This window comes from Pseudenhygromyxa sp. WMMC2535, from assembly GCF_011083025.2.
Genome location: NZ_JABJWV010000001.1, coordinates 6,622,472 through 6,678,438, shown reverse-complemented (window position 1 = coordinate 6,678,438; position 55,967 = coordinate 6,622,472). Strand labels below are relative to the sequence as shown.

Below are 55,967 nucleotides of genomic sequence, written 5' to 3'. Positions count from 1 at the left end.
CCTGGCGGAAGCGGGCGAGGGCCTCTTCAGAGCCCGCGCCGTCGCGGCGCAAGAGCTTGATCGCCACGCGTCGACCCAAGACGAGGTGCTCGGCCTCGTAGACCCGACCCATGCCGCCCTCGCCGAGCAAGCCGATCACCCGGTAGTGCGCGCCGATCATGGCGCCCGGCGCCAGCGCGGGATCTGGATCCGGGCGATCCTCACTGCCAAAGCGAAAGGGTCGCGTGCCTCGCCCGCCCGCCGAATCCTCGGCCGCCGCGCGTGGGTGAAAGTGTGGGCGCGAGGCCCCCGGATCCTGCTCCGGGTGCTTCGGCAGCCACGCGACCGTGCCCGAGCCCGCCACCGACGCGAGCCTAACACGGCGCGGCCCCCCGCCGACCACGGCGCCAGCGCCCACCCCGAGACCCCCTACGCCAGCTTTGCGAGGCGGCGCAAAATGCTGCTAAAAACTCGCCCCCGTGGCCAAGAGCACGCACAAGCTGGACGCCCTCGCCGCCTTGCTCGAGCGCACCGGCGGCCACCCCAAACGCATCGAGGCCGTGCGCCGCGCCCAGAGCTTTCGCCGGTCCTGGGTCGAGCTCGCCGAGGTCCTGTGTCGGATCCGCGCCGGCTCCCTCTACGAGCAGTGGGGTTACGCCGACTTCCACACCTACTGCCAAGAAGAGCTCACCCTCAAGCGCGCGACCGTCGACAAGCTGACGGTCAGCTACAGCACCCTCGAGCGCCACGCCCCCGACGTGCTCGAGCGCGACGGCATCGCCCGCAAGATCCCCTCCTACGACGCCCTCGACTACTACGAGCGCACGGTCGGAGACCTCGAGCGCTACTCCCAGGTCAGCGACCCGGGCGAGGACGGCGACGGCGAGGCCGCCAACGACGCCCCCCGCCGGCGCGGGCCCGTCCCCCAGGCCCCCTCCCCCGAGCTCCACCGCGAGCTCCAGGACGCCGTGTTCAACGAGGGCCAGCCCCTGGCCGAGCTGCGCAAGCGCTTCGATCCCCACTTCTTCCCGCAGCCGCGGGGCGCCGAGCGCCTCGATCGCATCAAGAAGGCCAACGCCCTCGCCCGCAAGCTGGCCGAGATCCTCGCCGAGATCGAGGACCTGCCCGAGCCCCAGGTGCGCAAGCTCGAGGCCCAGCTCGGCAAGCTGCGCGCGACCTTGGAGGAGCTCGCCGAGCCGCTCAAGGAGAAGGTCGCCCGCGCCCGCGCCCGCGCCGACGTGCGCGCGGAGGAGGCCCGGGCCAGCTTCGCCGAGCAGCTGCGCGAGCAGGCCAACGAGGCCGAGCTCAGCCTCGCCCGCAAGCGCAAGGACAAAGCCAAGGACTCCGCCAAGGCGGGGGATGGGCCGGCGGATCAGGCCCCGCGCAAGCGCAAGCGCGCCAACGAGGCCTGAAGCCGCCTGAAGAGGCCTGAAGCCGCCTGAAAACCGTTAGCATTCCGTGGTGGACGCCGCCCAGAACCTCCGCGCCCGGATCACGCGGCTCCAGCACTGGCTGATCCCCACCGACCCCGAGCACCAGCCCAGCCCGAGCCGGCGCCTGTGGCTGTTGATCGTCTACACGGTGCGCCGGTGGCTGTTCACGGATCGCTGCTCCGCCCTGGCCTCGGGGCTGACCTTGCAAACGATGCTCTCGGTCGTCCCCACGGTCGGGGTCACGGTCTTCTTCATCAGCAAGCTCGACCCCAGCTTTGGCAACCGCTTCGTGCGCCAGACCGCCTTCGCGCTCAGCCCCGAGACCGAGCGCGCCGACGAGATCGCCAACGCCCTCGTCGACCTCGCCGGCGGCGTGAACATCCAAGACCTCGGGCGCTGGGGCCTGCTGGTCGTGGTCGTGCTCGCCTTCTTGCTGTTCTCGACCCTCGAGAAGACCGTCAACCAGATCTGGCGCGTGTCTCGAAACCGCTCGCTGATCGCCAAATTCACGATGTTCTACACCCTGGCGAGCCTGGGGCCGATCGTCGTGTTCTACAGCCTCGCGCAGCCCGTGCTCGCGCGCGTGGGGACCTTGGCGATCACCCCGGTCGTGACCACGAGCTGCGGCCTGATCCTGGTCAATCGCTTCTTGCCCAATCAGACGGTCCGCTGGCGCGCGGCCGTCGTCGGCGGGCTGATCTCGGCGGCGCTCTTCGAGTTCGGCAAGATCGCCTTTGGCCACTACCTGAGCATGGTCGCGATCAACACCTACGAGGGCATCTACGGATCGCTGGCCATCCTCCCCGTGTTCGTGGTCTGGGCCTACGTCAGCTGGCTGATCGTCCTGCTCGGCGCCGAGACGACCTTCGTGGTCCACCACCTCAGCGCCGTCGCCCGCGAGGGCTACGTCCAGCCCAGCCACCGCGTTCAGCGGCGCCTGCTCCCCGCGCCCGGCCGAACCGCGGCCCGCCTGCTCCTGGCGATCGCCGACAACTACGACCGCTCCGCCGAGCTGCGCCGTGCCCACAGCCGCGGCGAGGATGAAAACCCTGACACCCGCCGCCCGGTCGGCATGAGCGTCGACGCGCTCAACGAGCGCTTTCAAATCGGCTTGGCGCCGATCGCAGCGATCACCGATCAGCTCGAGCAAGCCGGGCTGATCGTTCCGCTGAGCCACGACCAGGGCTATGTCCCCGGCCTCCCCCTCGAGCAGATCGAGCTCGCGCGAGTGCTGCACATGTTCGACGGTGGCGACGTCAAGGCCGCCCGCATGGACCCCCTCGCCGAGCTGTTCGAAGAACTCGACCAAAGCCAACAACGGAAAATTGGCGAATTGGACTTTCGGCAGCTGGTCGACATGGAACGGGCCCGGCGCGAGGGTCGGGACAAAGCGGAGCACCGCGTTCGCCGCGGGGCACTCACGAGCGTGAAAAGCTAGGGTTCTAGACCCCTGAACCTGCGTTTCGTCGGTGAACAAGTGGGCGGCTCGACGTCCACGCAGTACGCGAGGTCGCACGTTGCATGACATCAAATTCATGTACTGCACCGACTTGAAGCGTTGGCAGAAACACAAAGACATGTAGACTTGAAGCCATGGCATCCAGTCTTCGGTATTCGACCACGACGGTCCTGACTCTGTGCGCTTCGCTGTTCGCCCTGCCCGCCTGCGGCGACAGCAGCGAAGCCGAGGACGGTCCCAACTACGACAGCACCGACGACGACGTCGGCACCGACAGCTCCACTTCGGCAGGCGAGTCCGGGACCGCCGAGGAGAGCGGCTCGGGCACCGCCGAGACCGGCACCGCCGACGAGACCGGCACCGCCGACGACACCGGCACCGCCGACGACACCGGCACCGCCGACGACACCTCGGGCACCGCCGACGACACCACCACCGGCACCGCCGACGACACCACCACCACCGCCGATAGCGACATGCCTTGTCAGGAGCTCAGCGGTGAGGTCGCCCCGATCCCGCCCGACGTGCTGTTCTTGCTCGACCGCTCGGGCTCGATGACCGAGACCGGCTTCGACGCCCTCGACCCCGACAAGACCCGCTGGCAGTCGCTCTACGAGGCCGTCGAGGGCGTGGTCGACGACGGCGCCGACGAGTACATCGGCTTTGGCGCCAAGACCTTCTCCACCCAGGGCCTGGGCGCCTGCGGTGTGTCCGACGCCCCCGACGTCCCGATCGCGCTCAACAACGCCGCCACGCTCCTCTCCCAGATCCCCGGGCCCATGGAGATCGTCAACGGTGGCACGCCCACGGTCCTCGCCCTCAACAAGACGATGACCTACATGCAGAGCTACGAGTCGGACTCGGACAAGTTCGTCATCCTGATCACCGATGGTCGCTTCGACTGCGTCGAGGACGGCCAAGACGACGCCGCCTTGGCCGAGGCCGTGGGCTACATCGAGACCGCCCTCGCCGACCACGAGATCACCACCTACGTCGTCGGCATCGCGCCCTCGATGTTCAGCGGGATCATGGACCAGCTCAACGCCATGGCCGAGGCCGGCGGCGCGCCCTCGGGCATCCCCGGTCAGGAGTACTACGAGGCCAACGACGCCGACGCCCTCGCGGCGGCCCTCGAGCAGGTCGTCGAGGACAGCTACGGCAAGAGCTGCCTCGTCAACCTCGAGGAGGCGCCCTTCTTCCCCGACTACACCAAGATCGACGTCGACGGCGTGAGCTACGAGCTCATCGACGACTGCGACAGCGAGGACGGCTTCATCTACACCGGCGACGACTACCTCCAGCTCAAGCTCTGCGGTGCGGCCTGCGAGGCCTTCGGCGAGGTTCAGTCGGCCGAGGTTCAGTTCTTCTGCGACCCCGGCTGAGCCGAGGCGCGCTCGACTCGAGCTCGAGCAAGGAAAAAAGGGGAGCGGCCTTCGGGCAGCTCCCCTTTGCTTTTGCGCGCCCTCGCGTCGCGCTCAGTCTTCGCGCGGACGCAGGAAGAACCCGCTGATGCTCGCGCGCACGTTTTGACCCGCCGCCGGGCTGACCCGCGCGACCATGTGCGGCGCCCCAGCCAGGAGCACCAGGCGGTTGGGCTTGGGCATCACGAAGCTCCCGCAGCCGGCGGCCATCAACCGCTCGGAGTAGGCCTCGGTCTCGAAGCGGTAGGCCATGATCGGCAGCTCGCCCTCGCCTTCATCCTCATCCTCGTCCTCGGGATCATCGAGCTCTGCGATCAGCAGCTCGCCGCCCCAGTGCGCGTCCCAGCGCGGGTGGATGTAGTAGATGAAGGCCCCGGCATAGAGCGCGTGATCGTCGACGTGCCACGACAGGCCGGTGCCCCGGGGGTAGACGTAGGCGCGGGCGCTGAGCCGCTCCCAGCTCGGATCGATCAGCCCCGTGAGCAGCTGTGGCCGGGCCTCGAGCCCCGCGAGCACGTGATCGATGGGCGTGCCGCTGCGCTCCTTGGGCGCGAGGCACAGCTCGTCGCCGCCCAGGGGCACGCCGTCGTCGAGCTTCCAGGCGCCCGAGGTCCGGGTCACCGAGCGCAGCGGAGCGAACTGCAGGTCCGTCCAGAGCTCGGACCAGGCGTCATCGTCGAGGAAGTCGTCGACCACGCGAAAGAGCGGGTGCTCGATGTCGGCGCTCATGGTCCCTCGACCACCGTGGTGAAGTCCTCGATCACCAGGTGGCCGCGATCGCGGGCGACCTCGCGGCCCTCGGGCCAGTCGCTGACCCCCCCGACGAACACGAACTCGAGACCGAAGCTCTCGGCCAGCTCCATGTCGAGGCGCGCGTCGCCAAAGAACACGCCCCCGGGGAGCAGCTCGCCGGCCTCGCGCAGGGCCTCGAGGTGCTTTTGCTTGGGCGTGGGGCTGCCGTGGACGCCGCTGACCAGGGCGTCGAGGCCCCGCGCGGCCAGGGCCTCGCGGACCTCGTCTTGATCCCCGCCGCTGACCACGTGCACGGGCACGCGGCGCGCGGCGAAGCCCTCGAGCAGCGCGCGGACGCCGGGGACCTCGGGGCACTCGCGCAGCCCCGCCCGCGACGCGGCGGCGAAGCGCTCGAGGGCCGCCGGGATCGCGAGATCGGGGGCCTCGGCTGGCGCCAGCTCGCGATAGAAGCGCTCGAACTTGGCGTAGCGCGAGACCCCGCCGGTCCGCCGATGTTCCTCGACGAAGGCGTCGACGATGGCCGGATCTTCGCCAGCGAGGGCGGCTCGAAACGCGGCGATCTTGACCGGGTTGGCGTCGAGGATGACGCCGTCACAGTCGAAGATCGCGCAGCTGTACTGATCGCAACGGTCGAGGAGCGTGGCCATCAGATCGCTTCGGACGAGCTTGAAAAGTTGAAGTCGCGGACGACCATGGGGGGGACGACCATCACGCGCCCGCGGCTGTAGACCCGTTGGGGGCGGCCGAGGGCGAGGACGTTGCGCAGCAGGTTCACGGGGCTTTCGTTGTAGCGGAAGTTGTTCAGGGCCGTGGTCAACTTGCCCTGCTCGATCAAGAAGGTGCCGTCGCGGGTCAAGCCGGTGACCAAGAGGCTGCGGCGCTCCAGCATGCGGTTGTACCAAAAGCGGGTCACGAGCACCCCCCGGTCGATCGCGCCCACGAGCTCGAGCAGCTCGAGGCCCTGACCGTCGAGCTGTAGACAGCTCGGCTGCGGGAGCGCGGCGGCCCCGGTCTGCTTGGCCCAGTAGCGCGAGCAGCTCAGGTTGGTGAGCACGCCGTCGGAGATCCAGTCGACGACCTTGTGCGCCTGGCCGTCGTCGGCGAAGGGCTGGGCCGGGTGATCGGGATCCGCGGGGTTGGAGCGCAGGTTGATGCTCGAATGAAAGAGCGGCTCGCCCACGCGGCTGCCGCCCTCGGGGCGCGAGAAGAAGCTGCGGCCCTCGTCGGCCTCGCGGGCGTCGAGGGCCCCGGGCAAGAAGGCGAGCAGGTCGGCCACGGCCTGGGCCTCGAGCACGACCACGTACTCCCCGGGCGCGATGGCCTCGGGCTCCCGCGACATGTCGGCCTTCTCGGCGGCGAGGCTGGCCACGGCGCCCGCGTCGACGCGCTTGGCCACGTGAGCGCTCCCCGCGGCCCAGCCGCTCCCGCGATCGGAGCCGCTGCGGCAAGTGGTGGTCAGCGCGGCCGCGGTGCTCGGCCAGAAGCAAAACGCGCCCGCGCTGGTCGCCACGGCCACGCTGCGCTCGTGGTGGGTATAGAAGCCGGCGACGTCGAGCTGGGCGTCGTCGGCGACCTTCAGGGCCTGCTCGACGGCGGCGGCGCGCTGCTTGGCGCCGAGCTTTGCGGTCGCGGCGTCGTGACCGTCGACCTTCAGGGTCGGCAGCTTGCCCAGAGGCGGCATGTGCTCGGGGTCGATCGGGCTGAGCGCGGCGAGCTCCTCGGCCTCGGCGACCAGGGCCGCGAGCGCGGCCTCGTCGGCGCGGTTGCCCACGGCCGTGGCCGTGCGCCCCTGGATCGAGGCCGTCACGCTGATCGCCAGGGTCTCGACGTCGCCCTCGGTGGTCGCTTGCCCCTGGGCGAAGCGCAGGTTGCCCGCGGCTCGCTTCTCGACGCGGACCACCACCTCCGGGGCCATGGCCGCGCCGAGCACCGTGTCGGTGATCCGCCTGGCCGCGCGCTCGTTCATCGTCGTCATGTCGGAGCGTCCTGTCCCGTGTTCACGATGTTCACGCGAAAGCGCGCCGGCGGGCAGCCGTGGCTGACGGCGTTGCTCTGGCCCGGCTCGCCCTTGCCGTCGCTGAAGCTGCCGCCGAGGCGGTAGCTGCCCTCCCCGCCGAGCATGTCGCAGGATCGCCAAAACTCGAGGGTGTTGGCCTGGTAGGCCACGTCGCGCAGCGGCCTGGCGAGGCGACCGTTCTTGATCTCCCAGAAGAACTGGCCCGAGAACTGGAAGTTATAGCGCTGGTGGTCGATGGACCAGCTCCCGCGCCCGCTGATCAGGATGCCGTCGTCGGTCGCGTTGATCAGGTCCTCGGTGGTGTAGCCCTCCCGGCCCGGCGCGAGCGAGATGTTGGGCATGCGCTGGAAGGCCACGCTGGCGTAGGAGTCGGCGTAGCTGCACGCGTGGCCGTCCTTGTCGCCGGTCTCGTCGCGGATCCACGCGGCCTGCTCGCGGGTGGTCTGCCAGTCGACGAGCTTGCCGCCCTCGACCAGCTTCCAGCGCTCCGTGGCCACGCCGTCATCGTCCCAGGCGCAGGTCGCCAGGCCCCCGGGCTGGGTGCGATCGGCGACGAAATTGATGTGCTCGCCGCCGAGCTCGAGGGCGCCGGTCTGCGCCGGATCCAGGAAGCTGGTCCCGGCGAAGTTGGCCTCGAGGCCGAGGGCGCGATCGAGCTCCGTGGAGTGACCGATGCTCTCGTGGATCGTCAGCCACAGGTTGCTGGGCGCGAGGATCACCGTGCGCTCGCCCGGCTCGACCGGGGCGGCGTGGAGCTTGCGCAGCGCGTCCTCGCCGATCTGGCCGGCGTCGGCGACGAGCTGGCTGTCCTCGACGTGCTCCCAGCCCGCGAGCATCGGGGCGATCTCGTGGTCGCGGCTGGCGAAGCGCCCGCGCCGGCGATCGACCGCGACCGCGCTGAGCTTGGGCATGATCCGAAACAGCAGCTGATGGATGCGCGCGCCCTCGGAGCTGAGCAGCAGCTTCTCCTCGCGCTGGATGTCGACGAAGGCCGAGGCGTGGTCGACCCCGGCCACCGCCAGCGCGCCCTTGCAGGCGGCGATCAGCAGGTCGGCCTTGTCACCCGGCGAGATCGAGAAGGGATCGACGCGATGCGGCGCGACCCAGCTGCCGACGATCGCGGCCACGGACGCGAGCTCGACCGGGCGCTGGCGCAGGCTCGCGTCGAGCTTGGCGGCGGCGACGGCCTTTTGGGCCAGGGCGTCGATCTGCTTGGGCTTGCTGGGATCGAGGCGGTGGCTGGCCGCGAAGCCCCAGGCCCCGTCGGCGAGCACCCGCAGGCCCAGGCCGTACTCGCTGCTGCGTCGGACATCCTCGACGTGGTCATCGCGGACCGCGACCCGCTCGCGTCGCCACAGCACCAGGCGCGCGTCGGCGTAGCTCGCCCCCGCCGCCTTCGCGGCGTCCACGGCCCGAGCCGCGAGGGCCTCGTCGGCGAGCAGGGGGCTCGACGAGAGCAGCGACGCGTCGGCGCTGGCCGGCGGCTTGACCGGCGCCGGCGCCCGGCTGCCCGGCGGATCCGCGTGCGCCCGCCGAGGGGTCCACAGCGTCCCCGCGCCTGCGGCCGCGCCGGCGCTGCGCAGGAAGCTGCGTCGAGAGGTCGACATCGGCGCCATGATAGCGCCGGGGCGCCGCGAGGGGAGCCCGGCAGCGATCGCGGACACAGCGCAGCGTGCCAAAACGCCACTCGGACCCCGCCAGAGGGCCTCCGACGCCCGCGCAGGGGCAAAACGAAACAAGCTTGGGTCCCCGACGTATCCGAACCTTCAGCCAGGAGAATAGCCATGAACCGTAGCTCCACGTTGATCCTCGCCTCCTTGCTCCTCGGCGCCACCGCCTGTGACAAGGCCGAGCAGCCCGCGGCCAAGCAGGCCCAGGCCGACGCCCCCGTGCCCGCCGAGCCCGAAGTCGAGGCCCCCGCCCCCGCCGAGGCTCCCGCCGCGACCGTGGCCAGCGGCCTCGCCCCCGGCATGCGCTTCGCCGCCTTCGAGATCCTCAACTGCGAGACCGGGGATCAGTACTGCCAGGTCTGCAAGTACGGACCCAACCCCAAGATCATGGCCGTCGGCACCATCGACGACGCCGACTTCCAAGAGGACCTCGAGCAGCTCGACGCCCTCGTCGCCAAGCTCGGGAACGATCGCGTCAAGGCCTTCGCCGTGATCGCCGAGGAGAAGGACGGCGCCCTCGTCACCCCCGTGGCCGACAAGGACGCGCTCCTGGCCAAGGCCAAGGCCATGCGAGAGGAGCTCGGCATCTCCATGCCCGTGGTCCTGCCCGCGCCCAAGGGCGACGGCCAAAACGGGACCTTCGAGGACCACTACAAGATCTCCAAGAGCCGGACGATCATGTTCGCCGACGGCAAGAACGAGGTCCACTACAGCGAGGTCGCGCCCAGCGACTACGCCGGCCTCGAGACCAAGATCGGCGAGGTCGTGGGCTGAGGCTCAGCGCCAGTCCCCGAGGCACTCGCCGGCCTCGGGGATGCTCTGCGCCAGGCGCAGGCACCAAGACAGCCCCACCCCGCGCAGCAGCCCGCGATCGCGAGCAGCCTCGAGCCGCGCCCGACAGGTCTCGCGCTCGGCTGCGCCCGGCGACTCCCCAGCTGCGCGCGCGAAGCCCTCGAGGCGAGCACAGCTCGCGTCCACCGAGGGCGCCGCGATCGCCAGGACCAACGCGCTGATCGACGCGAGCAGCACGACCCCCCCGAGCGAGGCGAGGGCGAGCTTGGGGGCGCCCGTCAGCGAGCGGGCCCGCTCGAGGAGCGCTCCGAGCACGGGGCAGACGGTAGGCGCCGCGCCGGCCGACGTCGACCCGCTCCGCCGACACCTGGCGACTTTTCCGGAACACCCCGACCATGGTTTCGAACCCAAGGACGGATCGCCCGCCCTGCGCCCCGCGACGACCCCCGACGACGCCCATGTCCTTCTCCCGCACCACGAGCCTTCGCCTCACTCCTCTTTTCTTGCTCTCCCTCGGCATCGGCGCTGGCCTCGGCCTGTCCGCCTGCAAGGCCGAGCCCAGCGCCGACGAGCCCGAGGCGGGCGCCGAGCGAGCGCCGAGCGCGGCGCGAGACGATCGAGACGACGCGCCGCACGTGCGCATCGAGCTCGGCTGGGTCAGCACGGCCCAGCGCGAGGCCCTCGCCGCCCGCCTCGGGCCGAGCTCCCCTGTCGCCGAGGCCGACGCGCTCCTCGCCGTCCGCCACGAGATCGATCCCCACTGGCACATCTACTGGGAGAACCCCGGCGACTCCGGGCTGCGCACGCGCCTGAGCGTCCCCGTGGAGGCCCCCCTCAACGCCGGCGAGGTCCTCTATCCCGGCCCCGATCGCTTCGAGTCCGAAGGTGGCCTGCAGTCCTTTGGCTGGGAGAAGGAGGCCGTGCTCTTCGTGCCGATCTTCGGCGCGGCCGCGGACGAGCGCACCTTGACCGTGACCAGCCGCTGGCTGGCCTGCCTCGAGAGCTGCATCCCCGGGGAGAGCGAGGCGATCATCTCCACGGCCGCGCTCGTCGAGGGCGCCGAGGACTCCGAGCACGACCCGCGCTGGGAGGCGATGCTCGCCCGCATCCCCGAGCCTGTCGGCGACAGCCTCGACGCGCGCTGGCGCGGCGCCGGGGCCGTCGAGCTGCGCAACCCGGCCGGCGGCGCCCTCGAGATCGAGGCCTTCTTCCCCTACGCCAGCGAGGCGCCGATCTACACCGGCCTGACCCCCGGCGACGCGGGGGGCGAGCTCGCGGCCACCTTGAACTACAGTCTCCCAGCCGACCGCGCCGAGCTCCCCGCGAGCCAAGGCGTGCTGCGTGTGCACGACGGCCAGGCGCAGCGCTGGCTCGAGCTCTCCCTCCCCTGGCCGACCAACTGATCACCACGCCCATGTTCACGATCCACCAGACCACCTCCTCGATCGCCCTTTGCGTCGGGCTGCTCTCGCTCGCCGCCTGCAACAGCAGCAACACGCCCGAGAGCAAGGACGAGCCGGCCGCCGACGCCAAGCCAGAAGCCGACGCCAAGCCCGACGCCGACGCAGCCAAGCAGGCCGACGCGAGCGCCGACGCCGACGCCCCCGAAGGCTACGAGCCGCTGCTGACCGCCGCGCTCGGCGAGCTCGCGGCCGGCAGCGCGATCGCCACGGCCGAGACCAAGTCCTACGGCTGCTCGGTAAAGTACGGCGACGCCAACGGCGAGGCCACGGCCAAGGTCGGCGAGCCCGCGCCGGCCTTCACCCTGCCCCAGGTCGACGGTGAGGAGATCTCGCTGTCCGACTTCGCGGGCAAGACCGTCGTCCTCGAGTGGTTCAACCCCGACTGCCCCTTCGTCAAATACGCCCACGGCGAGGGCCCGCTGAAGACCATGGCCGCCGAGCAGACCAAGGCCGGCGTCGTCTGGCTGGCGATCAACTCGGGCGCCCCCGGCAAGCAGGGCCACGGCGCCGAGCGAAACCGCGAGGCCGCCGCGGACTGGGGCCTCGAGCATCCGATCCTCCTCGACGAGTCCGGCGAGGTCGGCAAGCGCTACGGAGCCAAGACCACGCCGCACATGTTCGTGGTCGACGGCGAGGGCAAGCTGGTCTACGCCGGCGGCCTCGACAACGCGCCCCTCGGCCAGGTCGAGTAGGACCCGGGTCGAGCCGGCTCAAAAAGGAATGAGGCAGGTCTCCTGCGGGAGACCTGCCTCATTGAGCCCGGTAGGACTCGAACCTACGACCAACGGATTAAAAGTCCGTCGCTCTACCAACTGAGCTACGAGCCCGGATTGAAGAAGCGACCCCTACGGGATTCGAACCCGTGTCGCCGGCGTGAAAGGCCGGTGTCCTAGGCCTCTGGACGAAGGGGTCTCGAGAGCCGGGCCGGGGGGTTTTACATGCTGCCAGGTCGCCTCGCAAGCGATTCGAGCTGGAAAAGTCCCCCCCAAGCATCGGGAACATCGGGAAGCATCGAGAGGTGTCGGCCCCTTCGCCTGCCCCCTTCGCGCGGACGCGAAGGGAAGGACGAAGGAGCCGAACCATGCGGGCGAAGCCGCCCTTCGACTCACTGCGGCGCGAGGAAGGACATGCGCTTGGCCGACTCGCGGAAGGTCTCCTTGAGCGCGTTCCAGGCGTTGGGGTGCGTCTCGTAGACGATCGCGTACATCATGTCGTTGGCGGCCTGGAGCTTGAAGAGCGCGCGGGCCGGCTCGTTCTTGCCCATCTCGGGCTGCGCGGGCATGTCGATGACGGCCACGTAGGTGCGGGCCTTGTCGTCGATCTGCTCCTCGGACAGCGAGCCGCCCACGTAGCCGAAGGCCTCGAGGGTCTCGTCGCGGTAGGTGGCCATGTCCTTGTCCTTCTCCTCTTGGAAGGCGGACATCGCCATGAAGGTGATCAGCGCGCCGGGGATGTCCTCGACGCAGGAGACCGACTCGACCTCGGAGGCGATGCGGACGAAGCCGGGGTTCATCTCGACGAAGTTGTCCTCCGTCACGCCCCTGGGCAGACGGATGAGCACGGTGTCCTCGAAGTAGGGCGCGGGGTAATCCGCGACCTCGGCAGCGCAGACCTTCGTGGTGGGATCCTCGGCGTTGCTGCCGGCGTCCTCACCACCCTCGCCCGCGTCTTCGGACTTGTCCTTGTTCTTGTTCTTGGCCTTGCCCTTGCCGGCGTCGGCAGAGGCGTCGCCCTCATCGGGGGGCGTCGTGCCCTTGGGGCTCTTGTCGCAAGCGGTGACGAGGCACAGGGAGAGGATCAACGAAGAAATGAAGGCGGAACGAATCACGGGTGGGTTCTCCTGGGACGGCGCATTCTTGCCAGGTCACGCGGTGAGATTCAAGCGTTCGCGTGACTTGGCGCTGGGGGAGCGCACCCCCCGTCGGCGCCGAAGTAGCGACGAGGTGTGCGGTGCTGGCAACGTCTAGAGACGCCCGGAGGCTTTCGGCGAATCAACCAAAGTGCCACTCGACGGCCCCCTGGGGCAGAAAATAGACCAAGTTCATGCGCCCACCGGTGACAGTGGGGACGTGGCGGCTGCCCGGCGGCAAGAACACCCAACCGGGCGGTCGCCCCTCGAAATGACAGCTTTGTTCGTCATCTGCGGGGAAGCCGACCGTCACCTCTCCCTGGGGGTGGCTGTGCTCGACGGCGGCGCCGACCATGCTGACCACGTCGATGGACAGGTCGTGCGTCGCGGGGCAGGCCTTGGACACGCGGCCAAAGCGAGCCTGCGGCTCCCCACGCTCGGCGAGCCAGCCTTCGCCAACCCCGCGAGCGAGCTCGTCGTTGATGGCCTGGACGTAATCCCCGGCCCATGGAAACTCCGCCTCGAGGGTCGTCTCGAGCTCGCGGATCGCGTCGGGATCGTGGCGCGAGGCGGGATCCAGCGCCGAGATCCGGGCGAGCACGGGCTCGAGCAGCTCCAGCAAGCGGGCAGTCTGCGGGGTCGTCGCGCGGGTCTGGGTCTGGCTGTCGCTCATGGCGAGCGGGGTGTACCACCCTCGCTGGTTGGGGCGAAGCGCGGCCAGGGCGCGCCGTCGATCTCCACGCCCTCGCTGGCGATCCGGATCGTGCGCACGTGATGCGCAGCGCCCTCCCCCATCGACGTGGACGCGGGGGCGGCCCCCGCGAGCAGCCACTCGCCCTGGAGCAGCGATCGGATCGGCGCGTGCTCGAGCTCGAGCAAGGTGGCGCCCGGCGCCGCGTCGGGATCCCCCTCGGCGCGGTCGAGCCAGCGGACCACCGCGTCCCCCTGGCCGAGCCCCACGAGCAGCACACGCCGCTCGCCGATGGCGATCACGTCGAAGGGAAAGCCCGCGGGATCGCCCGCGCCCACGCGGACCCCGGGGTGCTCGAGATCGAGGCGCAGGCTCAGCTGCCAGCGCGAGAGCAGCCGCGCCGCGAGGCGGTCGATGGCGCAGTCGCTGGGCCACGCCCAGATCGGCGCTCCCGAGGGGCCCTGGATCTCCACGAGCTGCGCCGGGCTGTGGCCGAGGACCGCGAGGGTCGTGGCCATCGCTCCGAGCTGGAGCTCGAGGTTGGCATAGTCCATGGACGCGAGCACCGGCAGCGCCGCCGCGTCGTCGTCGGCGAGCTCGGCCAGCCGCGCGAGGGCACGGTCGAGCGCGCCGCCCTCGGCCAGGCCGCCCTCGAGCTCGACGAGGGTGACCAGGCGAGCGTCGACCGGCACCCAGGCGAGGTCCTCGAAGCGCAGGCCCTCGCTGCCGCAGCCGGCCCTCACCTCCGCCTCGTCAGCCGCGTCAGCCCCCTCTTCGGCGCCGGCGTCTTGGCCCGCCGCCCGACCGTCCTCCTGCCCCCCATCAGCGTGGGCCGATCGCCCATCGCGGCGACAGCCGGGGCCCGCGAGCAGCAGGGCGCAGACCAGGACGAGCGGCCCCCTCGACGATCCCCGGCCAGCCATCAGCGCAGCAAGAAGTGCTTGAGCTGCTCGGGGCCGATCTCCATGCGCCCCACGACCCCGCTTTGCCCCTCTTCCTCGAGGGGCGCGAAGTGGACGGCCGAGATCAACCCCTGAACCTGCTGGTTCTCCTCGGGGTGCTCGCGCTCGTTGAGCTGCTTGGCGACGGCGTGGACGTCCCCGGTCGGCGTGAGCACGACCTGCCCGTCGTAGCCCTTCGCGCCTCCCCCCGCGCCCCCGCCTGCGCCCCCCCCCGTGCCCAGGTTGCGCAGGGCGAACTGGACCTGCGCGATGGGCTGGTCGACGTCGAAGTGGACCAGCGGCCCGCCCGAGAGCAACACCAGCTCGATGCCCGGGTCCTGGCCGAGGAGCGCCGCGAGCTGCTGCTCGACCGGCGACTCGGGCTGCTCCCTGGCGCCGTGCAGCGGCTCGAGGCCAGCGCCGGGGATGTCGACGGGGATGAAGGCGATCAGCCCGCCCTCGAGCGCCGCCGCCCGCCAGGGGAAGGCGCCGTCGGGCAAGAACACGGCCGTCTCGTCGACCACGTTCTTGGTGAAGCCGCCCTGCTCGAAGATCCCCGCGAGCGCCTCGTCGGTCATGGGCGCGCGCAGCGGGCGGAGAAAGTAGGGCGTCGAAGACAGCGCCACCGTGAAGCCCAAGGTGCTCTCGCCGAGCCAGTTCTTGGCCTCCGCGTCTCCGTCGAAGACCACGTCGAGGGCCTCGTCGAGGGTCGCCCGCTCGTCGAGGACGTCGGCGGCCTTGGGCGGGAGGGCGTAGACCACCGAGACCACCGCGGGATCCAGGCGGCGATCCATGCGGTCGTAGGCCACGGTCATCGCGTCGGGGGTCAGCCAGCCGAGCATCTGCTCGATCTCGGAGGCGGAGGCGGATCCGGCCGCCTCTTCCCCCGCTTCTGCAGAGGCCTCTGGAGCGGCTCCCGCCTCGGCGTCCGCCTGCTCGTCGGCCGCCTCGGTCCGCGTCGCGCTCGCGCCCGCCTGGTTCGCCTCGTCTTTGCCACCGCAGGCGGCCAGCGTCAGCGCCAGCGCCGTCGTCAGCGCGCCTCGAGCCATCATTGCCTTGGAATCCATCGCTTACCTTCTCGGACGAAGCGGCGCGGGAGCCCTTGGACCCGCGCCGGGACCTCGCCCGTGTCACCGGGGAGATCGAAGTACTCGGGATCGTGGGGCAGCACGATGTGCACGTGCTCGCCCACGCTCGCAACCTTGGGGAGGATCGGCCGGCGCAGCTCCTCGAGCCCGCGCTCGCCCCAGCGCGACCACTCGCCGGCCTCGAGCTGCATCAAGATGCTCAGCGTCGGCGGCGGCAGATCGATGGCCTGCGCCCGCCACTGCTCGAGGATCGCCGCCGGCGTGGCCCAGCGCCCCGCGTGGGTCTCGACCTCGTCGGCGCGGGCGTCGTGGCCCTCGTGCGCGGCGATCGTCGTCATGTAGAAGCGGGCCAGGAAGCGCCGGGGCGACTCGCCCGAGGGCGTCTGCCAGGTGTCGAACCAGCGCAGGCCGTCGACGCCGAGGCTCAAGCTGGCCTCCTCCATGCACTCGCGCGCCGCCGCGCGTGTGAAAGACGCGTCATCGAGCTCACCCTCGCTGCTGTCCTGGGTCTCCACCCGACCGCCCGGAAAAACCAGCGCGTCCGGCATGAACGCGCTGCGGCTCGAGCGACGCAGCATGTAGAGCTCGACCTCGGCGCCCGCCGAACCCACGCCCTCGCGGGGACGCAGGACCACGACCGTCGAGGCGGGGCGAACCGCGGTGGGGTCTTTGGCCATCGGGGGCGTTGGTATCACGTCGGGGGCAAACTGTTCAGCTTGTCCCCGGGCGCGCCCCGGCACTACCCTCTTCGTCATGGTCCGCGTGTTCCTCTCCCAGGCCTGCATCGACCGCTGGCTCGGCGCCGGCGGGATCGCCATCGAGGGCGACCACGTCCACTTCCATGCGGTCCCTCAGGTCCGGCTCTTCATCGACCCCAGCGTCTACTTCGAGCGCATCGACGGCAACGACAGCGACCCCTACGACATCATCGGGGCCGTGAAGACCGCCCAGGAGCTCGCGCAGATGGGCGCCGATCACTACGAGAGCTCCGTGGTCCTCGGCGACTACGCCTACACGGTGAAGCCGGGCTTCGTGGCCTCGCCGATCGGCCCCGAGGGCAGCCCCTCGATGCTCGACGGCGGCACCTGGGGCCGGCTGATCGGCGCCATCGAGGCCCTCGGCCTGCCCGCCTAGAGCCCGCCTAGAGCGCCGATCGGTTTGTGCGCGCGGCCTCTCCCACGCCGCCCCGCCAGCCCCAGCGCGCGGTAGCGGGGCCTACGCCGATCTTTCCTCTGCGCCCTCGCTCTGCGCCCGAGCGCGGCCTCGGGCCCGGGTAAACACGAGATCGGAGCCCGCGGGCGCTGCGACCTTCGGACCGGTGACCCCGGACGCAAAAGCGGCCATACTCCCGGCGACACCGATGTTGCTCCTGTTCATCTTTGCGGCGCTGGCCTACGGAGCCGCGTCTTTCGCCTTCGGTGCGGGCACCGACGAGGGCAGCCCGCTCAAGGGCTGGGCCCGCGTGCTGCTCGCGGGCGCCGCGCTGTTCCACCTGAGCACCATCGGCGCACAGTGCGTCGACGGGGATCACCCCTTCAAGTCGGTGTACCTGGCGACCAGCCTGGGCGTGCTGATCGCGGTCGGCGGCTTCCTGGCGATCAGCGCCAAGCGCCGGCCCATGCGGGCTCTGGGCGCCGTCCTCGCGCCGCTCGGGCTGATCGCCCTGACCCTCGGCGTCGTCATGGGCAAGCTGCCCGCGAACCCGACCCTCGCCGCGGTTCAAGGCGAGCTGCTGCGAGCCCATATCGCCCTGGCCACCGTCGGCGTCTCGGGCTTCACCCTGGCGGCCGGCGTCGCCGGCCTCTACCTCGGCATGGAGCGCCGGCTGCGGAACAAACAGTTTCAGCCGAGCACCTCGGGGATCTCCCTGCGTGGCCTCGACCGCCTCCACTGGTGGCTCGTGCTCCTGGTCACGCCAGTGTTCACCCTCGCCATCGTCACCGGCACCATGGTCTCGCTGCGCGAAGGCGGCACGCAGATGCTCGCCTCGCGCAGCGTCGAGCTGATCGCCGCTGGCGTCGCGTTCCTGGCCACCGCCGCCAGCCTGGCCTCGCGGGCGGTCTGGGGCCTGCGCGGGCGCAAGGCCGCGTGGCTGACGATCGTGGCCTTCGTCAGCATGGCGCTGATCTTGGTCAGCTACGGCATCCGCTCATGACCAGCTTGCTCGCCGTCGGGCTCAACCACACCACCGCGCCGGTCGACCTGCGCGAGCAGCTGGCCGTGCCCCGCGAGCAGATCGGCGAGAGCCTCACGCACCTCGTCGACGGAGCCGCCCTGTCCGAGGCCGTGCTGCTCTCGACCTGCAACCGCGTCGAGATCTACGCCGTCCAGTCCGAGCGCCCCAACCCCGATCACATCATCGCCGCCCTCGCCGAGCTCCGCGGCGTCCGCAGCGATGTCATCCGCAACCACTGCTTCGTGCGCGAGCGCGAGGGCGCGGCCCGGCACATCTTCCGCGTCGCCGCCAGCCTCGAGAGCATGGTCATCGGCGAGCCGCAGATCCTCGGCCAGGTCAAGGACGCCTGGCAGCTCGCCCGCGAGCGGCAGACCGTCGGGCCGGTCCTCGATCGTTGCCTGACCATGGCCTTCCACGGGGCCAAGCGCGTGCGCAGCGAGACCGAGATCGCCCGCGGCGGGGCCTCTGTGGCCTCCGTGGCCGTCGACCTCGCGCGCAGCATCTTCGGCGACCTCCAGGGCAGCACCGTCGCCCTGCTCGGCGCCGGCGAGATGGCCCGGCAGGCCGCCGTCCACCTGCGCGCCGCCGGGGCCAGCGAGATCCTCGTGGTCAACCGCAGCGCCGAGCGGGGCACCGCCTTGGCCGAGGCCGTCGAGGGCCGCTGGCTGCCCTGGGAGGACGGCCTCGAGCAGGCCCTGCTGCGCGCCGACGTGGTCGTGGCCAGCACCGGGGCGAGCGAGCCGGTGATCGTCCCCCGGGCCATGCGGCGGGTCATGCGACGCCGCCGCGGCGCGCCGATCTTCTTCGTCGACATCGCCGTGCCCCGCGACATCGATCCCCGCGTCGGTCGCCTCGACTCGGTCTATGTCTACGACGTCGACGACCTGCAGAAGATCCTCGCCAGCAACCTCGAGGCCCGCTGCACCCACACCGAGGCCGCCGGCGAGCTGATCGAAGAAGAGATCAACGCCTTCTTGGAGTGGCAGCGCGCGCGCTCCTTGACCCCGGTGATCCGCGACCTCCGCGAGCACGCCCGCTCGATCATGGAGCGCGAGGTCGACAAGACCCTCGGTCGCCTCGGCGAGCTCGACGACAGCCAGCGCGAGGCCGTGCGCGCCCTCGGTCACGCAATTACCCAAAAGATCCTCCACCGCCCGCTCAAGGCCCTGCGCGAGTCCGCGATCCACTCGCCGGCCGGCGGCGAGGCCCTCGGCGGAGCCCTGCGCACGCTCTTTGCCCTCGAAGAGGCCCTCGAGCACGAGGATCAGCTGATGACCGAGGGTGACAGCCAGGACTGAGCCCGCGCCGCGGGCCGCTCGCAAACCCTCGGGACCGTAGCGGTCATTGTCGCGTGCGCGCGATCGCGCCTAGGATCCCGTGGTGAAACCCAACACGACACCTGGCTTGGTCTTTTCGCCGAAGGCTTTGTCGCCAAAACTTGCAGTACGCCCGGTACAGCGGCGTTTTGGCTTCGCGCCCTCGACAAAAATCCCGGCGCCAGGAGCCGCGCTGGGTTCCACCACGGGCTCCTAGCCTCGCCAGGTGACGAGCCTGGAGGGCAAGCCCCCGCGCTGGTCGAGCACGCTGTGCAGCGTCGCCCTGGCAGGCGCGCTCGACCGCCCACGCCCGCCGAGCAGCGCGCTGATCACCTCGCTGCTCGCGGGCTTCGGCGCGCTGCTCGGGCTGCTCGCGTTCTCGACCTCGCTGCCCTGGCCGATCGTCGCCGCGCCGGCGCTGGCCATCGGCTTGGCCCACGCCCTGCTCCACCACCCTCGCCTCTCCCCGCGCCTCCGCGTGCTCGCCGGGCTGGTCTGGGCGATGGGGCTGGGCCTCGTGCTCACGATGACCGCGCTCTACGGCCTCGTGCTGAGCTGGGCCGCCCTCCCCTGGCTCGCCGCGCTCGCGCTGCTCGGCCTCGGCCTGAGCTTCGCCTCGGCCGCGCCGCGCTGGCGCTACCCGCAGCTGCCCCTGAGCTTGCCCCTGGGCGCGTGGACCCTCGCCTGCCTCCTCGGCTGGCAGCGCGAGGAGGCCCGCGTCCGCTGCGACGACCGCGAGCGCCTGCTCGCCCAAGACGGCGTGCAGCTGCTCATCCCCACGCGCCCCGACCTCGCCAGCTGCGCCCCCGGCCGCGCCCTGGCCATCGACCGATACCCGCGCAAGGTCTGGGAGCACCCCCTCGCCGGCGAGTACCTAATCACCACGCAGCGCGGCCCCAGCTCCAGCGCGCAGGCCGAGCCCACCCACTTCGCGGGCGCGGTCTGTCGCGCGCCCACGGACGGCTCGAGCCCGCCGCGCTGCCTGTCCGCGGGCAAGGGCTACAACATCGTCGACCTCCCCGCCCACGACGCCCTGCTCGTGGCTGGCGGCGAGCGTCACCACGTCGTCGCCTACACCCGCACAGGCGCGCTGCGTGTCCTCGCCGCGGCCGAGGTCCGCAACGCCGTCAACGTCTTTCATGATCCCGCGCGCGCGCGCCTGGCCGTCTACACCGACGAGGGCGGCCTCCACCCCCTCGAGGCCGCGAGCCTGGCTCCCCCGACCTCCGAGGTCGCGCTCGACTCGCCCGCGATCCCCGAGCGGCTCCTCTACCGCCCGGCGTCCGAGCGCGGCCTGCTGTGCTTCGCCTCTGGCCCGCTCTTTCGCCTCGACGGCACCCCCTACATGGCCATGGCCTTCACCCCCGAGCCCTACACCGAGCGCCCGCTCGGCGCCGACTCCTGGCTCGCCCCGCTCGCGCTGTCGTGGGGCTGCGACTGGGATGAGGCCCGCGGCCGGGTCTACGCGGGGCTCGCCACCTTGGGCCTGCTCGCGACCCTCGACTACGACAGCGGCGCCCTCGAAGACCTGCACTACATCGGCCCCGGGGCGCGGGCCGTCGTCTACGATCCGGCGCGCGACCGCATCTACGTCGCCAACTTCCTGCGCGGCGAGCTGCTCGCGCTGACCCCCGAGGGCGAGCGCGAGCGGCGGTGGTTCATCGGCCACTTCACCCGCGACCTCCAGCTGACCCGCGACGGCCGGGCCCTGCTCGCGACCTCGAACCTCGGGCTCGTGCGCGTCGAGCTCGATCCCTGACCGCGCTGGCCGCTCAGGTCCCGTCGCCAGCCAGGAGCGAGGGCGGCAGCTCCCCCGCCCACACCGCCACGCCACGCGCCTCGAGGGCGTCGCGCAGCGCGAAGGCCTGGTCGCGCTGCCAGTCCTCGTCGCGGGCCGCGGCGAAGCGCGGATCGGCGAAGTCCTGCTCGGCCCCGTGCTCCCCACGCAAGACCCCGATGCTCACCGAGTCGACGACCTCGGCCAGGGCGTCGGCGAAGGCGTCGGTGTTCCCGGGCAGCATCGGCTGGACGACCACCCAGCAGCGCACGCCCGCCTGCTTGAAGGTGCGCAGCATCGCCAGGCGCTCGCTCGCGGGCGCGGCCCGGGGCTCGAAGTGCGCGCAGACTTCATCGTCGATGGTCGGGATCGAGGCGCCGACCCACACGCTGGGGCTCTCGCGGATCAGCTCGAGGTCGCGGAGCATCAGCGTGGAGCGAGTCATGACCAGCGCCGGCGGGGGCTCCGGGGCGTCGCGGATGACCTCGAGGCAGCGGCGCGTGACCTCGAAACGCTTCTCCACGGCCTGGTAGGGATCGCTGACGATCGGGCAGAACTTGATGGGGTAGCGCGGCAAGCTGCGCAGCTCCTCGGCGAGGACCTCCGCGGCGTTGATGCGCACGTCCACGTAGGATCCCCAGCGCACCTGCGGCAGACGCAGCAAGCTACGCATGGGGTCGAGGCGGGTCTGCGCGTAGCAAAAGCGGCAGCCGATCAGGCAGCCCACGTAGGGGCTGAGCGTATAAAAGCGCTGGCCCGGATCCCCGGCGAGCTCGAGCAGGCGACTGATCTCGATCTCGCGCAGGCGGGCCGAGCCCTCCTCGTCCTGGGCCGCCTCCGCGTCGGCGCCGAGCTGCCCGAGGACCTCGGCCTCGCGCGCGCCGACGTGCCTGGCGACGGCCTGGCAGACCCGCAGCCCGAGCTTTTGGTCGACCCGCTCGGCGCCGCCGTGACGATAGCCAAAGGCCAGGTACTCGCTGCGCGCCGCGTACTTTGGGCTCTGCTCGAGGGGGCTGAGCTCGACGTGGACCTCGTGGCGACCGTCGACGAGGAAGGTCAGGCGCAGGCCGAGCTCCGTCGACGCGCGGACGAAGCGGAGCCCCGGCGCGAGCTCCTCACCGGGCTCGGTGGGGCGCATCAGCGCGAGGAGGTGGTCTCGCAGATCCACGAGCCGAGACTATGGCACGGCGTAGCGCGCTCACAAGCGCCGATCCAACACGGCGCCGAGCGGGGCGTAGCCAGCGCTCAGCGCCTCCCCGAGCGCTCGAGCGAAGCGCCGCGACTCGGTGACGGTCACCAGACGCCACGCCTCGTCCCGACCGCATTGGTCAGTCCCCGACGAGCCAGCTGCGCAGGCCGAGCGTTCATTGCTAGGTTGGTGCGATGAAGCGGGCGCCGCACCTCGTGTTGATCAAGCCGCCGCTGCGCCTGCCTCGTGCCAGCTACACGACCTTGACCTGCCCGCCCCTCGGCCTGGCCTATCTGGCCGCGAGCGCCGAGAGAGCGGGCTTCGAGGTCACCGTGATCGACGCGGTCGGTGCGGCCCCCCGCCAGCTCAGAGCCCTCGCGGATCCTCGCTTCTTGCGCCTGGGCCTCTCGGACGAGGCGCTGCTCCGCCAGATCCCCGACGACGCCGACGTCATCGGCGTGACCGCGATGTTCTCCGAGGAGTGGCCGATGATCCGCGGCGTCCTCCAGGCGATCCGCCGGGCCTTCCCGAACACGCCGATCATCGCCGGCGGCGAGCACATCAGCGCCGCCCCCGAATTCAGCCTGCGCGACGCCGCCGGAGCCCTCGACGTCTGCGTGCTCGGTGAGGGCGAGGAGAGCCTCGTCGCCCTCGTCCGCGCCCTGAGCGAGGCGCTGCCGCTGACCGAGGTCGCCGGCCTCGCTTTCCTCGACGAGAGCGGCCAGCTCGTGCGCACGCCCCCGCGCCCGCGGATGACCGCCATCGACGACATCCCGCCCCCGGCCTGGCACCTGATCCCGCTCGAGAACTATCTCGACCACGGCCTCGGCTTCGGCATCGGGCGGCGGCGCAGCGTCCCGATGCTCGCGACCCGCGGCTGCCCCTACGCCTGCACCTTCTGCTCGAACCCCCAGATGTGGGGGCGACGCTGGGTCAGCCGCTCGCCCGCGGCGGTCGTCGCCGAGATGTCCGCCGCCGTCGAGCGCTACGGCGCGCAGAACTTCGACTTCTACGATCTCACGGCGATGCTCCGCAAAGACTGGGTGCTCGAATTTTGCGAGCGCGTGGTCGCGGCGAAGCTGGGCGTGAGCTTCCAGATCCCCAGCGGGACGCGCTCGGAGGTCCTCGACGACGAGGTCCTCGGCGCGCTCCAGCGGGCGGGCTGCAACCACCTGGTCTACGCGCCAGAGAGCGGCTCGCCAGCGGTGCTGAAGCGGATCAAAAAGCAAGTCGACCTCGAGCGCATGAAGGACTCCATGTCCTGCGCCGTGGCCCGCGGGATGACCGTGAAGTGCAACTTCATCGTCGGCTTCCCCGACGAGACCCTCGACGAGATCCTCGCAACCTTGCGCTACTGCCGAGCGCTCGCCCGCGCCGGCGTCCACGACATCAACCTCGGCCCCTTTTGCCCCTACCCCGGCGCGGCCCTGCACGACGCGCTGCGCGACCAGGGGCAGCTCCCGGCCATGGGCGACGACTACTTCGACATGCTCGCGATCTACAGCGACCTCAGCCGCAGCGTGTCCTTCAACGCCCGGCTGTCCTCGCGCCAGCTCGCGGGCCTGCGCCGCCTGGGCATGGTCTCGTTTTATGGCGAGGCCTTCGCCCGCCACCCGCTGCGAGCCCTGCACATGCTCCAAGCGGCGATCTCCGGCGAGCACCGGACCCGCCTGGACCGCGTGCTCGGTGATCTCGGCCGCCGACTCTTGGATACGCGCGGGGATACGCGCGGGGACACCCGAGAGGACCCCCGGGCGCGCCTTTGAGTCAGGGCGGCGCGCCCCTGCCCTGCTGCCCGCCGGCTCAGGCCTGCGGCGCGCTGCGTCGGCCCACGCCGAGGCGGTGGCGCAAGAGCACGGCCAAGATCCGCGTGCCGTCGCGGATGCTGCCCAGCTTGCTGACCCCGCCGCTGCGGGGGTGACGGGTCACGGGGACCTCGACCACCCGCGCGCCCGCGGCCTGGAGGGCCAGCAGCACGTCGACCTCGACCTCGTAGCCGAAGGCCTGGACGTCGATGCTGCGCAGCGCCTCGGCCCGAAAGGCTCGAAAGCCGGCGATTGGGTCGGTGATCGCCAGGCCAAAGAGGCCGTTTGCGACGCCGCGCAGCGCCAGCGTGCCGAGCCGGTTGATCGCCGTGATCGCCCCCGGCTCGAAGCTGCCCATGAAGCGCGAGCCGATCACCCAGTCGACGCCATCGGTGAGCGCGTCGAGCAGGCGCGGGATGTCGCGCGGATCGTCCTGCCCGTCGCCGTCCATGACCAAGATGACCTCGCCGCGCGCCGCGTCGATGCCCCGCTGGAGGGCCGCCGCCTTGCCGCGGTTGCGCGAGAAGGCCAGGACCTCCGCCCCGGCCGAGGCCGCCGCCGCCGCCGTGCCGTCGTCGGAGCCGTCGTCGACCACGATCACCTCGAGCAGAGCGGGCGCGTGGGTCTTCACGCCACGCACGACCTCCGCGATCGCCTGCTCCTCGCGATAGGCAGGGATGATCACCGAGAGCCACCCCGGGCCGGCCGCTTCGGTCTGCGCTTCGGGCATGCCCAGGAGTCTCGTGCGGCCCCCATCGGGCGTCAAGCCAGCCCGCGCTTGACAGCGATCTCGGGCCTCGACAACGTGATCGTCGATGGTCCCCTTGCGCGTCGATGTCGTGGCGGGGGCGCGGCCGAATTTCATCAAGGTCGCGCCGATCATGCGCGCCCTGGGCCGCCGCGGCGAGCAGATCGCCGCCCGCCTGGTCTACACCGGCCAGCACTACGACCGGGAGATGTTCGGCGTGTTCGTCGAGCAGCTCGAGCTCCCGCCCGCGGCGGTCTCCCTGGGCGTCGGCTCGCTCCCCCACGCCAGCCAGATCGCGCAGATCATGCTGGCCTACGAGCCGCACCTGCTCGCGGCGCCCCGCCCAGACTGGGTCATGGTCGTGGGCGACGTGAATTCCACGCTGGCCTGCGCGCTGGCGGCCGCGAAGCTGGGGATCCGCGTCGCCCACGTCGAGGCGGGCCTGCGCGCCTTCGATCCCGCGATGCCCGAGGAGCTCAACCGCAAGCTCACCGACGCGCTCGCGCAGCTGCTCTTGGTCAGCGATCCCGCGGGCGTCGACAACCTCGCCCGCGAGGGCGTCGCGCCCGAGCAGGTCGTCTACGTCGGCAACGTCATGATCGACACGCTGGTCGCGGCGCTCCCGGCCGCGCGCGCCCTCGACATGCCCGCCCGCCTCGAGCTGCGCCCCGGCGGCTACGCCTACGCGACCTTTCACCGCCCGGCCAACGTCGACGCGCGCCCGCGCCTCGGCCAGCTGTGCGCGGCGCTGATCGAGACCGCCCGGCGCCTGCCCGTGGTCTTCGCCGTGCACCCGCGGACCCGCGCCCGGCTCGAGCAATTCGAGCTGTGGGAGCCGCTGCGTCGCGCGCCCGGCCTGCGCCTGCTCGACCCCCAGGGCTACCTCGAGAGCGCCGGCCTGCTCGCCGACGCGGCCGTGGCGATCACCGACAGCGGGGGGATCCAGGAGGAGTCCTGCTACCTCGGGGTCCCCTGCCTGGTCATGCGCGAGACCACCGAGCGGCCCGTCACCCTCCGCGCGGGCCACAACCTGCTGCTCGGCGCCGAGCCGGCCCGCCTGCCCGCGGCCGTCGAGGCCCTCGCCCGTGACCCCGGCCCGCGCCCCCAGACCGCGGCCATCGAGGGCTGGGATGGGCGCGCCGCCGAGCGCATCGTCGACGCGCTCTCGCGCAGCCACCAGCGCGCGCAACCCAGCGCGCAGTAGCGCCTTCGACTCGGGCCTCCCCGGCGGCGCTCAAACGATGACCCGCGCGCCGACCTGGAAGGCCTCGGCGTAGCGCCGGCGGATCTGGGCGCCACGCATGCGCGCCAGGCCCTCGACGAGCGAGGCGTCGAAGTAGGGCCGGCCGCCGAAGCGCTGGCTCGAATAGGCCGCGATCAGCTCGCGCTTGAGCTCGAGCTCTTCGCGGCTGAGCTCGACGTAGTAGGTGGCCCGGAACTCGCCGAGGTCGTTGTTGGGGAACTCGCCCTCGAGCACGGTGGCGTGGGCCTTGAACACCCGCCGGACCTCCTCGGCGACCTGGCGGTGGTCCTGGTTGGTGTCGTGCACGCTGTGGGTCACGACCAGGTCGTAGTCCTCGCGCAGGGCCTCGAGGGCCGCGTAGAGCTCGGCCCGGCGGGCCTGGAGCGCGCCCGAGCAGGCGGCCATCATCTCGCCGCTGTGATCGAAGATCTCGCGCCCGGCCCGGGCGGCGAGCTCCTCGAGGTTGGCCCGCATCTCCGCGCGCGCCTGGGCGGCGAGCGCGTCCGAGACCACCCCGCGGTGATCGCTGAAGGTCAGCACGCCCACCGCCGCCGCGCCGCGCAGGCAGCAGCGCGCGAGCAGGCCGCCCGCGAACAGCTCGACGTCGTCGCAGTGTGCCCCGACGAAGAGCGCCCGCCAGCCTTCGATCACGGCGCCCCCGCGGCGAGCAAGGCGTGCTCGTCGAGCCAGGCCAGGGTCTGCGCCAGGCCGCGATCCAGCGGCGTGTCCGGGACCCCGCCAAAGCGCGCGCGCAGCCGCCGGACGTCGGCGCAGCGGCGAGAGATCGTATCCCACTCGCGCAGCCCCTGGGTGTGGATGCAGCTCGCCGGCGCCCCGGCCAGGGCCGCGATCTTCTCGGCCAGGGCCGCGATCGCGACCTCCCGGCCGGCGCCGATGTTGGTGGTCGCGCCCGCCCCGAGCTCGGCCCGCGAGAGCACCCCGACCACGTCGTCCACGTAGGTGAAGTCGCGCGTGGACTGCTCGCCGAACAGCTCGATGCATGGAGCCGGCTGCCTGGCGGCGAAGAACATGTTGGGGATGGCGTTGCGGTAGGGCCCCGGCCAGTCTCCCGGGCCGTAGACGTTGAACAGGCGAAAGATCGCGCAGCGCAGCTCGCTGGCCGCGACCAGGCCCTCGCCCTCGAGCTTCGAGCGGGCGTAGGGCGTGGCCGGGCGCATGGCGTCGTCCTCGGCGAAGGGCGGCGTGAGCGAGCCGTAGCACGACGAGGACCCGGCGTAGACGAAGAGCCCGCAGCCGACCTCGCGGGCGAAGTCCAGCGTGTGCCGGGTGCCCTCGACGTTGGTCCGCCAGTCGGCCACGGGCAGGTCGACGCTGCGCGCGTTCGCGAAGGACGCGGCGAGGTGATAGACGCGGTCGTAGTGGACCCGGGGCAGCGCCGCGAAGTCCTCGGGGCAGCGCACGTCGACGTGAAAAAATTCGCAGCGCGCGCCCGCCAGCAGGTCCAAAGAGCGCTTCGCAGACAGGTTGTCCGCGATCACCACGCGCTGGCCCGCCCGCGCGAGGGCGTGGACCAGGCGCGAGCCGATGAAGCCCGCGCCCCCCGTTACCAGGACCGTCTGTGTCTGTACCTGTGCCTCGCCCACGATCATGCCCTCGCCTCAGCTGGTTGCCGCGTTCTCGCGGACCGAGAGTAGGGCAATTCGTCGACGCACGAGCTCCAAATCAGCGGCGTCCATCACCGGCGAATCCCCCAATCGGATCATCTCCGGCGAGCAGCTTCCCGGCAGCGATGGCACATTCTCCACATGCACGCGATGACAAATACCCCCAGTCTCCAGGACGTTGAATCCAGTGTGCGATGCAGAGATCCGAGCGACCACGGTGCGCCCTGCAAGGCCCGCGTGGGCGAGCGGCCGCGCCGATCCAAGCCCGGAGATCCGCGCGCGCCCCGAGCTCGGCGCGCTCTCTCGCTCCCCTCGGATCGGCGCGCAGCCGCTCCCCCACGGCCGCCCCCGCGCGCGCCCGACAAGCCCCCCAGCACCCGCGCGCGCGGCTCAGCGGCCCGACTCGACGCGCGGCGCCCCGAGGGAGTACACACGTGCCCGTGACCGAGACAGCTTCGAGTCGGCGAGTGATCCGCCTGGGGACCCGAGCGAGCGCGCTGGCCTTGTGGCAAGCCGAGCACGTCCGCGCGCGGCTCCTGGACCACTGGCGCGTGCACGCGCCCGAGCGCGCGCTGACCATCGAGCTGGTGAAGATCACCACGATCGGTGATCGCATCCTCGACCGCCCGCTCAATCAGGTCGGCGGCAAAGGCCTGTTCGTGAAGGGCATCGAGGAGGAGCTGCTCGGCGATCGCATCGACCTCGCCGTGCACTCGATGAAGGACATGCCGGCCAAGCTCCCCCCTGGCCTGGTCATCGCCTGCACCCCCGAGCGCGCCGATCCCCGCGACGCCCTGATCAGCAGGACCGGCGCGGGCCTCGACCAGCTGCCCGCCGGCAGCCGCCTGGGGACCTCGAGCCTGCGCCGCGCCGCGCTCGCCAGGCGCATCGCCCCCGAGCTCGAGATCGTCAGCATCCGCGGCAACGTGCCCACGCGCATCGCCAAGATCGAAGAGGGCAGCGTCGACGCCGTGCTGCTCGCCGCCGCCGGCTTGCACCGCCTCGGCCTCGACGCGCAGATCAGCGAGCACCTCGACGTCGAGCGCTTCTGCCCCGCCGCCTGCCAGGGCATCTTGGCCCTGGAGATCCGCGAGCAGGACAGCGAGCTCGCCGAGCTCCTCGCGCCCCTCCAGCACGGGCCCACGGCGGTCGCCGCGGCCGCCGAGCGCAGCTTTCTGGCGACCCTCGAGGGCGGCTGTCAGGTGCCCATGGCCTGCCACGCGCGCTTCGAGTCCGACGACCGCATCGCGGTCCGCGGGCTGGTCGTCGATCCCGGCGGTGAGCCGCTGCTGGAGACACGCGAGCACGGTGCCCCTGCGCAGGCGGACGCGCTCGGGCGCGCCGTGGCCGAGACCCTGCTCTCTCGCGGCGCGCGCGAGATCATCGACGCCCTCGGCCATCCCTGACGACCGTCCGGTCGGATGGCCGTCTCCCTTCAGGGTCAATTTTCGCCCCTGCCACGCCCCCGCCGCACCCTGGCACAATTGTCCCATGAACTGGGTCCAGGGCCCGGTTCCGCATTTTCTGCCGGTCGACTCCGCACACACGATAGAGTCGAGGCGCGTCATGAGTGCGCCCTCGCCCACCCTCGAAGTCGACAGCCAGCGGATCGCTGGCCGCTTCGAGGTCCTCGGATTGCTGGGTGACGGCAGCTTCGCCACGGTCTACGAGGCCATCGATCGCAACTTGGATCGCCGCGTCGCCCTCAAGCTGTTCACCGGCTACGCCGAGAACGAGATCGAGCTGGCCCTGCGAGAGGCTCGCGCCATGGCCAAGCTCGATCACGTGAACGTGCTCATCGTCCACGACGTCGGCGAGCACGAGGGCACGCCCTTCTTGGCCCTCGAATTCGCGCACACCGATCTCCGCCGCTGGCTCACCAAGGAGCGCCCGCACCCGGATTTGATCTTGGCGCGCTTCATCGAGGCCGGCCGCGGCCTCGCCGAGGCCCACCGCGCCGGCCTCGTCCACCACGACTTCAAGCCCGCCAACGTGATGATCCGGGCCAACGGCTGCGCCGCGGTCGGCGACTTTGGCCTCGCCCGCTACCTCGACTCCACGGACGACCGCGGCGGCCGCGGGATCAGGCGCCAGGCTGGGTCGAGCTCCTACTGTAGCCATGCCTTCGGGACCTTGCGCTACATCGCCCCCGAGCGCCTGCTCGGCGAGCTCGGCGACACGCGCAGCGACCAGTTCTCGTTTTGCGTCGCGCTGTGGGAAGCCCTCGCCGACGCGGGCCCCTTCGAGGGCGCCGACGCCGAGAGCCGCTACGCCTCGATCACCGCCGGCCCCCGCGGCACCCCGCGGGCGCCCGCGCACGTCCAGCGCGCGCTCCGGCGCGGCCTGAGCCCCGTCCCCAGCGACCGCTACGCGAGCATGGACGCGCTCCTCGACGCCATACGCCCTCGCCCCGCCCGCCGCGAGCTGCTCCGCCGGGGCCTCGGCGGCCTGTCGACGGCGGCCGTGCTCACCAGCGTGTTCGTGCTCGGCTTCGGCCTCAGCCGCGAGGCCCCTGCCCTCGACATCGGCGAGCCGCCGGAGGTCCTGACCATCCGCAGCGCCGTCGCGCACGCCCGCGAGCTCGGCGAGGCCGAGCCCCGGCTCGCCGTCGACACGGTCACCAGCATCATGCCGACGCTGGCCAAGGTCGACCCCGCCGTCCAGCGCGACCTCGTCCCGCGCATCGAGGCGCTCGGCGATGACCTCGACGCCGCAGGCGCCTACGTGGAAGCCCACCGGGCCTACGTCCTCGCGCTCGCCCTCGCCAAGCGCGCGGGGCTCCCCAGCGCGGACACCGGGCGCCTCAAGGCCAAGCACAGCACGAGCCAGGCCCGCGCGCGCCGCATCAGGCTCGCCAAGTAGCGCCCCAACTCGGCCAGCTCGGCGCGCTCGGCCAGGGTCGGGCGCGACTCGTCCAGCATGACGCGTCGAGCGCTCGAGAGAAAAACAGCTGCGTAGCCGGTGAGCGCTTACTCTTCGTCGTGGCAAGTGACGCCGCTATCGGACTCCGTATAGTCAAAACAGTAGAGTAGGTCACCCATTGTGCAGATATCGTCATCGGCGACCGAGCACGGCTCACCGCTGCCCCCACAGCACAAGAACCCCTCGTCCGGCGAGGGCTCCTGGCCATCGGGCATCGGCGAACAAAACCCGTGATCGCAGGCGTTGGGCACCGGCTTGAGGCCCATGACCACCTGGTTCACGGGATCGATCACCTCACCATACTGAAGCGCGAAGGCCCGCGAGCCCGTGGCGCAGTCACCTGACTTGAGCGTCGTCTCAGTCCCGTTCCAGCAGACCTCGGCCTCGAGCAGCGGCGCGTCGGGGGGGCTGAGCTCGCAGGCCCCGTAGACGGAGTTACACAGCGGCGTGAGCACGATCTGCGCCCCATCGCCGCGCGCCGGCGAGAGCAGGACCACGGCCGCGGCCGGGAGCAGGAGGGTCAGGATCGAGATCGACTTTTTGCTACGCATCATGATTGGCAGAGTACATATTCTGATTTGGTTTTACAGCGAGCTCAGCTACCAAATATTAACTGTCAGCGTATCGTGATCCTTGGGACTACTGATATGATGAACCGTGGATTTTGGCCAATTCGCCGTCCCAAAGGCCATGAACTCCCGGTCACGGACAGCAACATGACACTAGAGCATTCACACTCGCGAAGTTCTCAACGAACTGCCCACGAGATCAATACTATCGTGAATGTCGATAGCGGGCGCGGCGGCCGTGATGCGCAAAGCCGCCTCGCTTCCGCCACACGAGCCGCCTTTGGCCGCGCCACGCGGTGTGGCCCGAGCGCACGAACGCGCCGGCCGGGCGCGGCCGCGATCGAGCGCGTCGATGACCATCCCACCTCCGCCCCCCTGGGAACCTCGCGGTCCAACTGTTGACGGAGCGCCGTGGCCCAGCACACGACCTCGCGCGCGTCACTCGAGTGTGACTCAGGACACTTCTCGAGGAGGGGGGATCGCCTCCTCACGCTGCTCCCCTACCTCAACCTCGGCCTGCTCCTCTCGCTCTTGGTCCTCGGTGTCCTCGAGCGCGGCCCCAGCCTCGCCCGCGAGCTCTCGACGCCCAAACCCCCGCAAGTCCTGGCCAAGGCCGCCTCGGGGCTCCTGGCGGCCGAAGAGAAAAGTGCGCAAGTCGCGGCGGGGACTGAGCGCTCCGAGCCCGCGCCAGCACCCTCGGCGCCCCTGGAGCCCCCCGGGACCCCCCCGGCACCCTCGGGCCAATCTTGGATCCTGGGCTACGGCCTCTAGCCCTCGCCGATCTTTGCTTGACAGGGTCAAAGCCGGGTGCCAAGAAGCCGCACCGCTCCCGCTCCGCCCGCCAGTCCCGTGCGGAAGCGTCTTCGATTCGGTTCTGACTGGCGACGCGAGTAAAAGACATGACGAAGAAGCTCTTTGTGGGGTCCCTCAGCTGGGGCACCGACGATCAAGCCTTGCGCGCTGCCTTCGAGCAGTTTGGTCCGGTTGAGGAAGCCAAGGTCATCAACGATCGGGACACCGGTCGCTCCCGCGGTTTCGGCTTCGTGACCTTCGCTAACGAGGACGACGCCCAAACTGCCATGAAGGAGATGAACGGAGCCGAGCTCGACGGCCGGACCCTCAACGTGAACGAGGCTCAGGATCGTCGCGGCGGAGGCGGCGGCGGCGGCGGTGGTCGTGGCCCCGGTGGCGGCGGCGGCCGTGGTGGTGGCTTCGGCGGCGGCGGCGGTGGCGGTGGCTTCGGTGACCGCGACGGTGGCCGTGGTGGCCGTGGCGGTGGCCGTGGTGGTCGCGGTGGCGGCGGTGGTGGCCGTGGTGGCCGTGGTGGTGGTCGCGATCGCGACTGGTAAGACTCCACCTTCGAGCACGAAGAAGAAGGGAGCGCCTCGGCGCTCCCTTTCTTTTTGTGCTTGCTCCGCTGAGGCGGATTTTGTGAGCCGAATCAGCCCTCGAGCAGGCTCAGCGCCAGGACCTCGTCGACGTGGGAGACGAAGTGCAGGCTCAGGTCCTTGCGAGCGGCGATGGGGATCTCGGGCTCGTCCTTGCGGTTGTGTGCCGGCAAGATCACGTCGCGGATCCCCGCCCGGTGAGCGGCGAGGACCTTCTCGCGCACGCCCCCCACCGCCAGCACGTTGCCGCAGAGCGTGACCTCGCCGGTCATCGCCACGTCGTGGCGGACCTTCTTGCCCCCGAGGGCGCTGACCAAGGCGGTCGTCAGGGCCACACCTGCGCTGGGGCCATCTTTGGGCACGGCGCCAGCCGGCAGGTGGATGTGGACGTCACACTTGGAGAGATCCGCGCTGACCCCAAAGTGATCTGCGCGGCTCTTGACCAGGCTCAGCGCCGCCTGGGCCGACTCTTTCATGACCTCGCCCAGGCGCCCGGTCATGCGCAGGCGCCCCTCGCCCTTGACCGTGGTCACCTCGACGAAGAGCAGCTGGCCGCCCACGGGCGTCCAACCCAGACCGGTGCACACGCCACCGCGGGGGCCGTGGCCCATGAGCTCCTCACGAAAGCGCGGCGGCCCGAGCACCCTGCCCACGTCCTCGACGCGGATCCGGTCGACCTCGGCCCGGCCCTCGGCGCGCTGCATGGCGACGTCGCGCAGCAAGGCCGCGAGCCGGCGCTGGAGGTTACGGACCCCCGACTCGCGGGTGTACTCCGTGGCCAGCAGCTCGAAGACCGCGTCGTCGACCTCGACCTCGGGACTCGCCGCCGCGTCGCCCCTGCCCTGTGAGCCCCTACCCGGTGAGTAGATGACCTGACCGCTCAGCCCGTTCTCGCGCAGCTCCTTTGGCAGCAGGTGTCCGCGGGCGATGGCCAGCTTCTCTGCGAGGGTATAGCCGCTGAGGTGGATGAACTCGAGGCGGTCACGCAGCGCCGCGGGGATCGTCCCGAGCTCGTTGGCCGTGCAGATGAACACGACCTTGGACAGGTCGTAGGGCAGGCCCAGGTAGTGGTCTTCGAAGGCGTCGTTTTGCTCGGGGTCGAGGGCCTCGAGCAGGGCCGAGGCCGGATCCCCGCGCAGGTTGGCCCCGGTGAGCTTGTCGATCTCGTCGAGCAGGATCACCGGGTCGACGGTCCCCGCGGTCTTCATGGCCTGGATCAGCCGGCCCGGGAGAGCGCCGACGTAGGTCCGCCGGTGGCCGCGGATCTCGGCGTCGTCGCGCACGCCCCCCAAAGCGATGCGGACGAAGCGACGGCCCAAGGTCGCGGCGATGCTCCGGGCCAAGGTGGTCTTGCCCACCCCGGGCGGCCCGGCGAAGCACAGCAGCGGCCCGCGCTGATTCGGCGCGAGCTTGCGGACGGCGAGGTACTCGATGACCCGCCGCTTGACCTTGTCGAGGCCGTGGTGGTCGGCGTCGAGGCGGGCGCGGGCGGCCTCGAGGTCGATGGGCGCCTGCTCGACCGGGCGCCCGGGGACCAGCCAGGGCAGCTCGGCGATCCACTCGAGGTAGGTGCGGGCGATCATCGCCTCGCTGCTCTGCGGGTTCATGCGCTCGAGCCGGCCGAGCTCGCGGTCGACGGCCAGCTGGACCTCCTCGGGCAGGATCTTCTGGTCGAGGCGGCGGGTGAGCTCCTCGAGCCAGCCCTCCTCGTCGTCCTCGCCGAGCTCGCTCTGGATCGCCCGCATCTTGTGGCGGAGCACGGCCTCGTGCTCGTGGCGCGAGAGGTGGTCGCGGACGCTGCGGTCGATGTCACGCTTGACCTCGAGCTCGTTGCAGCGCTGGGCGAGCAGCTCGATCAGCCGGCGCAGGCGCTCGGCCGGGTCGAGCTGCTCGAGCAGCTCCATGCGCCGCTTGCTGTCGAAGTCGACGAGGTGCGCGACGAGGTCGCCGACCCGGGCGGGGTCGCGCTCGCGCTCGATGGCCGCGACGCTCTCCTGGCGCTGCTGGCTGACCCGTGAGCTCGGCAGCAGCGACTCGTGGCGCTTGACCAGGTCACGCAGCACGCTCGACAGCGCGACGAGCATGGTCAGCTCGCTGGCGACCTCGGGGGGGCGGTGATAGTGGCCGAGCTCGAAGCCGTCGGCGTCCTCGAGGCTGTCGAGGAGCACGCGCTCGACCCCGCGGACGATCACGGTCATCCGCCCCGGGAGCCCGCGCAGCACCTGGACCACGCGGGTCAGCGTGGCCACGGGGTAGAGCTCGTCGAAGCTCGGGCGATCGTTCATCGGGTCGCGCTGGACCGCGACCAGGACGTGGTTCGCCGTGACCCCGCGGCGGCCCTGGGCCGTGGCCTGGCGCACCGCCTCGACGGACGCGGCGCGGCCGAGATCCACGGGCATGGACACCCCCGGAAAGAGCACGGCGCTGCGCAGCGGGAGTATGGGCAGCGCGCCCGTGTCGGGTAGTCGGTCACCGGTCCCGGCCATCTGCCAATCCTATCAGACTGACCGGCCCTGCGACCCCGCTCTCGCCGCGCGGCGGCCCGCCGGGGCGCGCAGCCCAACGGGCTCCGAGGCCGGCGCGGGCCAGCCCCCGGGCGAGCCGCGAGGGCGGAGCCGAGCGGGCGCCCTGATCTGCACTTCAAGAGCCCAGGCGCACGTCGACGCGGCGGTCTTCGGGCCAGCGCTCCGGGTCCTCGTGAGCGAGGGCCTCGCCCTGGCTCTCGACCTCGACGTGCGTGGGCGACATACCGTTGGCGATCAGCACGCGGGCGACGGACTGCGCCCGGCTCTCTCCGAGCTCGAGGTTGTACTCGTCGCTGCCGCGGGGGTCGGCGTGACCGATGAGCTCGAGGCCCTCGCCCGCGAGCGGACCGTCGTCGAAGCAGTCGGCGATCTCCGAGAGCAGCGCTCGCGTCGCGGGGTCGAGCTTGGCGCTGTCGTAGTCGAAGTAGGCGTTGTTGCTCTGGATGCCGCAGGCCTCGATGATCCCGGCGTCGACGACCACGGCCGTGACCTGCATGGGCGGCTCGCCGCGCTCGGGCGGCTCGCCGTGGACGACGTCGGCCTGGGGATCCACGGGCTCGAGCTCGCCGGGCTCGACCTCACCGCCGAGGTAGCGGGGCTTGTGGACCCGGGCGTGGTTCTCGGGCACGTCCGAGTGCGGGTGATAGCCGCGCGTCGACGCCGAGCACCCGAGGGTGAGCGAGAGGGCGGCAGCCGAAAAGAGTAGAGGGATAGCGGTCAATTCACGTCGATGCGTCATGTCCCCAATCACAATGCAGATACCGGGCCACCCCCCGAGACCACGCATTCGCGCCTCGATTCGTGACGAAGTGGCACGTTCGTGACGATGCGCCGCGTCACGCTCGCGCCTGCGCCACAGCCCGCCGCCCTCGCCCGTCCACGCCGAGATCTCTTCGCCGCCCCGCGCTGCCGCTATGCTCTCGCCGATGTCCCCCTCGCAGCGCGCGAGCTTGGCCGTTGGGCTGGCCTGGGCCGGCGGCTTCGGCCTGCCCGGCGGGCGCGTGGCCGGGGGGCTGCTCCTCGCCCTGTTCATCATCCTGATCATCGCGCTGCTCGTCACCCGGCCCACGCCGGCCACGCCCCAGCCCCAGGCGCCGCGCGTCGGCGAGGTCCCGCCAGCGCGCGCCCTCGCCTGGGCGCGCGCCCTCGCCAGCGCGCTACTCCTCGCCCTGCTCGCGCGCAGCCTGGGGCGCACGCTGATCGCCGCCCCCTCGGCCTGGCTCAGCGCGCTCGTCCTCGCCGCAGCGATCGCTACGGCGGTCGCTACGGCATGGCTCGGGCATCGGCGCTCGCCCGCGACAGCTCCCCCCTCGACAGCTCCCCCCTCGACAGCCCCCCCCTCGCCGCGCTGGCGCGGCCTCACCTTGGCCGCGGCCGCCACCGCCTTGGCCATCGCCGCGGCCCTGCTCGGCGCCCGGCTCGAGGCGCAGTGGCCCGGCGCCCGCGCCTTCGCCCGCTCGGGGCCGATCATCGGCGTGCACCCGCGCCAGAGCGTGGCGGTAATCCTCGACGGCTACGGCCCCCACGACATCGTCATCGACGACTACGTCGATCCCCGCGACGGCCAGGGCTACGACCCCGAGGGCTGGGCCGCGCACCTCGAGGCCGAGCTCCACGCCATCGCCGAGCGCAGCTACGCCCAGGGTCCCGCCCGCGCCCGCGAGGCCTTTGGGCGCGCCGAGGTCGAGGTCATCGCGGCCCAGGTCGCCGCGGACGAGCGCGACGCCTACCCCCTCGCCCGCGGCGTCGAGCTCCGCTCGGGCACCACCGGCGCGGGCGCCTCGGTGCGCTTCGTCTGCCCTGGCCAGGTCTTCGATCCCCGCGCGAGCGAGCCCCGCGCGAGCGAGCGCGCCCTCGCCTCGCCCTGCCCGCGCAAGTACGTGGTCGACGGCTCCACCGGGCTGGGTCTGTCTCCGCGCTGGCCCGGCTACAGCGAGGCCCGCGGCGGCGATCGCTTCAGGCTCGCGCGCCTGCTCGGCTGGCCGCGGGGAGAGGCGCGCGACGATCGTCGGCGCCTCGCCCTCGAGTCCGGCCTGTGGATGATCGCCCTCGTCGCCCTCGCCCTCGCCCTCGCCCTCGCCGCTCCCCTCGCGTGCCCCTCCCCGCTCGCGGCGTCCTCTCCCGCGACTTCGGCATCTGCTTCATCTGCGCCCGCGCGGGGTCCCTGGCTCTGGCTGCTCATCCCCCCGCTGCTCGCCGCCGCCTGCCTGTCGAGCTTCGCGCTGCTCGCCCTCTCGCCGAGCCCAGCCCTCGCCCACGGCGAGCACACCGGCCCGACCTTGCTGGCGATCGCCTTGACGCTGTGGCCGCACGCGCGGGCGGGAGATCGCGCGGCGTGGCTGCACGCCCTGCCCTGGAGCCTCGCCCTCGCCGCTGGGATCGCCCTGCTCGCGGCCTCGCCCCTCGCCGGCCACGGCGACGCCCTGGCCGCGCTCGCCCAGATTCGAGAGCAGCTCGTCTCGACCCTGGGTCTGCGCTGGGCGCAGGCGCAGGCCGTCGCCGCCGGCCTCGGCGTCGCGGCCTTGCTCCCGGCGACGATCGCCGCGGCCGCGCAGCTCCTCGGCGCGTTCACGCCGGCCGCCTTCCGTGAGCCCCAGCACGGGGATCAGGGCGCCCCGAAGCCCCTCGGCGCCCTGGCCAGCGCGATCTTGGGGCTGACCATCGCTGCGCTCCTCGCCCTGCGTAAGCCCGGGGGCGATCTCGCGTTGCTGCATGGTGCGGCGGCCCTCCTCCTCGCGGCGACACTCCCCCACGGCTGGCCCCGTAGGCGCCGCGCCGCCGCAGGAGCGCTCCTCGCAGCGCTCGCGCTCCTTGCATGGCAGGCCGCAGGCGATCCCCTCGCGGCCGCCCTGCTCGGCCTCTCGGCCATCCTCGCCCTGCTCACAGCCGTCCGCTAGGAGCCGGTGGTGGAACCCAGCGCGGCTCCTGGCGCTGGGTTTTTCACCACGGGCTCCTAGCAGCCCCGGCGGGCGACCAAAGCCAGCGGTTGCCTCGGGCGAGCACAGCTGGCTATCATCCCGCCCCACGGAAGGGCCCCCCGCCACATCTGGGGGCCGATCCAAGCAACCGCCCGGTCCAAGCACTCACCGCGGCGGCGAACGAGGTCCCCTCGAGATGACGCGTCACACCTCCCTGCTCACCACCCTCGCTCACCGAAGCCTCGGCGCCACCCTCACCGCGAGCCTCGTGCTCGCCCCGCTGCCGGTCTTCGCCAGCGCGCCGGCCGAAGAGGACGCCTCCGCCGACGAGGCCGCCCCGGCCGAAGCCGCCACCGTGGGTGGCAACGTCGCGGTGCTCAAGTTCGAGGGTGACGGCGACGTCGACGGGTGGCGCGCCAAGGTCCAGGGCAGCCTCGAGTATCAGGGCTACGTCGCCAACCTCATCAAGCGCTCGCTGACCGAGGCCGCCGACAAGAACAAGTGCAAGACCACCAACGCCGACTGCCTCGGCAAGATCGGCGCCTACCTCAACAAGAACTCCAAGGTCGCCTACGACTTCTTCGCCTTCGCCGAGGTCCCCGCGGCCGGCACCGGCAAGATCGTCATCTTCGACATCGCTGCCAACGCGGTCGCCGTCGAGCTGACCTTGGCCGTCACCGAGGGTGACTACATCCTCCCCGAGGTCCTCGCCCCGGCCGCCGCCACCCGCCTGGCCCACTACCAGGCGCCCCCGGCCCCGATCACCGAGGCCGAGCAGGCCCACATCGCCGCCCTCGACGAGCCCGAGAAGACCCCCGAGGAGATCGAGGCCGAGAAGCGGCGCATCGCCGAGGCCGAGGCCGGGGCCGTGTCCTCCTTCAAGCAGGGCCTCGACGTCGGCGCCCAGGTCGTCGACCTGCGCACGGACTTCGACGAGTTCTGCCGCGAGGGCGACCGCGAGGACAAGGAGATCCAAAACCCCGACGGCACCGTCACCAAGGAGCGCGACCTTCGTCCCAAGTGCTCCCGCGGGCCGGTGTTCGGCTACTGGCAGCCGCGCTCCTGGGTCGCCCTCACCCTCACCCTGGGCTCGGCCGTGACCATGGGCATCATGTACGGCATGGCCGCGGGCGCCCGCGGCCAGTGGAAGGACGCCAAGGACACCCTCGCGGCCTCGGGCCTGTCCTCCAGCGACCCCAACGCCGCCTGCGAGGGCGACACCTGCTACGCGGACCTCGCCGGAGCCGTCAGCGAGGCCGGCTCCAAGGTCCGCCGCCGGGCGATCATCGGCGACGTCATGCTCGGCTCCACCGTGCTCCTCGCCGGCGTCCTGGCGATCATCATCTACCAGGACCGCACGGCCGCGAAGGCCTTCATCGGCCGCGAGAAGGAGCTGCGCGCCCTCGGCAACCTGCGCGTCGGCCCGATGATCGGCGAGAGCAACGGCGCCTCGGTCGGCTTCGACTTCTGAGCCCCGGCTCGTCGAGCCCGTGCGCTGGCTGGCGCGAACCCGCCAGCGCGCCCAAAATCCGAGCCCTCTCCCAGCAGAGAGCTCGGATTTTTCGTTTTCCCGCGCTCGCGCCAGCTAAGCTGGCGCCATGTACTCGACCTGGCAACGTGTGGTGACGCCCGTCCTCGCCCTGGCGCTGGCGGCCTGTGGATCCAGCGCGGAGAGTGAGACGAGCGCCGAGACCGGCTCCGACTCCGGGAGCGCCGCGGGCGACGAGATCGGGACCGAGACCGAGACCGAGACCAGCGCCGAGGACGAGTCAGGATCGGGCGAGACCGACGCTGGCACCGAGACGGACAGCGAGACCGAGACCACCGCCACGCCCGGCCTGGAGGGCGAGTTCTCCTTCCTCACCTACAACGTCGCCGGCCTGCCCGAGGGCGTCTCGTCCTCCCACCCGGAGGCCAACACCCCGCAGATCTCCCCTCTGCTCAACGCCTACGACCTCGTCCTCGTGCAGGAGGACTTTTGGTACCACGAGGAGCTGTCCGCGGACGCCGAGCACCCCTACCAGAGCCAGCCCTGGTCCGAGGAGCCCAGCCTCGTCGACATGGGCGACGGCCTCAACCGCTTCTCCATCTTCCCCTTCGAGCTCCACGAGCGCGAGGCCTGGTACGACTGCAACGGCACCCTCGACTGCGCGAGCGACTGCCTGGCGACCAAGGGCTGGTCCTTCGCCCGGACCACCTTCGAGGCGGGCGTCGTCGTCGACGTCTACAACCTGCACATGGAGGCCGGCAGCTGCGAGGAGGACCTGGTGATCCGCGACCAGGCCGCCATGGACCTGGTCTCGGCGATCGCGATCCGCTCCGAAGGTCGCCCGGTGATCGTCGCCGGCGACTTCAACCTCAGGACCACCGACCCCGAGGACGTGTTCGCCCTCGACACCATCAAGTCGGGCGCGGGCCTGGCCGACGCCTGCGAGGTCCTCGACTGCGGCGACGCGCGCATCGACCAGGTGCTCTACCGCGGCAGCGAGAGCCTGCTCCTCGAGGCCCAGCAGTGGTGGATCCCCCCGGAGTTCGTGACCGAGGACGAGGAGGATCTCTCGGACCACCTGCCCGTGGCCGTCCGCCTGCGCTACGAGACCCTGTAGTCTTCGAGGGGGCTTCGCCGAGCCCCCGCCGGCTCGCCCCGCGCGCACGCAAAAAGGGCCTGGCGTCGCTGCGCCGGGCCCTTTTTCTTGGCTCGAGACGGGCTCGGAGCGCCTCAGATCTGGCGCTCGCAGAATTCCCGGAGCTTGCGGGGGCCGGGGTTGCCGGCCAGCTTGTCCACGACCTCGCCACCCTTGAAGATCAGGATCGTCGGCAGCTTCATCACCTTGTAGCGCGTCGACGTGGCCTGGTTCTCCTCGACGTTCATCTTGACGATCTTGAGCTGGCTGCCGAGATCGTCCTGGATCTTCTGCAGGTGAGGCTCCATCGCCTTGCAGGGCGCGCACCAGGTCGCCCAGAAGTCGACGAGGACGGGGGTGGAGGCTTGCAGAACTTCGGCGTCGAAATTGGCGTCGGTCGTGTGGTCTAGGTTGGACATGCGGCTCCCAGGTCGGGCGGGTTCCCGACAGAAGTGCGACTATGAGCCGCCCGGGGATCCATCGCAAGTCGCCCGCGGCGACAGCGCCAGATGCGCCCCATCCACCCGGGGGGTCTGCCGCGGGGCGCCCTCGACGGGCGAGACCGGGCTTCGGCGCAGCCCACTTTACCTGCTAGTTTCGAGGCCGCGCCGTGGACGTCAAGCGGACAAGCTCGTTCAAGTTCACTGGGGAGCTCCGACCTGCAACGGCCGGCGAGCGACCGCATGCCCAGATCCTGCGCGGCCTGCTGATCCCCGCCGCGGTCCTCGATGCCTCGGGGATCGTGCTCGCCTCCAACCGCGCCATGGCCGAGTTGCTGCGCGCCGACCGACCGCAGATCGAGAGCGAGCCGCTGCTCACCTGGATCCGTCGACCCAACGAGCGCGAGGCTTTTGGCCGCGAGTTTCTCGGGCTCCGCAAGCGCGCCGTCGGCCACGCCTTCACCCGCGACCTCGACCTCACCCCCAAGCTCGGCCCGGCGATCCGCTGCCGCGTGCGCGCGGCCAAGCTCGACGCCGACGAGGTCCTGCTGACCTGCGAGCGCTCCCAGGTCGCCGACGCCGAGACCGAGCTCGGCCGCGCCGTGACCCGGGCCCTCGACGGCCTCGATCAAGGCGTGCTGCTCGTCGACGGCGAGGGCCGCATCGTCCACGCCAACCCGGCGGCCCAGGATCTGCTCGGCGACGCGATCGTCGGCCGCGGCCTGCTCGAGCTCGCCAAGCCGGCCTACCTCGATCAGCTCGGGCGCGGCCTCGCCCTGGCCCGCGACGGCAGCTGGATCGGCGAGCTCGACCTCGAGCGCCTCGACGGCGAGCCCGTGCCCGTGGAGCTCTCGCTGGCCGCGGGCAACGGCGAGGGCGCGCCCGCGGTGGTCCTGTGCCGAGATCTCCGCGAGAGCCGTCGCCGCGCCTTCGAGCACCAGCTCACCGGCCAAGTCGATCGCGCGCTGGTCTCGTCCACGGAGCCGCGCGAGGCAATCAGCGCGGCCTGCCAGGCCCTGGCCACCGGCCTCGGCGCCCTGCGAGTCATCGTGCTCACGCGCTTCTCGGGCAACTGGGAGCGCTGGGAGACCGCGCCCGACAGCCCGCCGCGCTTCGTCCCGCTGAGCGCCGAGCTGTGCCCGCCCGCGGCCTGGTCGCGCGACGTCGGCATCCAGCCCGTCGGCGGCGAGGAGGGCGAGGAAGACAGGGCCGAGCTCTCCGCCCTGCTCGGGGAGCGACGCCCCACCGCCGAGGTCATCCGCGTGACCCTGCGCGCGACCGGGGGCGTGGTCGGCCACCTCGTGTGCAGCTTCGACCGCCGCGACCCCTGGGCCGGCGAGGAGCTCGGTCTGGTCACCCAGCTCGCGCCGCAGCTGGCCATGGGCCTCGCCAACGGCCTGCTCATGCTCGAGACCCGAGCCCTGGCCGCCTACCAGTCCCGCGTCCTCGATCAGACCGCCGTGCTGCTCAACTCCCTCGACGCCGAGGGCCGGGTGGTGACCTGGAACCGCGCCAGCGAGCGCCTCGTGGGCGTGCCCAGCGAGGGCGCCAAGGGCCGGCTCTTTGGCCTCGAGGTCGCCCGCGCCAAGGACATTCACCACTGGCGCGAGATGTGGGCCGCGCTGCTCAGCGACGGGGTCATGGCCCGGGAGATCGTGCTCCTCGACACCGAGGGACGCGACATCCCCTTTCACCTCGAAGGCCGGGTCTTGCGCGAGGGCTCGGAGATCAAGGGCGCCGTGCTCGTCGGCCTCGACCTCCGCATCCGCCGGGCGCTCGAGAAGCAGGTGCTCCAGAGCCAGAAGATGGCCGCCGTCGGCCTGCTCGCCGCGGGCATCGCCCACGAGATCAACAACCCGCTGTCGGGCGTCGTCGGCTACTCCAAGCTGCTGCTCGAGCGCCACCTCGAGCCCGACATCCGCGGCAAGGTCGAGCGCATCGCCCAAAGCGGCGAGCGCTGCCGCAAGATCGTCGAGGGCGTGCTGCTCTTCTCGCGCTCTCAGCAAGGCGGCGTGCGCACGGAGGTCGACCTCGCCCAGCTCGTCGATCGCGTCGTCCGCATCGGCGAATACCAGTGGAAGATGCACAACATCCGCATCTTGCGCGAGCCCGAGGTCCTGCCCGAGCCCCTGCGGGTGATGGCCGACGCCGACCAGATCGAGCAGGTCCTGCTGAATTTGCTGAGCAACGCGGTCGACGCGATGCCCCGCGGCGGGACCGTGCGCATCGCCCTCGGCGAGCCGCCGCAGCGCCCCGGCGCGGTCAGCTTCGCCGTCAGCGACGAGGGCATGGGCATCCCCGAGGAGATCCGCGACAGCATCTTCGACCCCTTCTTCTCGACCAAGGAGATCGGCAAGGGCACGGGCCTCGGCCTGTCGATCTCCTACGGCATCGTCCGCGATCACGGCGGTGATATCCTGCTCGAGTCGCAGCCCGGGCGGGGCACTACCTTCCGGGTGATCCTCCCCAAAGACGGCGCCCCGACGCCCCGACCGCAAACGGACCAGGACTCATGAGCCGCGGACGCACTCCACCTGTCAAGGACACCTACTCGACCCACGACGTCGCCAAGATCTGCTGCGTCACCCCGACCACCGTCATCCGCTGGATCGAGGACGGGCTGATCCCGGCCTTCAAGACCGTCGGCGGCCACCGCCGGGTCCGCCGCGAGGATCTCGAGAAGGTCTGCCAAGAGCGCGGCATCCCCTTCAACGTGCCCACGGGCAGCGAGGTCGGGCGCATCCTCGTGGTCGACGATGAGCCCGTGGTCCTCGAGCTCGTCCGCGACGTGGTCAAGGAGCTCAACCACAAGTTCGAGGTCGAGGTCGCCAAGGACGCCTTCGACGCCGGCCGCCTGGTCGCCACCTTCCGCCCGCAGCTGATCTTCCTCGACCTGATGATGCCCGGCGTCGACGGCTTCGAGGTCTGCACCCGGCTCAAGAAGGACGCGGCCACGGCCAACTCCGAGGTCATCGCGATCACCGGCTACTACACCGAGGCCAACATGGAGCGAATCCTCGGCGCCGGCGCAGCCGCATGCCTCAAGAAGCCCCTCGACGTGATCGAGGTCCGCGGTCGGGTCATCGAGGCCTTCAAGCTCAAGGACGAGGAGCTCGAGCAGGCTGGCAACAAGGCCCACGGTGCCACCAAGGTCCTCGTGGTCACGCAAAACGCCGACTTTCGCACCAAGATCCGCGACGAGCTCAGCCACGCGCGGCCGCCCGTCGAGGTGCTCACGGCCCAGACCGGCGCCGACGCGACCCTGGTCGCCCAGACCGCGCCACCCCAGCACGTCATCCTCTCGCTGACGATCCCGGACCTCGAGAGCAGCGCGGTGATCAGCAAGCTCGCGGGCTCGGACAACAAGCCGCAGATCATCGCGGTCCACGACGATCCGAGCGACGACATTCGCACGATGGCGCGGGACGCCGGGGCGCGCATGTGTCTGCCCACCGCCATGGTCGCGGGCACGATCCGCGAGCTCCTGGGGGTCTGAGGCGACAGGGTCGGCATCCACGCGAGCACGCGAGTGGGCCGCGAGTGGGCCGCGAGTGGGCCGCGAGTGGGCCGCGAGTGAGCCGCGAGCCCTGCGCTGTGCGTCGAGGACGGCCACGTCAAAACTTGACGTCGGGCCGTCGTCCCTCCGATGCTTGCGAAGTTCGCCTTAGGAGTTTGCTCGTCATGACCAACGCCCGTGTCCCCTTCGCCTCTTGCCTGTGTCTACTCCTCGCCGCGGCGGCCTGCAGCGATGAAGGCGGACGCGAGTCCACGTCGATCTACGGTGACGACGGCGGCCTGACCCTCGGCGGCGACGAGGCCAGCTCGCTCGACTCGGGCGACGACACCGACGGAGACAACGGCGGCTCGAACGACGAGGACGACGACACCTCTGGCGGCGGCGGGATCAAGCTCGACACCCTCGGCGGCGATGGCATGGGCTCGGCCGACGACGGCGGCAGCTCCGAGGGCTGCCAGGCGATCGACTTCCTGTTCGTGATCGACAACTCGGGGTCCATGGGTGACAACCAGCAGAACCTGATCAACAGCTTCCCTGGGTTCATCAGCAAGATCCAAGAGGCGATCGCCGAGGTCGACAGCTACCACATCATGGTCGTCGACACCGACGAGTACTGGAACGACTGCACCGTCGAGTGCGCCTTCCCCTTCCCGCTTTGCACCTTCGACGGCATCGACGGCTGCGACGGCGCGCCCACGGTCTGCGACGAGACCCTCGGCGCCGGGGTCAACTTTCCGCTCGGCGACGACGCCAGCAATCAGTACTGCGAGCTGACTGGCGGCCAGCGCTACATCACGCCCGCGGAGCCCTTCGACCTCCTGCCCCAGAAGTTCACCTGCATCGCCTCCGTGGGCACCGACGGCGACAGCAGCGAGATGCCGATGTCCGCGCTGACCCAGGCGATCGGGCCCACGCTCAACGGCGCCGGCGGCTGCAACTCGGGCTTCTTGCGCGACGACGCGGTCTTGGTGGTCACGATCATCACCGACGAGGAAGACAGCGACTCCCCGGGCACGCCGGCGGGCTGGTACCAGAACATCGTCGCTCAGAAGATCGGCGACGGCTCCGGCGTGGTCGTGCTCGGGCTGATCAACGACATGGACGCGGACACCCCCCTGTGCCCCGCCGAGTCCCAAGATCCCGAGCAGATCCGCACCTTCATCGACATGTTCCCCAACCACATCCGCGGCTCGGTCTGCGACGCCGACTACTCGCCCTTCTTCGAGCAGGCCGTGGATCTGATCAACAGCACCTGCGACGAGTTCGTGCCCGTGGGCTGAGCCCGACCGCCCTGGCTCAGCCGTCGAAGCGCAGCAGGTAGCGGCTCCAGGTCAGGCCCGCGCCGACGCCCGCCACCGCGACGTCGTCGCCGGCCCGCCAGTCCTGCCAACGCTCGGAGATCACCGTGCCCGAGCTCGCGCCGGCGGTGTTGCCGAAGCGATCGACGTTGTAGTGGTGGCGCTCGGGCGCGATCCCGCAGCGCCGGGCGATGGCCTCGAGCATGCGCAAGTTGGCCTGGTGGCCGACGAAGTGCAGCGTCCGCCCGTCCTCCTCGAATTCGTCGCGCAGGCCCAGGATCATCTCCGAGCTCATGCGGATGCCAAACATCTGCACGGCCCTGCCGTCCTGGCGAAAGTAGCCGAGGCGCGGGATGACCACGGTCCCCGCCCCCGCCGGGCTCGAGGCCAGCGAGGTCCCGACGATCCGCGCCCGCCCAGGCTCGCTCGCCGAGAGCACCACGGCCACGGCCCCGTCGCCCCACAGCACCGCCGTCGAGCGGTCGTTGTAGTCGATGCAGCGGGTCATGCCCTCGGCGCAGACCAGGAGCACGAAGCTCGGGAGCGCGTCGGGGCGCATGCGCGAGAGCACGTCGACGCCGGTGTAGAAGCTGGTGCACGCCGAGGACACGTCGAAGGCCGGGACCTCCGCGCCGAGCAGGCCTGCGATGTTGCAGGCCTGCGCCGGCGAGACCGTGTCCGGGGCGCAGCAGCCCGAGACGACCATGCCGAGATCCTCGACCCCGATCCCCGCCCGCGCCAGGGCCATGCGAGCCGCGCGGGCGCCCATCTCGGCGATCGACAGCTCGGCGGCCTCGATCGCCGCGGCCGGATCCGCGTTGCGAGTCTCGCGGATGTAGTCGAGGGGCAGCGCCGTCCTGCGGCTGCGGATCCCGACCCGCTCGAGGATCCACGCCTCGTCCGTCCCGATGTCGAGGGACTCCAAGAAGGCGTTGCTGATCTCGTTGTCGGGGTGATAGTGGCCGATACCGTGCAGATGAAGCGTCATCGCCAATGCCCTGACTCACTGTAGGCCAGCGAAGCTTCACGTCGAGCCGCGATCGCGTGACAGCGAGCACGGTCAATGCCGCGATCTGCGCTACTCAGCGAGCCCTCGCGCTGCGATCAACCCTGCGCTGCGCTCACAGGCCGCGCAGCTGCATCCAGCCGCGACGCAGCAGATCGCCGTAAAAGCGCAGCCTGCCGCCGATGTTCTCGATGATCTGATCGCGGAGCAAGACCTCCACGACCCGCTGGATCGCGTCGTCGTCGATGGTCATCTGCACGGCCAGGCGCCGCCGCAGCTCGCGGAATTCGAAGGCGCCGTCCTCGGCGCCACACAGCGCGTCGAGGATCGCCAGGGCCAGGCCGCGCTGCGGCTCCCAGTAGTCCTCGAGCACCGGCGCGAGCTCGCGGCCCAGCGCCCACGGCTCGGCCGTGACGCTCGCCGCTGCGGCCGTGAAGAGCTGCTCGAGGTCGGCCTCGGTCACGGGTTCGTGACGCCGCGCCAGCTCGGCCATGGCGCAGTGGATCCAGCGCGGGACGCCGTCGAGGCTGGCGGCGATCCGCCGGGCCGTGGCCGCCCGATCCCGCGCCGCGATGCTCTCGCCGAGCAGCAGCGCCGTGGCCAGGCGAGCCCCCGACTCGGGGCTGAGGGACTCGACGCGGACCCGCGCGAAGCTGTCGAAGGCCGCGCTGGGCAGGCGCGGGTAGACCCGCTCGAACAGGCGATCGCAGCTCGCCCCGCAGCTGATCAGCAGGCGCAGCTCGGCGTGGCTGTCGAGCAGCTCGGCGATGGTCGTGACCAGCACGCCCAGCGAGGGGCCGAAGCCCTTGGCCATCATCTGGGCGCAGAAGCGATCGAAGTCGTCGAGGGCGAGGACCACCGCCGGGGCCGCCTCGCCCAGCTCCGCCTGCATGACCGCGTCCACGCAGTCGCGCAGCACCGCCTCCCAGCCGTCCTCGTGCTCGCCGTCGCCGAGGCCGAGCTCGTCGGCGGTCACCTCTCCGCCCGCGCCGAGCAGCGGCGTGACCAGGGCCTCGAGGGCCGGGCCGGGGCCAGGGTGGTCCTGCCACAGCGCGTCGATGATCGCCGCGGCCGCGGCCAGGGGCGTGGGCAGCTCGGCCAGGGCCACGCGACGCCCGAACCACCCCGCAGGCGTCGCCGCCAGCGCCAGGCGGATCAGCGTGGTCTTCCCCATCCCCCACCGCCCCTCGAGGATGACGCCCCCCTCGCTCAGCGCGGCCCACAGGCGCTCGGTGTCCGCCTCGCGCCCGATCGCCTCGGCGGTTGCCACGGCTCCTGCCGGTTCGGCCTTCATGACCCGAAGATACGACCTCCGAGCGCGGTCATGGGGGCTTTTCCCTCGCTAGACCCACGAGCCCATGGAGGAGCCACGCTGGGTTCCACCACGGGTTCCTAGGGCACCAGCTCGGCCAGGCGTGTCCAGGCCCGCTCGCGGGTCTGCGCGTCGGGCTGGAAGCGGCGATGCATGGCCGCGAGGTAGTCCGGCGTCGAGCCGCAGCAGGCCCCCAGCAGCTCCAATTGCGGCCAGCGCCGCTGCCAGGCCTGCATCTGCTCGGCGAAGACCTCGTCGTCGACGATCCGCTCGACCCACTGGCCGTCGACGCGGCGCATGCCCAGGTGCGGATAAAAGCCCAGCGCCCCCGGCCAGGATGCGCGACTCGCCGCGCCAACGAGGGCCTCGAGGGCCGCAGGGATCGCGTCGATCTGCGTGCAGTTGACCAACAGCGCCTCCGGTCGGCGTCCCCTCCCCCGGCCGGCGAGCTCCATGAGCGCGTCGAAGCCCTCACCCGCGAGCAGGCGGCTGCCGTCGGGGCGGCGCGAGCCGGCTGGAGGCGGCGCCCCAGCGACCACCGCCAGCCACACGGGGACCTCGCCGAGGTCCTCGAGGGCCTCGAGGGCTCGGCTCGCCGCCACGAGATCGGTGAAGGTCTCGAGCAAGATCAGATCCGCCCCGGCGGCGATCAGGGCCTCAGCCAGGGCCCGATACTCGGCGAGCTCGAGCTCGCGCTGCTCCTCCGGCAGGCGCGGCCCGGGCAGCGGCGAGATCGCCCCCGCGACGCGGAATTTGGCCAGGCTCGGGTCCTGCGCCCGGCCGTGGGCGCGCACGGCCTCGAGCAACTCGACGCTGCGCGCGGCCAGCTCGCGCTGGCGCTCGCCCATGCCCGCGATCGCCAAGGTCCGCGCGTGCAGGCCGAAGCTGGCCGTCGAGAGCACCTGGGCGCCGGCGAGCAGGTAGTCGAAGTGGACCCTCGCGATCAGCTCGGGGTCATCGAGCAGCGCGCGGGCCGAGAACAGCGGGGCCTCGAGGGAGAAGCCCCGCCGGCTCAGCTCGGTCCCCATCGCGCCGTCGAGCAAGACGGCGCCATGGGAACCATCTCGGGCGACGCCCGGGTCCGCGTCGAGCTCGGTGTCCTCGCTCATCGCAGCCCAGGCGCTCGCAGGTGGGCGTTCAGCCGCCGCAGATGTCGTCCTCGAGGCAGCAGTCCACGGGGTCCATCAGGCAGAAGGTCTGATCGTCCTCTTGGCCGATCAGCGGCATGATCCGGCAGCCGTAGCCCTCGCGCCCGCACTCGCTGCTGGTCGAGCAGGGCTCGGCGCAGACCGTGTAGGTCCCGGCCACGCCCACGCAGGCCACCCCGCCGTTGGCGTCGCAGTCCGGGGCGTCGAGCAGCACGGTGGTCTGGTTGTCGGGCAGCTCGCAGCCGAGCTTGCTGCAGTAGCCGCCAGGCAGCTCGTAGACGCCGAGGATGTTGAGCACGCAGGTGGCTCCATCACCGAGAGCGGTCACGCACTCGTCGTCGGACAGGCAGGGCAGGCCCCAGTCGTCCATGATCGACGTGGTGGTCCCGTCCTTCTCGGCCCACTCGCTGCCACAGACGTCCTCGCCACCGGTGTCCCCACCAGTGTCGGTCTCGTCCGCGGTCTCGCCGGCCTCCTCCGCCGACTCGGCGTTGGAGTCGGTGCTCTCCTCCGAGCCGTCGTCGCCGCCGCAGGCGGTCGTGAGCAGGAGGGCGAAGGTCAGGCTGGAGGTCAGGGCAAAGAAGCGATGCATCCGGGGAAAATAGATTCGCCCGGATGCTCAGGTCAATATGGCAAACGCCGCGCAGATGCCTGCACACGGCATCCTGCGGCGTTTTTATCCGACGGTGATCCAGCCGAAATCAGCCTGTGCTCTCGAGCACACAGGCGATGCCCTGGCCGACACCGATGCACATGCTCGCCAGGCCCCACTTGCCGCCGGTCCGGCGCAGGTTGTGGGCCAGCGTGGTCACGATCCGCGCGCCCGAGCAGCCGAGCGGATGACCCAAGGCGATCGCGCCTCCCGAAGGGTTGACCTTGTCCTCGTCGAGGCCGAGGCCGCGGATGCTGGCCAGGGTCTGGCTGGCGAAGGCCTCGTTGAGCTCGACCGAGTCGAGATCCCCGACGCGCAGCTTGGCGCGCTGGAGCGCCTTGCGGCTCGCGGGGATCGGCCCGATGCCCATGACCCCCGGGTGGACGCCGGCGTGGCCCCAAGTTGCGATCCGGGCGATCGGCCGCAGGCCGAGGGCCTCGGCCCGCGCCGCCGAAGTGATCAGCAGGGCCGCGGCGCCGTCGTTGAGCGGCGAGGCGTTGCCCGCGGTCACGGTCCCGCCCTCGCGGAACACGGGCCTGAGCTTGGCGAGCTTCTCGGCCGAGGTGTCGCGGCGCACCGACTCGTCGAGGGTCACGCGCAGCGGATCCTTCTTGCGGCCCTGGGGCACGGTCACGGCGACGGTCTCGTCGTCGAACCAGCCCTCGTCCTGGGCGATGGCCGCGAGCTGGTGGCTGCGCAGGGCCCAGGCGTCCTGATCTTCGCGGCTGATCTCGTGGCGCTCGGCCACGTTCTCGGCGGTCGCGCCCAGCGACTCGATCGGGTAGAGCGCGTCCATGCGCGGGTTGATCATCCGCCAGCCCAGGGCCGTGTCGTAGATCTCGGGCTTGTTGTGGAAGGCCACGTCGCCCTTGGGCATCACGTAGGGGGCGCGGGTCATGCTCTCCACGCCGCCGGCGATGTAGACCTGGCCCTCGCCGACCATCACGGCCTTGGCTGCCTGGATCACCGCCTCCATGCCCGAGCCGCACAGGCGGTTGACCGTGACCCCGGGGACCTCGACGGGCACACCAGCGAGCAGCGCCCCCATGCGCGCGACGTTGCGGTTGTCCTCGCCGGCCTGGTTGGCGGCGCCAAAGTAGACGTCCTCGAGATCCTCGATGGCCGCCGGATAGCGCTCGCGCAGCGCACCGATCACCCGCGCGGCGAGATCGTCCGGGCGCATCGGCGCGAGCACCCCGCGAAACTTGCCCATGGGCGTGCGCAGGGCGTCGACGATCACCGGCGTACGTGCTGCGTCCAAGCTTTCGAGCATGAACCCTTGCGTACCACGATGGCCCGAGGGCACGCGGGCGCTCGTTGTTGCGGACCCTCACGGTCTTTTGGGCAGCGGCCCTAAACTCACAGCCCAGCTCCGCTACCCTCGCCCACATGTCGACGGGATTTCGACTGCTGACCTGGAACGTCAACTCGATCCGCGCGCGCCTCGACAACGTGCTCGCCTACCTCGACGACCACGAGCCCGAGGTCGTCTGCCTGCAGGAGACCAAGGTCGAGGACGCCCTCTTTCCCCGCGTCCCCTTCATGGAGCTGGGCTACCGCGTCGCCCTCAACGGCACCAAAGGCTACGCCGGCGTCGCCACGCTGATCCGCGGCGCCGAGCCCGAAGACGTGCAGGCCGGCTTCGCCGAGGGCCCCGCCGACAAGCACCGGCGGATCCTCGCCTGCACCTACCAGGGCGTGCGCATCTACAACCTCTACGTGCCCAACGGCACCGCCCTCGACTCGCAGCACTTCACCTACAAGCTCGAGTGGCTGGCCCGGCTCCGCGGCGAGCTCGACGCGCGCTTCGAGCCCAGTGACGCCGTGGTCCTGTGCGGCGACTTCAACATCGCCCGGGACGAGCGCGACGTGTGGTCGGTCGAGTCCATGGCCGGCGGCACCCACTTCACCGCCGAGGAGCACGCCGCCCTCGACGCCCTCGAAGGCTTCGGCCTGCGCGACTGCTTCCGCAAGTTCGACGACGCCCCCGGGCGCTTCACCTGGTTCGACTACCGCGGCGGCTCCTGGGAGAAGAAGCAGGGCCTGCGCATCGACTATGTCTACGCGACGGCGCCGGTCTACGAGCGCTGCGCCGAGGTCGTGCACGACTGGGAACCGCGCGCCTGGGACGAGCCCTCGGACCACGTCCCCGTGGTCGCGCGCTTCACCTGAGGAGCGCACACGGCCGGCAACGGCCCGACAGGCGCCGGGTCCAGCCCCCTGCTCGCTCGGCCCCGCCCGGCGAGCGGGGTCCTCGGCGTGGGATCAGGACGCCCGCGGGATCGGGCGCAGGCGCGAGCGCATGAACGCGATCCGCTCGTCGATGGTCCGCTCGGGCGCGCCGGGGAGCTCGACCATGGCCTTGGCCAGGGTCCGGTAGCGCCCGGTCATCAGCAGCGCCCAGACGATGAAGAAGTCGAGGCCGCGGAAGATGATCGCGTCCTTCTCACCGTAGAGCGCCTGGTTGGCCGCGAACTCCCCCGGGTACTCGCTCCAGTGGCAGCGCGCCTTGACGTGGTGGTGGATGTGATAGCCGTCGTTGAAGCAGCGCCGGTTGTAGCGCGAGTCGATGCAGGTGATGGAATTGCGGTAGGCGCAATTGGGGTCGCTAGCGTCGACGAAGGCGTGCTGGGCCCAGTTGCCGGCCATCATCAGCGTGCGGACCATGAGCACGGGGATCACGAACACGACCAGCGTCGCCCGCCAGTCCACGTAGGCGAGCAGCCCGACCACCAGCCAGTAGCTGCCCTCGCCCAGCAAGGTCCGCGCGGCCATCTTGCGCTGGCCGCGGCGCAAGAAGTAGAGCGGCAGCTCGATCAGCACCAGGGTCATGAAGCGCAGGTAGTAGCGCAGCCAGTGCGAGAGCCGGTCGCGCTGGTAGGGCATGGTCGAGCTCAGATCGTCGTGGAGGTTGTTCTCCGGGTGGTGCATCCCCATGTGGTGGCAAAAGTAGGTCTGCGGGGTCTCACCAAAGAAGGGACCCAGGACCCAGGGGATCACCTGGTTGAGCCAGCCGACCTCGCGCCGAAACAAGATCCGATGCGAGGTGCAGTGGAGCATGAGGATGAAGCGATCCACCGTCCACAGCCCCCAGATCGCCAGGTAGACCACGCCCGCCGCCCAAAACCACGGGCCGGTGAGCCACAGCTTGGAGATCGGGTAGAGCGACAGGCCGAGCAGCGCCGTGGTCGCACACGCCGCCATCAGGTGCACGAAGGTCAGGTCGCGGGGATCGTTGATCAGCCGCAGCGCCAGCGCGTCCCAGGGGGCGGGCTGAGCGGGGATCGTCGGAGGTCCTGGATCTGCCATGGCGGTCCAAAGCTATCAGCCGGATCCCCCAGGCTCCACGCGCCCCCCGAGCGTCGGACGTGAGCCAGCCCGGCAGTGAGCTCCGCTCACATCTCGGCGGTGTCGACGTCGCCCAGCTGCGGGCCGTCGATCGGCAGGTCTAGGTGAAAGCGCGCGCCCTGCCCCGGGCTGCTCTCGACCCACAGTGATCCGCCGTGATCCGCGGCGATGCCGTGGCTCACGGACAGGCCCAGGCCCGTGCCGCGATCCCGACCTTTGGTGGTGAAGAAGGGATCGAAGATCCGCCCGCGGATCTCCTCGGCGATGCCCGGGCCGTGGTCGACCACGCTGACGCGGATCCACGGGCGCTCGTCATCCTCGAAGCTCTCGGCGCGCACGAGGATCTCCCGGACCGCGTCGGGGGCGTCGGCGGGCAGGTCGACGATCGCGTCGCGGGCGTTGGTCACGAGGTTCATCAGGACCTGCTGGACCTGCTGGACCTTGCAGCGCAGCCTGGGCAGGTCCTGGGCGATCTCCAGGCGCAGCTCGATGCGATCGCGGCGGAGCACGGCGCGGATCAGCGAGAAGGTCGCCTCGATCACCCCGCCGACCTCGATGTCCTCGACCGGCATCTCGTCCTCGACCTCGGAGCGCGCGAAGGCCATGAGGTTGCGGACGATGATCGCCACGCGCTCGGACTCGTGGCCGATCTCCCCGGCGAACTCGAGCACCGTGTCGACGTCGTCGGGGCGCTCGGCGATCAGCTCGGCGTAGTTCATGATCCCCTGGACAGGGTTGTTGATCTCGTGGGCCACGCCGCTGGCCAGGGTGCCGATGGACTCGAGGCGCTGCTGCTGGCGCAGCTGGACCTCGAGGCCCTTGCGCGCGCTGATCTCCGTGGCGATGACCAGGGCCTTGGCCGTGGGCGCGCCGCTGCTGAAGGGGTCCTCGGCGGCGCCGACGTGGATCGGGCTGACGCGGAACATGAACCAGCACGGGGTCTGATCCCCGTCGCGCAGGCACAGCTCGACCTCGCGGGCCTCGCCGGCGGCCAGGGCCTCGCCCAGGGTGCTGCGCCAGGCGGAGCGCGAGGGATCGTCCATGACCTCGCTGAGCCGGCGCCCGAGCAGCTCCTGGGCGCTGGTGACCACACCGAGGCGCGCGGGGTGGTTGACGAACTCGACCCGGCCGCGCTCGTTGAGCACCGCGACCACGTCGGGCAGGCCGTCGACGAGCGAGCGCCAGCGATCCTCACTGGCCTCGAGCGCGGCGTAGAGCCGGGCGCTCTCGAGGGCGCCGGCGGCCTGGGCCAGGAGCAGACGCAAGACCCCGCGGTGACCCTCGCCAAAGGCCCCCGGGCGCGCGCGGTGCTCGAGGACCAGCACGCCGATGCGCTGCTCGTGCTTGAGGATCGGCGCGCACAGCATGGCGCGGGTCCCCGAGGACGCGTAGCGATCGCCAAAGAAGCGCCCGTCGGCGCGCAGGTCATCGACCAGGACGAGTTCGCCGCTGCCGCGCGCGAGCTCGACGGCCGCGCGCGGCAGCCGGCCACCGGCCGCCTCCACCGGCAGCGGCGGGCTGACCAGGCTCCCCCCTCCCGGCGCGCCCCGGTCCTGCTCCGCGACCAGCACCGCCCCGCCCTCGCGCTCGAGCAAGAGCATGGCCCGCTCGCCGCCGACGTGCTCGAGCGCGGCGCTGAGCACCTTGAGCACGACGTCCTCGAGGCGCAGGGCCTCGCCGAGCTCGCGGATCGCCGTGGACACCGCGCGCAGGCCCTTGCTCGCAGCCACCTCCGCGACCCGGGCGAGCGGCGTCCGCCACTGGACCAGGTCGCCGTGGCGGCGCTCGAGGGCGCTGACCACCGAGCCCGCGCCCCAACGAACGAAGCTCGCCCGCGCGTCCTCGAGGGCCGAGACGGCCACGCGCTCGAGGCCCTCGTTGGCGGCGAGCCGGGCCAGGCTCTCGCTGGCCAGGCCGTCGAGGTCGTGGATGCCCTGCGCGGCCGCCAGGCTGCGCGCCGACTCGAAGCAACGCAGCGCCTCGAGGGCCTCGCCGCGGGCGACCGCGAGCTCTCCGGCGAGCAGATCCACCATCGGCTGGTAGCGCGCGCGGCAGCCCTGCGCCCAGCGGCTCAAGCTCGCCATGCGCACGCGGGCCAGGGTCTTGAGCCGCCTCCGCTCGCTGCGAGGGCAGCCCTCCTCGCCGGCGCGCGCGATGGCGAGCAGCCCCGAGTAGAGCGCGTAGCGAGGCGCGAGCCACAGCTCACCGAGCACCCGCTCGTAGTCCTCGGCGATGCGCTCGACGATCGCCCAGGTCTCGGCCCCGCGCTGGCCGAGGAAGAGCCGGCCGCCGATCTCGATCACGTCGGCGGCGTAGCGCAGCGCCTCGCTGGTCCCCGGCGCGAGCTCGTCGCGCGACAAAAAGCGCGGCTGCTCCCCGCGCGGCGGCTCCTCCTCGCTCGGGTAGCTCAGGCAGTCCGCGTAGCGCCGCGCGAGCGCCAGGGCCTGGGCCGCCTCGCCCGGCGACGCATTCGAGACCGCCGCGGTCGACACCAAGGCGGACAGACCCTCGCCTCCCCGCAGCTGCTCGGGGAAGCGCAGACACACCGGGGGGTCGTGCTCGACCAAGGGGGAGTCCATGGACACGGGACCTCGAAGAGCCTGGCGCAACGCCTGACGCTGGCAAGAATCGCATGCCAGACGCCAAGGCTGGAGCCCCTGCGACGAGATGACGGTTTCGAGAGTGGGCCTGCGTCCGCCCCGCGGGGTGGCTCCGCGCGGCCCGAGTCATGCGCGCGAGCGCCCTCCCCTCATGTGGACTCACGAGTCATATCGCTCGAGGACCCAGGCGCGCGATGCGGGGTCTCGGCATCAGTAGCGACATCAGTCGCTACATCAGTCGCGCAGCGGTAGGTCGAGGTGGAAG

The 55,967-nt window shown here is 71.3% G+C and carries 51 protein-coding genes and 2 tRNA genes (2 of these 53 running past the window's edge); 23 read left to right on the top strand and 30 right to left on the bottom strand.

The window, feature by feature from the left end; all coding sequences use genetic code 11:
- Positions 1–343 carry the 5' portion of a serine/threonine-protein kinase gene (locus G6O69_RS25970; protein ID WP_172306191.1) on the bottom strand. Its footprint begins 1,463 nt before the window's first position, so only the first 343 of its 1,806 coding nucleotides appear in the window; its start codon is at positions 341–343; the stop codon falls past the left edge of the window.
- A gap of 115 nt (positions 344–458) precedes the next feature.
- On the opposite strand from G6O69_RS25970, the gene G6O69_RS25965 reads away from it, so the two are divergent.
- From G6O69_RS25965 to G6O69_RS25955, 3 genes are all read left to right on the top strand, one after another.
- Positions 459–1,391 (top strand): hypothetical protein, encoded by a 933-nt coding sequence (locus G6O69_RS25965; RefSeq protein ID WP_172306190.1) that lies wholly within the window; start codon positions 459–461, stop codon positions 1,389–1,391.
- 49 nt (positions 1,392–1,440) lie between these two features.
- The gene (locus G6O69_RS25960; protein WP_172306189.1) at positions 1,441–2,850 is read left to right on the top strand and encodes a YihY/virulence factor BrkB family protein; all 1,410 of its coding nucleotides are present in this window, start codon (positions 1,441–1,443) and stop codon (positions 2,848–2,850) included.
- A gap of 155 nt (positions 2,851–3,005) precedes the next feature.
- Entirely contained in the window at positions 3,006–4,253 is a 1,248-nt protein-coding gene (locus G6O69_RS25955; protein WP_172306188.1) for a vWA domain-containing protein, read from the top strand.
- A 93-nt stretch (positions 4,254–4,346) separates the two neighbouring features.
- Here the strand turns inward: G6O69_RS25955 and G6O69_RS25950 are convergent, their stop codons facing one another.
- The 4 genes from G6O69_RS25950 to G6O69_RS25935 are packed head-to-tail and all read right to left on the bottom strand — an operon-like array spanning position 4,347 to position 8,669.
- Positions 4,347–5,021, bottom strand: a complete 675-nt coding sequence (locus tag G6O69_RS25950) for a 2OG-Fe(II) oxygenase (protein ID WP_172306187.1) — start codon at positions 5,019–5,021, stop codon at positions 4,347–4,349.
- The gene (locus tag G6O69_RS25945; RefSeq protein WP_172306186.1) at positions 5,018–5,692 is read right to left on the bottom strand and encodes an HAD family hydrolase; all 675 of its coding nucleotides are present in this window, start codon (positions 5,690–5,692) and stop codon (positions 5,018–5,020) included. The genes G6O69_RS25950 and G6O69_RS25945 overlap by 4 nt, the downstream gene beginning before the upstream one ends.
- A complete protein-coding gene (locus G6O69_RS25940) occupies positions 5,692–7,020 on the bottom strand; it encodes a metallopeptidase TldD-related protein (RefSeq protein ID WP_172306185.1) in 1,329 nt (442 codons plus the stop codon). Before G6O69_RS25940 ends, G6O69_RS25945 begins: the two co-directional genes overlap by 1 nt.
- Positions 7,017–8,669, bottom strand: a complete 1,653-nt coding sequence (locus tag G6O69_RS25935) for a TldD/PmbA family protein (protein ID WP_172306184.1) — start codon at positions 8,667–8,669, stop codon at positions 7,017–7,019. Before G6O69_RS25935 ends, G6O69_RS25940 begins: the two co-directional genes overlap by 4 nt.
- A gap of 177 nt (positions 8,670–8,846) precedes the next feature.
- On the opposite strand from G6O69_RS25935, the gene G6O69_RS25930 reads away from it, so the two are divergent.
- Positions 8,847–9,506 carry a hypothetical protein gene (locus G6O69_RS25930; protein WP_172306183.1) on the top strand — a complete coding sequence of 220 codons (660 nt, stop codon included), beginning with the start codon at positions 8,847–8,849 and terminating at the stop codon, positions 9,504–9,506.
- 3 nt (positions 9,507–9,509) lie between these two features.
- Here G6O69_RS25930 and G6O69_RS25925 read toward each other — a convergent pair whose 3' ends face one another.
- A complete protein-coding gene (locus G6O69_RS25925; protein ID WP_172306182.1) occupies positions 9,510–9,839 on the bottom strand; it encodes a hypothetical protein in 330 nt (109 codons plus the stop codon).
- Between the two features lie 143 nt (positions 9,840–9,982).
- Between G6O69_RS25925 and G6O69_RS25920 the strand changes: the two genes are divergently transcribed.
- The gene (locus tag G6O69_RS25920; protein WP_172306181.1) at positions 9,983–10,927 is read left to right on the top strand and encodes a protein-disulfide reductase DsbD domain-containing protein; all 945 of its coding nucleotides are present in this window, start codon (positions 9,983–9,985) and stop codon (positions 10,925–10,927) included.
- Between the two features lie 11 nt (positions 10,928–10,938).
- Entirely contained in the window at positions 10,939–11,679 is a 741-nt protein-coding gene (locus G6O69_RS25915; protein WP_255215876.1) for a redoxin family protein, read from the top strand.
- 62 nt (positions 11,680–11,741) lie between these two features.
- Here the strand turns inward: G6O69_RS25915 and G6O69_RS25910 are convergent.
- The 7 genes from G6O69_RS25910 to G6O69_RS25880 all read right to left on the bottom strand — a co-directional run bounded on the left by G6O69_RS25910 (position 11,742) and on the right by G6O69_RS25880 (position 16,233).
- Positions 11,742–11,814 (bottom strand) — tRNA-Lys (locus tag G6O69_RS25910).
- Positions 11,815–11,826: 12 nt separating this feature from the next.
- A tRNA-Glu gene (locus G6O69_RS25905) sits at positions 11,827–11,899 on the bottom strand.
- Positions 11,900–12,092: 193 nt separating this feature from the next.
- On the bottom strand, positions 12,093–12,815 hold the full coding sequence (locus G6O69_RS25900) for a hypothetical protein (protein WP_172306180.1): 723 nt from the start codon (positions 12,813–12,815) through the stop codon (positions 12,093–12,095).
- A gap of 163 nt (positions 12,816–12,978) precedes the next feature.
- The gene (locus tag G6O69_RS25895; RefSeq protein WP_172306179.1) at positions 12,979–13,509 is read right to left on the bottom strand and encodes a DUF4863 family protein; all 531 of its coding nucleotides are present in this window, start codon (positions 13,507–13,509) and stop codon (positions 12,979–12,981) included.
- Positions 13,506–14,450: a hypothetical protein gene (locus G6O69_RS25890; RefSeq protein ID WP_172306178.1), complete on the bottom strand. Its 945-nt coding sequence runs from the start codon at positions 14,448–14,450 to the stop codon at positions 13,506–13,508. Before G6O69_RS25890 ends, G6O69_RS25895 begins: the two co-directional genes overlap by 4 nt.
- Entirely contained in the window at positions 14,450–15,535 is a 1,086-nt protein-coding gene (locus G6O69_RS25885; RefSeq protein ID WP_176397093.1) for a hypothetical protein, read from the bottom strand. Before G6O69_RS25885 ends, G6O69_RS25890 begins: the two co-directional genes overlap by 1 nt.
- Positions 15,517–16,233 carry an NUDIX hydrolase gene (locus tag G6O69_RS25880; protein ID WP_172306177.1) on the bottom strand — a complete coding sequence of 239 codons (717 nt, stop codon included), beginning with the start codon at positions 16,231–16,233 and terminating at the stop codon, positions 15,517–15,519. Before G6O69_RS25880 ends, G6O69_RS25885 begins: the two co-directional genes overlap by 19 nt.
- A gap of 76 nt (positions 16,234–16,309) precedes the next feature.
- On the opposite strand from G6O69_RS25880, the gene G6O69_RS25875 reads away from it, so the two are divergent.
- The 3 genes from G6O69_RS25875 to hemA all read left to right on the top strand — a co-directional run bounded on the left by G6O69_RS25875 (position 16,310) and on the right by hemA (position 19,030).
- On the top strand, positions 16,310–16,690 hold the full coding sequence (locus G6O69_RS25875; RefSeq protein ID WP_172306176.1) for a hypothetical protein: 381 nt from the start codon (positions 16,310–16,312) through the stop codon (positions 16,688–16,690).
- 226 nt (positions 16,691–16,916) lie between these two features.
- Positions 16,917–17,711, top strand: a complete 795-nt coding sequence (ccsA, locus tag G6O69_RS25870) for a cytochrome c biogenesis protein CcsA (RefSeq protein WP_172306175.1) — start codon at positions 16,917–16,919, stop codon at positions 17,709–17,711.
- Positions 17,708–19,030 (top strand): glutamyl-tRNA reductase, encoded by a 1,323-nt coding sequence (gene hemA / locus G6O69_RS25865; protein WP_172306174.1) that lies wholly within the window; start codon positions 17,708–17,710, stop codon positions 19,028–19,030. The genes ccsA and hemA overlap by 4 nt, the downstream gene beginning before the upstream one ends.
- A 69-nt stretch (positions 19,031–19,099) precedes the next feature.
- Here hemA and G6O69_RS25860 read toward each other — a convergent pair whose 3' ends face one another.
- Entirely contained in the window at positions 19,100–19,252 is a 153-nt protein-coding gene (locus tag G6O69_RS25860; RefSeq protein WP_176396660.1) for a hypothetical protein, read from the bottom strand.
- 22 nt (positions 19,253–19,274) lie between these two features.
- On the opposite strand from G6O69_RS25860, the gene G6O69_RS25855 reads away from it, so the two are divergent.
- Complete coding sequence (locus tag G6O69_RS25855; RefSeq protein ID WP_172306173.1) at positions 19,275–20,807, top strand: hypothetical protein; 1,533 nt, start codon at positions 19,275–19,277, stop codon at positions 20,805–20,807.
- 13 nt (positions 20,808–20,820) lie between these two features.
- Here the strand turns inward: G6O69_RS25855 and G6O69_RS25850 are convergent, their stop codons facing one another.
- Positions 20,821–21,993 (bottom strand): radical SAM protein, encoded by a 1,173-nt coding sequence (locus G6O69_RS25850; protein ID WP_172306172.1) that lies wholly within the window; start codon positions 21,991–21,993, stop codon positions 20,821–20,823.
- A 215-nt stretch (positions 21,994–22,208) separates the two neighbouring features.
- On the opposite strand from G6O69_RS25850, the gene G6O69_RS25845 reads away from it, so the two are divergent.
- Entirely contained in the window at positions 22,209–23,780 is a 1,572-nt protein-coding gene (locus tag G6O69_RS25845; protein WP_172306171.1) for a radical SAM protein, read from the top strand.
- Positions 23,781–23,817: 37 nt separating this feature from the next.
- On the opposite strand, the gene G6O69_RS25840 is transcribed toward G6O69_RS25845, so the two are convergent.
- Entirely contained in the window at positions 23,818–24,549 is a 732-nt protein-coding gene (locus G6O69_RS25840; RefSeq protein ID WP_172306170.1) for a glycosyltransferase family 2 protein, read from the bottom strand.
- Between the two features lie 85 nt (positions 24,550–24,634).
- Here G6O69_RS25840 and wecB point away from each other — a divergent pair, with 85 nt between their 5' ends.
- Positions 24,635–25,771, top strand: coding sequence for a UDP-N-acetylglucosamine 2-epimerase (non-hydrolyzing) (wecB, locus tag G6O69_RS25835; RefSeq protein WP_172306169.1), 1,137 nt, complete (start codon positions 24,635–24,637; stop codon positions 25,769–25,771).
- A 30-nt stretch (positions 25,772–25,801) separates the two neighbouring features.
- Here the strand turns inward: wecB and G6O69_RS25830 are convergent, their stop codons facing one another.
- Both G6O69_RS25830 and G6O69_RS25825 read right to left on the bottom strand, forming a co-directional pair.
- Complete coding sequence (locus G6O69_RS25830; RefSeq protein WP_172306168.1) at positions 25,802–26,461, bottom strand: PIG-L family deacetylase; 660 nt, start codon at positions 26,459–26,461, stop codon at positions 25,802–25,804.
- On the bottom strand, positions 26,458–27,420 hold the full coding sequence (locus G6O69_RS25825) for an NAD-dependent epimerase/dehydratase family protein (RefSeq protein WP_217909912.1): 963 nt from the start codon (positions 27,418–27,420) through the stop codon (positions 26,458–26,460). The genes G6O69_RS25830 and G6O69_RS25825 overlap by 4 nt, the downstream gene beginning before the upstream one ends.
- Positions 27,421–27,875: 455 nt before the next feature.
- On the opposite strand from G6O69_RS25825, the gene hemC reads away from it, so the two are divergent.
- Positions 27,876–28,841 (top strand): hydroxymethylbilane synthase, encoded by a 966-nt coding sequence (hemC, locus tag G6O69_RS25820; RefSeq protein ID WP_346017082.1) that lies wholly within the window; start codon positions 27,876–27,878, stop codon positions 28,839–28,841.
- Positions 28,842–29,001: 160 nt separating this feature from the next.
- A complete protein-coding gene (locus tag G6O69_RS25815; protein ID WP_172306165.1) occupies positions 29,002–30,297 on the top strand; it encodes a serine/threonine-protein kinase in 1,296 nt (431 codons plus the stop codon).
- Between the two features lie 107 nt (positions 30,298–30,404).
- Here the strand turns inward: G6O69_RS25815 and G6O69_RS25810 are convergent, their stop codons facing one another.
- Positions 30,405–30,911, bottom strand: a complete 507-nt coding sequence (locus tag G6O69_RS25810; RefSeq protein ID WP_172306164.1) for a hypothetical protein — start codon at positions 30,909–30,911, stop codon at positions 30,405–30,407.
- 426 nt (positions 30,912–31,337) lie between these two features.
- Here G6O69_RS25810 and G6O69_RS25805 point away from each other — a divergent pair, with 426 nt between their 5' ends.
- The gene (locus tag G6O69_RS25805; protein ID WP_172306163.1) at positions 31,338–31,697 is read left to right on the top strand and encodes a hypothetical protein; all 360 of its coding nucleotides are present in this window, start codon (positions 31,338–31,340) and stop codon (positions 31,695–31,697) included.
- A gap of 128 nt (positions 31,698–31,825) precedes the next feature.
- Positions 31,826–32,275 carry an RNA-binding protein gene (locus G6O69_RS25800; protein ID WP_172306162.1) on the top strand — a complete coding sequence of 150 codons (450 nt, stop codon included), beginning with the start codon at positions 31,826–31,828 and terminating at the stop codon, positions 32,273–32,275.
- A 92-nt stretch (positions 32,276–32,367) separates the two neighbouring features.
- On the opposite strand, the gene lon is transcribed toward G6O69_RS25800, so the two are convergent.
- Positions 32,368–34,800, bottom strand: a complete 2,433-nt coding sequence (lon, locus tag G6O69_RS25795) for an endopeptidase La (protein ID WP_172306161.1) — start codon at positions 34,798–34,800, stop codon at positions 32,368–32,370.
- A gap of 154 nt (positions 34,801–34,954) precedes the next feature.
- Positions 34,955–35,467, bottom strand: coding sequence for an OmpA family protein (locus G6O69_RS25790; protein ID WP_346017081.1), 513 nt, complete (start codon positions 35,465–35,467; stop codon positions 34,955–34,957).
- A gap of 298 nt (positions 35,468–35,765) precedes the next feature.
- Between G6O69_RS25790 and G6O69_RS25785 the strand changes: the two genes are divergently transcribed.
- From G6O69_RS25785 to G6O69_RS25775, 3 genes are all read left to right on the top strand, one after another.
- A complete protein-coding gene (locus G6O69_RS25785) occupies positions 35,766–37,736 on the top strand; it encodes a hypothetical protein (RefSeq protein WP_172306160.1) in 1,971 nt (656 codons plus the stop codon).
- A 217-nt stretch (positions 37,737–37,953) separates the two neighbouring features.
- Positions 37,954–39,228, top strand: a complete 1,275-nt coding sequence (locus tag G6O69_RS25780; protein ID WP_172306159.1) for a hypothetical protein — start codon at positions 37,954–37,956, stop codon at positions 39,226–39,228.
- Between the two features lie 127 nt (positions 39,229–39,355).
- Entirely contained in the window at positions 39,356–40,363 is a 1,008-nt protein-coding gene (locus tag G6O69_RS25775) for an endonuclease/exonuclease/phosphatase family protein (protein ID WP_172306158.1), read from the top strand.
- Positions 40,364–40,476: 113 nt separating this feature from the next.
- Here G6O69_RS25775 and trxA read toward each other — a convergent pair whose 3' ends face one another.
- Complete coding sequence (gene trxA / locus G6O69_RS25770; protein ID WP_172306157.1) at positions 40,477–40,800, bottom strand: thioredoxin; 324 nt, start codon at positions 40,798–40,800, stop codon at positions 40,477–40,479.
- A gap of 191 nt (positions 40,801–40,991) precedes the next feature.
- Here trxA and G6O69_RS25765 point away from each other — a divergent pair, with 191 nt between their 5' ends.
- The 3 genes from G6O69_RS25765 to G6O69_RS25755 all read left to right on the top strand — a co-directional run bounded on the left by G6O69_RS25765 (position 40,992) and on the right by G6O69_RS25755 (position 45,618).
- Positions 40,992–43,337 (top strand): ATP-binding protein, encoded by a 2,346-nt coding sequence (locus tag G6O69_RS25765; protein WP_172306156.1) that lies wholly within the window; start codon positions 40,992–40,994, stop codon positions 43,335–43,337.
- Entirely contained in the window at positions 43,334–44,317 is a 984-nt protein-coding gene (locus G6O69_RS25760; protein ID WP_172306155.1) for a response regulator, read from the top strand. Before G6O69_RS25765 ends, G6O69_RS25760 begins: the two co-directional genes overlap by 4 nt.
- Positions 44,318–44,502: 185 nt before the next feature.
- Complete coding sequence (locus G6O69_RS25755; RefSeq protein ID WP_172306154.1) at positions 44,503–45,618, top strand: hypothetical protein; 1,116 nt, start codon at positions 44,503–44,505, stop codon at positions 45,616–45,618.
- 16 nt (positions 45,619–45,634) lie between these two features.
- On the opposite strand, the gene G6O69_RS25750 is transcribed toward G6O69_RS25755, so the two are convergent.
- From G6O69_RS25750 to G6O69_RS25730, 5 genes are all read right to left on the bottom strand, one after another.
- A complete protein-coding gene (locus tag G6O69_RS25750) occupies positions 45,635–46,624 on the bottom strand; it encodes a ketoacyl-ACP synthase III (RefSeq protein WP_172306153.1) in 990 nt (329 codons plus the stop codon).
- 133 nt (positions 46,625–46,757) lie between these two features.
- The gene (locus G6O69_RS25745; RefSeq protein WP_172306152.1) at positions 46,758–47,936 is read right to left on the bottom strand and encodes an ATP-binding protein; all 1,179 of its coding nucleotides are present in this window, start codon (positions 47,934–47,936) and stop codon (positions 46,758–46,760) included.
- A 98-nt stretch (positions 47,937–48,034) separates the two neighbouring features.
- Positions 48,035–49,063, bottom strand: a complete 1,029-nt coding sequence (locus tag G6O69_RS25740) for a homocysteine S-methyltransferase family protein (RefSeq protein ID WP_172306151.1) — start codon at positions 49,061–49,063, stop codon at positions 48,035–48,037.
- 28 nt (positions 49,064–49,091) lie between these two features.
- On the bottom strand, positions 49,092–49,694 hold the full coding sequence (locus tag G6O69_RS25735) for a hypothetical protein (RefSeq protein ID WP_172306150.1): 603 nt from the start codon (positions 49,692–49,694) through the stop codon (positions 49,092–49,094).
- 109 nt (positions 49,695–49,803) lie between these two features.
- Positions 49,804–51,027: an acetyl-CoA C-acyltransferase gene (locus tag G6O69_RS25730; protein ID WP_172306149.1), complete on the bottom strand. Its 1,224-nt coding sequence runs from the start codon at positions 51,025–51,027 to the stop codon at positions 49,804–49,806.
- Positions 51,028–51,143: 116 nt separating this feature from the next.
- On the opposite strand from G6O69_RS25730, the gene xth reads away from it, so the two are divergent.
- A complete protein-coding gene (gene xth, locus G6O69_RS25725; protein ID WP_172306148.1) occupies positions 51,144–51,926 on the top strand; it encodes an exodeoxyribonuclease III in 783 nt (260 codons plus the stop codon).
- Between the two features lie 93 nt (positions 51,927–52,019).
- Here xth and G6O69_RS25720 read toward each other — a convergent pair whose 3' ends face one another.
- The 3 genes from G6O69_RS25720 to G6O69_RS25710 form a co-directional block, all read right to left on the bottom strand.
- Entirely contained in the window at positions 52,020–53,063 is a 1,044-nt protein-coding gene (locus tag G6O69_RS25720) for a fatty acid desaturase (RefSeq protein WP_172306147.1), read from the bottom strand.
- 86 nt (positions 53,064–53,149) lie between these two features.
- Complete coding sequence (locus G6O69_RS25715; RefSeq protein WP_172306146.1) at positions 53,150–55,681, bottom strand: ATP-binding protein; 2,532 nt, start codon at positions 55,679–55,681, stop codon at positions 53,150–53,152.
- A 255-nt stretch (positions 55,682–55,936) separates the two neighbouring features.
- On the bottom strand, positions 55,937–55,967 hold the end of the coding sequence (locus G6O69_RS25710; protein WP_172306145.1) for an AAA family ATPase. Its footprint extends 5,762 nt past the window's final position; 31 of the gene's 5,793 nt are visible here — the last part of the coding sequence; its start codon lies off the right edge, out of view — the gene reads right to left on this strand; it ends in the stop codon at positions 55,937–55,939.

Bases quoted from the DNA above. Each gene is read 5' to 3' on its own strand.
- G6O69_RS25955 (WP_172306188.1), top strand. From the start codon at position 3,006: ATGGCATCCAGTCTTCGGTATTCGACCACGACGGTCCTGACTCTGTGC.
- G6O69_RS25950 (WP_172306187.1), bottom strand. From the start codon at position 5,021: ATGAGCGCCGACATCGAGCACCCGCTCTTTCGCGTGGTCGACGACTTC.
- G6O69_RS25945 (WP_172306186.1), bottom strand. From the start codon at position 5,692: ATGGCCACGCTCCTCGACCGTTGCGATCAGTACAGCTGCGCGATCTTC.
- G6O69_RS25940 (WP_172306185.1), bottom strand. From the start codon at position 7,020: ATGACGACGATGAACGAGCGCGCGGCCAGGCGGATCACCGACACGGTG.
- G6O69_RS25935 (WP_172306184.1), bottom strand. From the start codon at position 8,669: ATGTCGACCTCTCGACGCAGCTTCCTGCGCAGCGCCGGCGCGGCCGCA.
- G6O69_RS25930 (WP_172306183.1), top strand. From the start codon at position 8,847: ATGAACCGTAGCTCCACGTTGATCCTCGCCTCCTTGCTCCTCGGCGCC.
- G6O69_RS25920 (WP_172306181.1), top strand. From the start codon at position 9,983: ATGTCCTTCTCCCGCACCACGAGCCTTCGCCTCACTCCTCTTTTCTTG.
- G6O69_RS25915 (WP_255215876.1), top strand. From the start codon at position 10,939: ATGTTCACGATCCACCAGACCACCTCCTCGATCGCCCTTTGCGTCGGG.
- G6O69_RS25895 (WP_172306179.1), bottom strand. From the start codon at position 13,509: ATGAGCGACAGCCAGACCCAGACCCGCGCGACGACCCCGCAGACTGCC.
- G6O69_RS25890 (WP_172306178.1), bottom strand. From the start codon at position 14,450: ATGGCTGGCCGGGGATCGTCGAGGGGGCCGCTCGTCCTGGTCTGCGCC.
- G6O69_RS25885 (WP_176397093.1), bottom strand. From the start codon at position 15,535: ATGGATTCCAAGGCAATGATGGCTCGAGGCGCGCTGACGACGGCGCTG.
- G6O69_RS25880 (WP_172306177.1), bottom strand. From the start codon at position 16,233: ATGGCCAAAGACCCCACCGCGGTTCGCCCCGCCTCGACGGTCGTGGTC.
- G6O69_RS25875 (WP_172306176.1), top strand. From the start codon at position 16,310: ATGGTCCGCGTGTTCCTCTCCCAGGCCTGCATCGACCGCTGGCTCGGC.
- ccsA (WP_172306175.1), top strand. From the start codon at position 16,917: ATGTTGCTCCTGTTCATCTTTGCGGCGCTGGCCTACGGAGCCGCGTCT.
- hemA (WP_172306174.1), top strand. From the start codon at position 17,708: ATGACCAGCTTGCTCGCCGTCGGGCTCAACCACACCACCGCGCCGGTC.
- G6O69_RS25845 (WP_172306171.1), top strand. From the start codon at position 22,209: ATGAAGCGGGCGCCGCACCTCGTGTTGATCAAGCCGCCGCTGCGCCTG.
- G6O69_RS25840 (WP_172306170.1), bottom strand. From the start codon at position 24,549: ATGCCCGAAGCGCAGACCGAAGCGGCCGGCCCGGGGTGGCTCTCGGTG.
- wecB (WP_172306169.1), top strand. From the start codon at position 24,635: ATGGTCCCCTTGCGCGTCGATGTCGTGGCGGGGGCGCGGCCGAATTTC.
- G6O69_RS25825 (WP_217909912.1), bottom strand. From the start codon at position 27,420: ATGATCGTGGGCGAGGCACAGGTACAGACACAGACGGTCCTGGTAACG.
- G6O69_RS25815 (WP_172306165.1), top strand. From the start codon at position 29,002: ATGAGTGCGCCCTCGCCCACCCTCGAAGTCGACAGCCAGCGGATCGCT.
- G6O69_RS25810 (WP_172306164.1), bottom strand. From the start codon at position 30,911: ATGATGCGTAGCAAAAAGTCGATCTCGATCCTGACCCTCCTGCTCCCG.
- G6O69_RS25800 (WP_172306162.1), top strand. From the start codon at position 31,826: ATGACGAAGAAGCTCTTTGTGGGGTCCCTCAGCTGGGGCACCGACGAT.
- lon (WP_172306161.1), bottom strand. From the start codon at position 34,800: ATGGCCGGGACCGGTGACCGACTACCCGACACGGGCGCGCTGCCCATA.
- G6O69_RS25785 (WP_172306160.1), top strand. From the start codon at position 35,766: ATGTCCCCCTCGCAGCGCGCGAGCTTGGCCGTTGGGCTGGCCTGGGCC.
- G6O69_RS25780 (WP_172306159.1), top strand. From the start codon at position 37,954: ATGACGCGTCACACCTCCCTGCTCACCACCCTCGCTCACCGAAGCCTC.
- G6O69_RS25775 (WP_172306158.1), top strand. From the start codon at position 39,356: ATGTACTCGACCTGGCAACGTGTGGTGACGCCCGTCCTCGCCCTGGCG.
- trxA (WP_172306157.1), bottom strand. From the start codon at position 40,800: ATGTCCAACCTAGACCACACGACCGACGCCAATTTCGACGCCGAAGTT.
- G6O69_RS25760 (WP_172306155.1), top strand. From the start codon at position 43,334: ATGAGCCGCGGACGCACTCCACCTGTCAAGGACACCTACTCGACCCAC.
- G6O69_RS25755 (WP_172306154.1), top strand. From the start codon at position 44,503: ATGACCAACGCCCGTGTCCCCTTCGCCTCTTGCCTGTGTCTACTCCTC.
- G6O69_RS25750 (WP_172306153.1), bottom strand. From the start codon at position 46,624: ATGACGCTTCATCTGCACGGTATCGGCCACTATCACCCCGACAACGAG.
- G6O69_RS25745 (WP_172306152.1), bottom strand. From the start codon at position 47,936: ATGAAGGCCGAACCGGCAGGAGCCGTGGCAACCGCCGAGGCGATCGGG.
- G6O69_RS25740 (WP_172306151.1), bottom strand. From the start codon at position 49,063: ATGAGCGAGGACACCGAGCTCGACGCGGACCCGGGCGTCGCCCGAGAT.
- G6O69_RS25735 (WP_172306150.1), bottom strand. From the start codon at position 49,694: ATGCATCGCTTCTTTGCCCTGACCTCCAGCCTGACCTTCGCCCTCCTG.
- G6O69_RS25730 (WP_172306149.1), bottom strand. From the start codon at position 51,027: ATGCTCGAAAGCTTGGACGCAGCACGTACGCCGGTGATCGTCGACGCC.
- xth (WP_172306148.1), top strand. From the start codon at position 51,144: ATGTCGACGGGATTTCGACTGCTGACCTGGAACGTCAACTCGATCCGC.
- G6O69_RS25720 (WP_172306147.1), bottom strand. From the start codon at position 53,063: ATGGCAGATCCAGGACCTCCGACGATCCCCGCTCAGCCCGCCCCCTGG.
- G6O69_RS25715 (WP_172306146.1), bottom strand. From the start codon at position 55,681: ATGGACTCCCCCTTGGTCGAGCACGACCCCCCGGTGTGTCTGCGCTTC.